The sequence below is a fragment of the Leptospira perdikensis genome, from assembly GCF_004769575.1.
Classification (GTDB): domain Bacteria; phylum Spirochaetota; class Leptospiria; order Leptospirales; family Leptospiraceae; genus Leptospira_A; species Leptospira_A perdikensis.
In genome coordinates this window covers 865,073-922,743 of the sequence record NZ_RQGA01000003.1, presented here as the reverse complement: position 1 = coordinate 922,743, position 57,671 = coordinate 865,073, and the positions used below count along the sequence as shown (strand labels likewise).

54 protein-coding genes and 1 pseudogene (2 of these 55 running past the window's edge) are annotated in these 57,671 nt (G+C 38.4%); 22 read left to right on the top strand and 33 right to left on the bottom strand.

Annotated elements, in window-relative coordinates:
* A protein-coding gene (lepB, locus tag EHQ49_RS05650) for a signal peptidase I (RefSeq protein WP_425269826.1) crosses the window boundary here: on the bottom strand, positions 1–25 show its 5' portion. It extends 1,013 nt beyond the left edge of the window; 25 of the gene's 1,038 nt are visible here — the first part of the coding sequence; its start codon is at positions 23–25; its stop codon lies off the left edge, out of view.
* A gap of 112 nt (positions 26–137) precedes the next feature.
* Between lepB and EHQ49_RS05645 the strand changes: the two genes are divergently transcribed.
* Both EHQ49_RS05645 and EHQ49_RS05640 read left to right on the top strand, forming a co-directional pair.
* Positions 138–929 carry an aldolase gene (locus EHQ49_RS05645; RefSeq protein WP_135577161.1) on the top strand — a complete coding sequence of 264 codons (792 nt, stop codon included), beginning with the start codon at positions 138–140 and terminating at the stop codon, positions 927–929.
* Positions 930–2,738: a DUF2079 domain-containing protein gene (locus EHQ49_RS05640; RefSeq protein ID WP_135577159.1), complete on the top strand. Its 1,809-nt coding sequence runs from the start codon at positions 930–932 to the stop codon at positions 2,736–2,738. It begins immediately after the preceding gene.
* Positions 2,739–2,766: 28 nt separating this feature from the next.
* Here the strand turns inward: EHQ49_RS05640 and EHQ49_RS05635 are convergent, their stop codons facing one another.
* The 3 genes from EHQ49_RS05635 to EHQ49_RS05625 form a co-directional block, all read right to left on the bottom strand.
* Positions 2,767–3,789, bottom strand: coding sequence for an MBL fold metallo-hydrolase (locus EHQ49_RS05635; protein WP_135577157.1), 1,023 nt, complete (start codon positions 3,787–3,789; stop codon positions 2,767–2,769).
* A 9-nt stretch (positions 3,790–3,798) separates the two neighbouring features.
* Positions 3,799–4,977, bottom strand: coding sequence for a MaoC family dehydratase (locus tag EHQ49_RS05630; protein ID WP_135577155.1), 1,179 nt, complete (start codon positions 4,975–4,977; stop codon positions 3,799–3,801).
* Between the two features lie 71 nt (positions 4,978–5,048).
* Positions 5,049–5,231, bottom strand: a complete 183-nt coding sequence (locus EHQ49_RS05625) for a hypothetical protein (protein WP_135577153.1) — start codon at positions 5,229–5,231, stop codon at positions 5,049–5,051.
* An 84-nt stretch (positions 5,232–5,315) separates the two neighbouring features.
* Between EHQ49_RS05625 and EHQ49_RS05620 the strand changes: the two genes are divergently transcribed.
* The 3 genes from EHQ49_RS05620 to EHQ49_RS05610 all read left to right on the top strand — a co-directional run bounded on the left by EHQ49_RS05620 (position 5,316) and on the right by EHQ49_RS05610 (position 10,126).
* Entirely contained in the window at positions 5,316–6,920 is a 1,605-nt protein-coding gene (locus tag EHQ49_RS05620) for an NADP-dependent glyceraldehyde-3-phosphate dehydrogenase (RefSeq protein WP_135577151.1), read from the top strand.
* 71 nt (positions 6,921–6,991) lie between these two features.
* Positions 6,992–8,299, top strand: a complete 1,308-nt coding sequence (locus tag EHQ49_RS05615) for a DUF1554 domain-containing protein (RefSeq protein WP_135577149.1) — start codon at positions 6,992–6,994, stop codon at positions 8,297–8,299.
* Between the two features lie 549 nt (positions 8,300–8,848).
* On the top strand, positions 8,849–10,126 hold the full coding sequence (locus EHQ49_RS05610; RefSeq protein ID WP_135577147.1) for an esterase/lipase family protein: 1,278 nt from the start codon (positions 8,849–8,851) through the stop codon (positions 10,124–10,126).
* On the opposite strand, the gene EHQ49_RS05605 is transcribed toward EHQ49_RS05610, so the two are convergent.
* Positions 10,123–11,064, bottom strand: coding sequence for a histone deacetylase family protein (locus EHQ49_RS05605; RefSeq protein ID WP_135577145.1), 942 nt, complete (start codon positions 11,062–11,064; stop codon positions 10,123–10,125). The genes EHQ49_RS05610 and EHQ49_RS05605 overlap by 4 nt on opposite strands.
* A 133-nt stretch (positions 11,065–11,197) precedes the next feature.
* Positions 11,198–11,761 carry a hypothetical protein gene (locus EHQ49_RS05600; RefSeq protein ID WP_135577143.1) on the bottom strand — a complete coding sequence of 188 codons (564 nt, stop codon included), beginning with the start codon at positions 11,759–11,761 and terminating at the stop codon, positions 11,198–11,200.
* 86 nt (positions 11,762–11,847) lie between these two features.
* Here EHQ49_RS05600 and EHQ49_RS05595 point away from each other — a divergent pair, with 86 nt between their 5' ends.
* Positions 11,848–12,807 (top strand): putative glycoside hydrolase, encoded by a 960-nt coding sequence (locus EHQ49_RS05595; protein ID WP_135577141.1) that lies wholly within the window; start codon positions 11,848–11,850, stop codon positions 12,805–12,807.
* 37 nt (positions 12,808–12,844) lie between these two features.
* On the opposite strand, the gene EHQ49_RS05590 is transcribed toward EHQ49_RS05595, so the two are convergent.
* The 4 genes from EHQ49_RS05590 to EHQ49_RS05575 all read right to left on the bottom strand — a co-directional run bounded on the left by EHQ49_RS05590 (position 12,845) and on the right by EHQ49_RS05575 (position 17,203).
* The gene (locus EHQ49_RS05590; protein WP_135577139.1) at positions 12,845–13,864 is read right to left on the bottom strand and encodes a lipase secretion chaperone; all 1,020 of its coding nucleotides are present in this window, start codon (positions 13,862–13,864) and stop codon (positions 12,845–12,847) included.
* Positions 13,865–13,957: 93 nt separating this feature from the next.
* Positions 13,958–14,869: an esterase/lipase family protein gene (locus EHQ49_RS05585; RefSeq protein WP_135577137.1), complete on the bottom strand. Its 912-nt coding sequence runs from the start codon at positions 14,867–14,869 to the stop codon at positions 13,958–13,960.
* A 103-nt stretch (positions 14,870–14,972) separates the two neighbouring features.
* A complete protein-coding gene (locus EHQ49_RS05580) occupies positions 14,973–16,010 on the bottom strand; it encodes a hypothetical protein (protein ID WP_135577135.1) in 1,038 nt (345 codons plus the stop codon).
* 80 nt (positions 16,011–16,090) lie between these two features.
* A complete protein-coding gene (locus EHQ49_RS05575; protein WP_135577133.1) occupies positions 16,091–17,203 on the bottom strand; it encodes an esterase/lipase family protein in 1,113 nt (370 codons plus the stop codon).
* A gap of 221 nt (positions 17,204–17,424) precedes the next feature.
* Here EHQ49_RS05575 and EHQ49_RS05570 point away from each other — a divergent pair, with 221 nt between their 5' ends.
* On the top strand, positions 17,425–18,282 hold the full coding sequence (locus EHQ49_RS05570; protein ID WP_244241363.1) for a polysaccharide lyase: 858 nt from the start codon (positions 17,425–17,427) through the stop codon (positions 18,280–18,282).
* A 77-nt stretch (positions 18,283–18,359) separates the two neighbouring features.
* Here EHQ49_RS05570 and radA read toward each other — a convergent pair whose 3' ends face one another.
* Together radA and EHQ49_RS05560 are read right to left on the bottom strand one after the other, a co-directional pair.
* Positions 18,360–19,727 (bottom strand): DNA repair protein RadA, encoded by a 1,368-nt coding sequence (gene radA, locus EHQ49_RS05565; RefSeq protein ID WP_135577131.1) that lies wholly within the window; start codon positions 19,725–19,727, stop codon positions 18,360–18,362.
* Entirely contained in the window at positions 19,727–20,365 is a 639-nt protein-coding gene (locus tag EHQ49_RS05560) for a ribonuclease D (RefSeq protein ID WP_135577129.1), read from the bottom strand. The genes radA and EHQ49_RS05560 overlap by 1 nt, the downstream gene beginning before the upstream one ends.
* Positions 20,366–20,419: 54 nt before the next feature.
* Between EHQ49_RS05560 and EHQ49_RS05555 the strand changes: the two genes are divergently transcribed.
* The 4 genes from EHQ49_RS05555 (at position 20,420) to EHQ49_RS05540 (ending at position 26,301) form a co-directional block, all read left to right on the top strand.
* Positions 20,420–22,306 (top strand): glycoside hydrolase family 36 protein, encoded by a 1,887-nt coding sequence (locus tag EHQ49_RS05555; RefSeq protein ID WP_135577127.1) that lies wholly within the window; start codon positions 20,420–20,422, stop codon positions 22,304–22,306.
* 76 nt (positions 22,307–22,382) lie between these two features.
* Positions 22,383–22,841, top strand: a complete 459-nt coding sequence (locus EHQ49_RS05550; protein WP_135577768.1) for a putative lipoprotein — start codon at positions 22,383–22,385, stop codon at positions 22,839–22,841.
* 263 nt (positions 22,842–23,104) lie between these two features.
* Positions 23,105–24,682, top strand: coding sequence for a hypothetical protein (locus EHQ49_RS05545; protein ID WP_341867068.1), 1,578 nt, complete (start codon positions 23,105–23,107; stop codon positions 24,680–24,682).
* The gene (locus EHQ49_RS05540) at positions 24,679–26,301 is read left to right on the top strand and encodes a glycosyltransferase family 39 protein (protein ID WP_135577125.1); all 1,623 of its coding nucleotides are present in this window, start codon (positions 24,679–24,681) and stop codon (positions 26,299–26,301) included. Before EHQ49_RS05545 ends, EHQ49_RS05540 begins: the two co-directional genes overlap by 4 nt.
* On the opposite strand, the gene EHQ49_RS05535 is transcribed toward EHQ49_RS05540, so the two are convergent.
* The 3 genes from EHQ49_RS05535 to EHQ49_RS05525 are packed head-to-tail and all read right to left on the bottom strand — an operon-like array spanning position 26,258 to position 29,113.
* Positions 26,258–27,370: a SpoIIE family protein phosphatase gene (locus tag EHQ49_RS05535; protein WP_135577123.1), complete on the bottom strand. Its 1,113-nt coding sequence runs from the start codon at positions 27,368–27,370 to the stop codon at positions 26,258–26,260. The genes EHQ49_RS05540 and EHQ49_RS05535 overlap by 44 nt on opposite strands.
* 28 nt (positions 27,371–27,398) lie before the next feature.
* Positions 27,399–28,214, bottom strand: a complete 816-nt coding sequence (locus EHQ49_RS05530; protein ID WP_135577121.1) for a hypothetical protein — start codon at positions 28,212–28,214, stop codon at positions 27,399–27,401.
* Positions 28,214–29,113 carry a histone deacetylase family protein gene (locus tag EHQ49_RS05525; RefSeq protein WP_135577119.1) on the bottom strand — a complete coding sequence of 300 codons (900 nt, stop codon included), beginning with the start codon at positions 29,111–29,113 and terminating at the stop codon, positions 28,214–28,216. The genes EHQ49_RS05530 and EHQ49_RS05525 overlap by 1 nt, the downstream gene beginning before the upstream one ends.
* Before the next feature lie 91 nt (positions 29,114–29,204).
* Between EHQ49_RS05525 and pyk the strand changes: the two genes are divergently transcribed.
* Positions 29,205–30,641: a pyruvate kinase gene (pyk, locus tag EHQ49_RS05520; protein WP_135577117.1), complete on the top strand. Its 1,437-nt coding sequence runs from the start codon at positions 29,205–29,207 to the stop codon at positions 30,639–30,641.
* Here the strand turns inward: pyk and EHQ49_RS05515 are convergent.
* From EHQ49_RS05515 to EHQ49_RS05485, 7 genes are read right to left on the bottom strand one after another with little or no spacing between them, the layout of a single operon-like run.
* Entirely contained in the window at positions 30,634–31,884 is a 1,251-nt protein-coding gene (locus EHQ49_RS05515) for a BaiN/RdsA family NAD(P)/FAD-dependent oxidoreductase (protein WP_135577115.1), read from the bottom strand. The genes pyk and EHQ49_RS05515 overlap by 8 nt on opposite strands.
* A gap of 3 nt (positions 31,885–31,887) precedes the next feature.
* Positions 31,888–32,310: a lactoylglutathione lyase gene (gene gloA / locus EHQ49_RS05510; RefSeq protein ID WP_135577113.1), complete on the bottom strand. Its 423-nt coding sequence runs from the start codon at positions 32,308–32,310 to the stop codon at positions 31,888–31,890.
* Between the two features lie 9 nt (positions 32,311–32,319).
* On the bottom strand, positions 32,320–33,504 hold the full coding sequence (locus tag EHQ49_RS05505; RefSeq protein ID WP_135577111.1) for a sterol desaturase family protein: 1,185 nt from the start codon (positions 33,502–33,504) through the stop codon (positions 32,320–32,322).
* A 19-nt stretch (positions 33,505–33,523) separates the two neighbouring features.
* Entirely contained in the window at positions 33,524–34,135 is a 612-nt protein-coding gene (locus EHQ49_RS05500) for an ABC-type transport auxiliary lipoprotein, LBF_0736 family (RefSeq protein WP_135577109.1), read from the bottom strand.
* Positions 34,136–34,140: 5 nt separating this feature from the next.
* Complete coding sequence (locus EHQ49_RS05495; RefSeq protein WP_135577107.1) at positions 34,141–35,088, bottom strand: MlaD family protein; 948 nt, start codon at positions 35,086–35,088, stop codon at positions 34,141–34,143.
* Complete coding sequence (locus tag EHQ49_RS05490) at positions 35,085–35,852, bottom strand: ABC transporter ATP-binding protein (RefSeq protein ID WP_135577105.1); 768 nt, start codon at positions 35,850–35,852, stop codon at positions 35,085–35,087. The genes EHQ49_RS05495 and EHQ49_RS05490 overlap by 4 nt, the downstream gene beginning before the upstream one ends.
* The gene (locus EHQ49_RS05485) at positions 35,849–36,973 is read right to left on the bottom strand and encodes an MlaE family ABC transporter permease (RefSeq protein WP_135577103.1); all 1,125 of its coding nucleotides are present in this window, start codon (positions 36,971–36,973) and stop codon (positions 35,849–35,851) included. Before EHQ49_RS05485 ends, EHQ49_RS05490 begins: the two co-directional genes overlap by 4 nt.
* Positions 36,974–37,060: 87 nt before the next feature.
* Here EHQ49_RS05485 and EHQ49_RS05480 point away from each other — a divergent pair, with 87 nt between their 5' ends.
* The 6 genes from EHQ49_RS05480 (at position 37,061) to fliE (ending at position 41,536) form a co-directional block, all read left to right on the top strand.
* Entirely contained in the window at positions 37,061–38,149 is a 1,089-nt protein-coding gene (locus EHQ49_RS05480) for an AraC family transcriptional regulator (protein ID WP_135577101.1), read from the top strand.
* Positions 38,150–38,263: 114 nt separating this feature from the next.
* Entirely contained in the window at positions 38,264–39,127 is an 864-nt protein-coding gene (locus tag EHQ49_RS05475; RefSeq protein WP_135577098.1) for a sterol desaturase family protein, read from the top strand.
* A gap of 91 nt (positions 39,128–39,218) precedes the next feature.
* Positions 39,219–39,614, top strand: a complete 396-nt coding sequence (locus tag EHQ49_RS05470; protein WP_135577096.1) for a hypothetical protein — start codon at positions 39,219–39,221, stop codon at positions 39,612–39,614.
* Between the two features lie 551 nt (positions 39,615–40,165).
* Positions 40,166–40,597, top strand: a complete 432-nt coding sequence (flgB, locus tag EHQ49_RS05465; protein WP_100742093.1) for a flagellar basal body rod protein FlgB — start codon at positions 40,166–40,168, stop codon at positions 40,595–40,597.
* Positions 40,598–40,607: 10 nt separating this feature from the next.
* Positions 40,608–41,069 (top strand): flagellar basal body rod protein FlgC, encoded by a 462-nt coding sequence (flgC, locus tag EHQ49_RS05460; protein ID WP_002975027.1) that lies wholly within the window; start codon positions 40,608–40,610, stop codon positions 41,067–41,069.
* 101 nt (positions 41,070–41,170) lie between these two features.
* Positions 41,171–41,536: a flagellar hook-basal body complex protein FliE gene (fliE, locus tag EHQ49_RS05455; RefSeq protein ID WP_002975092.1), complete on the top strand. Its 366-nt coding sequence runs from the start codon at positions 41,171–41,173 to the stop codon at positions 41,534–41,536.
* Positions 41,537–41,605: 69 nt separating this feature from the next.
* On the opposite strand, the gene EHQ49_RS05450 is transcribed toward fliE, so the two are convergent.
* The 5 genes from EHQ49_RS05450 to EHQ49_RS05430 form a co-directional block, all read right to left on the bottom strand.
* Positions 41,606–42,046: a DUF4430 domain-containing protein gene (locus tag EHQ49_RS05450; RefSeq protein WP_244241360.1), complete on the bottom strand. Its 441-nt coding sequence runs from the start codon at positions 42,044–42,046 to the stop codon at positions 41,606–41,608.
* Between the two features lie 13 nt (positions 42,047–42,059).
* The gene (locus EHQ49_RS05445) at positions 42,060–42,992 is read right to left on the bottom strand and encodes an MBL fold metallo-hydrolase (protein WP_135577092.1); all 933 of its coding nucleotides are present in this window, start codon (positions 42,990–42,992) and stop codon (positions 42,060–42,062) included.
* Between the two features lie 61 nt (positions 42,993–43,053).
* A complete protein-coding gene (locus tag EHQ49_RS05440; protein ID WP_135577090.1) occupies positions 43,054–44,658 on the bottom strand; it encodes a glycerol-3-phosphate dehydrogenase/oxidase in 1,605 nt (534 codons plus the stop codon).
* Entirely contained in the window at positions 44,655–45,506 is an 852-nt protein-coding gene (locus tag EHQ49_RS05435) for an aminoglycoside phosphotransferase family protein (protein WP_135577088.1), read from the bottom strand. Before EHQ49_RS05435 ends, EHQ49_RS05440 begins: the two co-directional genes overlap by 4 nt.
* Before the next feature lie 15 nt (positions 45,507–45,521).
* Positions 45,522–47,120 carry a xylulokinase gene (locus tag EHQ49_RS05430; RefSeq protein WP_135577086.1) on the bottom strand — a complete coding sequence of 533 codons (1,599 nt, stop codon included), beginning with the start codon at positions 47,118–47,120 and terminating at the stop codon, positions 45,522–45,524.
* 235 nt (positions 47,121–47,355) lie between these two features.
* On the opposite strand from EHQ49_RS05430, the gene EHQ49_RS05425 reads away from it, so the two are divergent.
* A complete protein-coding gene (locus tag EHQ49_RS05425; RefSeq protein ID WP_135577084.1) occupies positions 47,356–48,561 on the top strand; it encodes an MFS transporter in 1,206 nt (401 codons plus the stop codon).
* Positions 48,562–48,668: 107 nt separating this feature from the next.
* Here EHQ49_RS05425 and EHQ49_RS05420 read toward each other — a convergent pair whose 3' ends face one another.
* Positions 48,669–49,229, bottom strand: a complete 561-nt coding sequence (locus tag EHQ49_RS05420) for a TetR/AcrR family transcriptional regulator (RefSeq protein ID WP_244241359.1) — start codon at positions 49,227–49,229, stop codon at positions 48,669–48,671.
* A gap of 211 nt (positions 49,230–49,440) precedes the next feature.
* Between EHQ49_RS05420 and EHQ49_RS05415 the strand changes: the two genes are divergently transcribed.
* Positions 49,441–50,766, top strand: a complete 1,326-nt coding sequence (locus tag EHQ49_RS05415; protein ID WP_244241358.1) for an alpha/beta hydrolase family protein — start codon at positions 49,441–49,443, stop codon at positions 50,764–50,766.
* Positions 50,767–50,959: 193 nt separating this feature from the next.
* Here the strand turns inward: EHQ49_RS05415 and EHQ49_RS05410 are convergent, their stop codons facing one another.
* The 3 genes from EHQ49_RS05410 to EHQ49_RS05400 all read right to left on the bottom strand — a co-directional run bounded on the left by EHQ49_RS05410 (position 50,960) and on the right by EHQ49_RS05400 (position 52,895).
* Positions 50,960–51,457, bottom strand: a complete 498-nt coding sequence (locus EHQ49_RS05410) for a DUF7000 family protein (protein ID WP_135577080.1) — start codon at positions 51,455–51,457, stop codon at positions 50,960–50,962.
* 70 nt (positions 51,458–51,527) lie between these two features.
* A complete protein-coding gene (locus tag EHQ49_RS05405; protein ID WP_135577078.1) occupies positions 51,528–52,184 on the bottom strand; it encodes an HAD family hydrolase in 657 nt (218 codons plus the stop codon).
* A gap of 60 nt (positions 52,185–52,244) precedes the next feature.
* Positions 52,245–52,895: a TetR/AcrR family transcriptional regulator gene (locus EHQ49_RS05400; protein ID WP_135577076.1), complete on the bottom strand. Its 651-nt coding sequence runs from the start codon at positions 52,893–52,895 to the stop codon at positions 52,245–52,247.
* Between the two features lie 164 nt (positions 52,896–53,059).
* On the opposite strand from EHQ49_RS05400, the gene EHQ49_RS05395 reads away from it, so the two are divergent.
* Entirely contained in the window at positions 53,060–54,529 is a 1,470-nt protein-coding gene (locus EHQ49_RS05395; protein WP_135577074.1) for an aspartate aminotransferase family protein, read from the top strand.
* Positions 54,530–54,564: 35 nt separating this feature from the next.
* On the opposite strand, the pseudogene EHQ49_RS05390 reads toward EHQ49_RS05395, so the two are convergent.
* Positions 54,565–54,801: pseudogene (locus tag EHQ49_RS05390) on the bottom strand (type II toxin-antitoxin system PemK/MazF family toxin); the annotation flags it as partial.
* A gap of 108 nt (positions 54,802–54,909) precedes the next feature.
* Between EHQ49_RS05390 and fliF the strand changes: the two are divergent.
* Positions 54,910–56,610, top strand: coding sequence for a flagellar basal-body MS-ring/collar protein FliF (gene fliF / locus EHQ49_RS05385; protein ID WP_135577072.1), 1,701 nt, complete (start codon positions 54,910–54,912; stop codon positions 56,608–56,610).
* 4 nt (positions 56,611–56,614) lie between these two features.
* Here the strand turns inward: fliF and EHQ49_RS05380 are convergent, their stop codons facing one another.
* Positions 56,615–57,671: the end of an adenylate/guanylate cyclase domain-containing protein gene (locus EHQ49_RS05380; RefSeq protein WP_135577070.1), read on the bottom strand. The gene runs 1,505 nt beyond the window's last position; the window shows 1,057 of its 2,562 coding nt (coding positions 1,506–2,562); the start codon falls outside the window, past its right edge; its stop codon occupies positions 56,615–56,617.

Sequence of the window (57,671 nt, the reverse complement as noted above, 5' to 3'; positions counted from 1 at the left end):
GGAAGATAGTGGAGAATATTCCCATAGGTTCGAAGCTAGGGAATTGGAATTTTCTGTCAAGAAAGGGGGAAAAAAAGCGCAAAAGACTTGTACTATTTTCCGGAATCGACGATACCATACATGGAGATCTTCTACTTATGGAAACATCAATCCACGTTTTGCGAAATACCTTATTGGAGATGAAAGAGAATTACTCTTTTGTCTGTATCAAAACAGGAACGGAAACCGAGGATATGGGAGAAGAGGAAATCTCCCTTCTAAAAACGATCACCGCCGGTATTTTACCACTCTACGTCAAAATTGGTGGTCCAGAAGCCAGAAATGATATCCGCATCTGTCAAAGAATCGGAGTTTCGGGGATTTCGGCACCTATGGTGGAATCTGAGTATGCCTTAAAAAACTTCATCCAAACCATGAAGAATCTCCTGACACCTTCTGAATACGAATCCTATAATAAATCCATCAATATGGAGACCATCACAGGTTATAGAAACTTGATGGATATTTTTGATTCGGCTTCTTTTCAGGCTCTAGAGCAAGTAACAGCTGCTAGATCAGATTTAAGCGCGTCTATGGACAAAAAACCCGATGACAAAGAAGTCACAAGGGTTGCTAAAAAAATCATTTCCGAAGCGAAAAGCAGAGGGAAAAAAACTTCTGTGGGTGGAACCATCACCAAAACAAATTTCGATCTGATTGCAAACGAAATCGAACCAGATTTTATTAACTCACGTCATGTCATGGTAGATACAAAAAAGGCGATGTCGATTGGAGCAACTGATGTTGCCGAATGTATGTTATTATTCGAAATGGATTTATTTGAATTTTTCTCTAAAACATTCCCCGAAAAAGGTTATTATTATCGAAACCGAGTGGAAATCAATCGAGAACGGATCGGAGAAAGGAAGGTTCTTTACTTCATTCGTTAAGTGGTTTACTTATTTTTTTTATTCAGCTTAGTTTCTCCTTTTCTCTTTATTTCTCCTAAAAACTTTCATACCCCCTTCCAAAAGGGGGTATCTCTTTTTTTAATCCTACTTGTTATTGTAAGTTTCTGGAAAGAAAAGAAGTCCAAAAAACAATCATTCAGTTTTGATTTGTTATCAGAAGGACAAATCGCTACTCTTCCCTACTTAGTTTGTATCAGTTGTATTATTTTTTTATTAGGAAGTACATACCATGCTTTTCACCTAACAAAAGAAATTGCTAATACCTTTTTATTTCACGATGCAGATTATATTGGTTTATCGGATATTCTCCTATCGATTGCAAATGGACAAGGTTTTTCTACTGCCTATTATTCAGAATCGGGACAAGGTAGTTATCTTTCACATCATTTTGCACCTGGAATGGCAGTTTTATCGCCCTTCATTGGTTTAATCCCGAATCGCTGGGGCCTTGCTATTGGCATATTTGCCACTTACCAATTGGGAACCATTCTTTGGATACTTTGGGCCTATCGAATCACAATTAAGAATCCAAAAAAGTTTGGAGTCAAATTCTTAGTTTTTTGGATTCTGATTACCAACCAATTATACCTTTACCGGATCGGATCGAGTTTTCATTTTGAGGCGTTAGTAATCGTTTTCGGATTTTTCTTTTTTTATATTTGGGAACAGAGGAAAAAGATACCCAATGTCCAAGTTCATTTCTTTTGGATTTATTATACTATTTTATCTTTAGCTACCATTCTCTATCTCTCTATAAAAGAGGATATTGGCATCTACCTACTTCTTTTTTTTCTACCGACAGTTTTAATAACTTTATACAAACATTGGAAAAAAATATGGAATCCTGAAGCGCCCAACACATTAAACTCCTTCTCTGCAGAAGAAAAAAACTACCTCCGTTCACTAATACTTATCTTAAGCATTGTATCCTTATGGCTTGGATTTGTATTTTTCATTTATCCCATATTTGGTGACAAATCAGAATCTATCACTTGGACCAATGTTTTAACACAAGGATACCACTCTGCGTTCAAACAGGTAACTGGGTTTCAAAAATCCATTCAAATTTTTTTGGAACTGATTGTCAGTGGCGGACTTGGAATCTTTCAAATGTTAGCGGAAATCATGGGAATTGGGCTAATATACGTTACACATTTATTATCTACAAGACCATGGCATCATGAAGTGTATACCTATTACAGTTATTCGCTCGCACCGTTCATCCTCTACGCAGGAATTCTGTGGATTCTCTCGGAAAAAAAGATTTCTATTTCATTTGCGTTTTTTATACTCGCTTGCCTTTTCTGGAAGAACTCACTCGATCAAAATTTTCCATTAGATATAAATATCAAAAGTCCGTGGGAGAATCCTAGTGTGCAAAAGGATATTCATTCGGACTTAAAGGAAATCAATTCAATCCTTCTCTCCAAAAGTAAAGGACAGGTTCTTCTGGAAGGGGAGAACCATCTTCAATCCTTGGATATAGAAAAAAACACTTTGGGAATTTTTGTATTTTCACAATACAATTTGTCTTTTTGGATCACAGATAGAACAAAAACCTACCCGTTAGAACAAGTTAAAAATTCGAGGTCGATTTGCAAAACAGCAAATGTCTGTTATATGGTACTGGCGGAAGGATTTACAGACGAAATTTTGTGGCCTAAATCAAGGATTTTAGAATATAAAAAAGAATTCGAAAACCAAAAAGGATTTTTGATTTGGAAAGGAAAACAAACCGAAGTTTGGCAACTACCTTCAATTCAAGGAACTCAAATCCATCAAAATTGATTCAGATATATAAATCGTAAAATAGCGACTAGTTTACAATATGAAAGATTTCGTATCCATTTTCTCGTTTTTCGATTCGAATTTGTCCTTCTAAAACTAATTTCTGAATGATACTGTATACAAGCCCTAAAGCGGTTGGTAAATGACCACCATTATGGACTTTTTTTCCAATGGCAGCTTCCATTAACACCTTTAGATCCGACTCCCCTTCTCTAAGGCGTCGAAGAACTCCTTTTTCCAAAATGCTCAATGTTTTTTTCACAAGAGTGATGGTTTTCCTGGGATCTTCAATTTCGTTACCATGAGCAGGTAACATTCGTTTGATGGGTTCTTCCAAAAGTTTAGAGAGTGTAAAATAATAATCACCCAAACTTCCATCCATTTCAGAATAAATGGCAGTGAGGTTGGCAATGATAAGATCCCCTGAAAAATAAACACCCGTAGAAGGATCCACAGGAGTGATATGATATAAATTATGGCCAGGTGTATACAAAAATCGGAATAATCTTCCACCTAACTCTAAACTGTCGTTATGGTCGATCGGGACATCAATTCTTAAAACAGGATCCCCCTTTTTGGTTTCACCAAATTTACTAAAAAATTGACGCCAACCTTTGCGTGATTCTTCCAAAATCCGATCCAGTTCTTCTTTATCGCCAAATGCCTTATGAAATAGATCTTCCGTAGCCTCTTCAAAAAGCATCATCGATTCTAAATAATTTCCCACTCCATCTGCCATGGCACGGTAACCGTAATAGGTTACGTTTTTAGCATAGGACTTCAACACCAAAGAAGAAGAGATATGATCAAGATGGTTGTGAGTGTAAATGATGTGGCGAATGTCTTTAAAAGAAAATCCCCTAGTTTTTAGGGATGCTTGTAACATCGGTATGGATTCGATATAACCTGAGTCGATTAAGGTCAAACCGTCATTTCCATGATATAGATATATATTGTTGGGAGCGTAAAAAGGTTGCGGTAGAACAATTTTGAAGACACCATCCCCGATGTCTTCCATGTCCGGAATTCTTTTGGGGATGGTAACTTTCATTGGTTCACCTTATGGTTGTTTTTTGATGATCAATCTTCTTTCGATTTCGAAGATTTTCTCTGGAATTTTTTCTTTTCCTAATTTCTTTTTATCGTTTTCTTTGAGGAAAAGATCAGCACCGAATTTGTCCAATGCATCGTTTGCTTTGATGTTTTTCAAACCAATGAATTGGATTTGAACTTCACCCGCAGGGATTCCGTATTCAGTTCCTTTGTCTTCAGTGGTTAAAATTCTGGAAATACAAGTCACTGTGTCACCAGAAAAGGCAGGTTGTGTATGGTATCCTTCTGTGAATCCCAGTTCCCAAATTGCGTTTTCAGAAATATCACGTGATGCCATACCAGCTAACCAACCAAATACGAGTCCACCGTAAACCACTGGTTCTCCACCCATAGGACCAGAGATTCCTGCGGAATACAATTTATCATAATGTAGCGGATGAGTATTTCCTACGCGAAATGTCCATTGGACATGTTCGTCAGTGATGGTTCTTCCATTTTGGTGAACATAGATTTGACCTGGTTTGAAGTTTTCAAAGTAAGTATGTCCCCAAGTTACGTCTTTCATCTCTGTTGGGAATTTAAGAGTTGGAAGTTTGAGTGCTGGAGTTTTTGACTCTGGAAAGAATGCAGAAGAATCACCTGGTTTTGGATTGCCTTTTGGTTTTCCATTGGATTGGTAAATCATGATTTTACGTTCATATTGCAAAACCACTTCATTCTTTTGGTTGAGACAAAGTGTTCTTACATGAACGATTCCTGGTTTTTCAGGGCCTTTGTCATCCACTGCTAAAATTTTAGTTCGAGAAGAAAGAGTATCTCCTGGATAAACAGGTAATAAAAATTGTGCGTTGTAATAACCGAGGTTTGCAAGCGCCTTCTCGCTGTTATTTTGAACACCAATTGAAAGTGCTAAGTTGAACACCATTAGTGGATGAACGAGTAAGTCAGCAAATCCGTGAGCTTTTGCATATTCAGCAGAAAGATAAAGTGGGTTTGCATCCATAAACACAGTGGCAAATTCTTGGGCAAAACTTCTGTCCACTGTGAATTGACGAGGGTGAACGTAGATATCACCTACATTGAATTCTTCGAGGTATCGTCCATAAATGTTCTTTTTAACGTCAGAGAGAGAAGCGGGTGTGCTGGGAGCTAACTCACCAAAGGGGGACATAGGTTTTTCGGCCATGGGAATTCCTTTTTCGAATGGGATAGGACTAATTTTCCAAGAGAGGTCCTACCGAAAACGATTTTTCCAAGTCAGCCGACGGCTCGTTTGGCGTATTCCTCCTTCCAAGCACTATGCCAATGATACCATTCTTCGCGGATCGCTCGGTACCGAACTAGGTCACTTTGCACTTCTGACATAAGTGTTTCCAATTCTTCCACACGACGGAAAAGTCGTAAGGTCAAAGTCTCCCACTCTTCTTTGTTCTGGTCCATCCATGGTTCCATATTTTTTATATCGGTAGATCTTTTCCGTAAAATGTTGCTTTTTTAGTCAGCTTACCATTCGATTCATGGATCATGAGCTTTGTTTTTCCGTCAGAAGACTCCATTCCAGAAAATTACCGCATTACACCCATCCACCAAAAAGAATACCTACTCGGTGGAGAAATTCAGATCTGGGAAGGTGAATCTCAAATTGTAAAATCGCCCATCTTTCTGAACAAAAATGGCAAATTGGAACAAGTGGTTTTAGGATCCTATCCAAGTTTTGATGAAAAACAAAGTTTACTTGCACTTGATGCTGCCGTAAAAGCCTATAACCACGGAACAGGTGTTTGGCCCATTGCCACTCCCAAAGAACGAATCGAAGCAGTTCGAAAGTTCATCACTCTCATGAAAGGAAAAAAAGACCAGATTGTTTTACTTCTTATGTGGGAGATTGGCAAAACAGAAAAAGATGCCATAAAAGAATTTGAGAGAACCATCGAATACCTAGAAGATACAATTGAATCATTACAAGAACTCGAAACAAGTTCAGCAAATTATATCAAAGAAGGTGGACTCATTGCACAAATCAAACGTTCTCCTTATGGTGTGGTTCTTTGTATGGGACCATTCAATTATCCGTTGAATGAAACTTTCTGCACTCTCATCCCAGCCATCCTTATGGGAAATACCGTTGTTTTCAAACCGGCAAAGTATGGTGTGTTGTTGCTACAACCTCTTCTTGAATGTTTTAAGGAAGCTTTCCCACCTGGTGTGATTAATACCGTGTATGGTGATGGTGCCAAAGTAATTTCTCCGATTATGGAATCTGGCAAAATTGATGTTTTTGCATTTATTGGGTCGAGTCATACTGCCAATCTCATCACTAAAAAACATCCCAAACTCAACCGCCTAAGATCTGTTTTAGGACTAAATGCAAAAAACCCAGCAATTGTTTTACCTGATACAGACTTAAAAACAATGGTTCCTGAAATTCTCTCCGGGTCACTTTCTTATAATGGACAACGATGTACCGCACTCAAAATTCTATTTGTTCACAAAGATATTTTAGATGAATTTACAAAACTATACTTAGAAGAATTTTCCAAATGGAAGGCAGGAATGCCTTGGGATCTTGGAGTCAATTTCACCCCACTCCCGGAAGAAGGAAAAACCAAATGGTTAAAGGAACTTTTGGACGATGCAGTGACCCATGGTGCAAAAATTCTAAATCCTGGTGGCGGCGAGATCAATGAATCGTTTATGTTTCCAGCAATCCTTTCTCCTGTTTCACCAAACACACGTTTGTATCATGAAGAACAATTTGGGCCACTCGTTCCAATTGTTCCTTTCTCTTCTGTAGAAGAACCGTTAAATTATATCTTTGAATCCAATATGGGCCAACAAGCTAGTATCTTTGGAAAGGATCCAAAAACAATCGGCAAACTAATCGATGTATTGGTAAACCAAGTGGCCCGAGTGAATTGGAACGCTCAGTGCCAACGGGGGCCAGATTCCTTTCCTTTTTCTGGGCGTAAAGATTCGGCCGACGGAACACTTTCCGTTTCCGATGCCCTTCGCGTATTTTCCATTCGCACTGTTGTGAGCTTCAAAGACAGTGAGATGGGACGTAATCTTCTAGGAGATGTACTGAAAGATCGGACGTCCAATTACTTAAGCCAAGAATTTCACTTGTAACCCGTTTTCTTTCTCCGATACTTGAAAAAGGTAAGTCACTTACTTGTTTTTAACACTGGGAGGAGGGAGACGTGCGCATTCATCTATTAGTTTCCTTTCTTTGTTCTCTTTGGATGGTTTCTTGTAACCAAGTCAATCCCCGAGATGAGTTACTTTTCACTTTGATCAATGGGCTGAATCCTACAACAACGACTTCCACTACGATTGCGATTCCAACGACGGCAAAAATAAATGTATCGAGTGCCAGTGTCACCCTAACCTACGGAACACCACAAAACTTCGGAATCTCTCTTGTGAAACTGCCGACTGCCAACGTTACAATTACTTTAACCTTTACTTCATCGAAATTGCAGGTCAATGGGTCAAACTCCCCACTAACAAATGTTCTGACATTCACACCCGCAAATTACAATGTAGTCCAAGCAGTCAATTTGGCTTCTGCTACCCAAATTATAGACTCCTCTTCTCTCAGCATCACAGCAACCAGTACAGACACATATTATAACGGTGTCTCTGGAAGTATTCCCATCACCCATAGAAACGTTAATATTGTTTATACTGGCAGTTCGTTTATTTTTCAGGAAGATGTAGTTGCGCCGACACTCACACCGACTATTAGTTTTTCACATACTTCTTGTTCGGTGGCACCTGCACTTCCCAACGGCCTCAGTTTGAACACAAGCACTTGTGTGATTTCAGGAACGCCGGCAGATCCACAAGTGGCAACGACATATACGATTACTGCGACTAATGGATCCGAATCTGATGGCGAAAATATTTCCATCCGAATCGAACCGACTGTATATAAGGTATTTATCACCGCAGCGACATTTGGCGGAAACTTACAAGGAGCCGCAGCCAATGGACCAGCTGGTGCTGACTTAAAATGTAATGCGGACACAAACAAACCGGCAACGGGAACTTATAAAGCAATGCTTACAGATGGAACCAATAGAAGGTCTTGTTCTTCAGATAACTGTGGTGGTGGAGTTGGAGAAAATATAGATTGGGTTTTTCAATCGGGAAGGATTTACATTCGTGCAAATGATTCAGCAAGTTTACTGAGTCCCAATGCCGCAGGAATTTTACCGGTAGATGGATCTGGTAACTTCACGACCAATCCTTATAATCTAAACCATTCTTTTGATTCGGGAACGACTAAAGAATTTTGGACTGGATTTGCTCAAACCAACTATTGGCAAGAGGCAACTGCACAAACGCAAAACAGTTGTAACGATTGGACTGATGGTACGAATACCTCTCCAACAAGTGACGGCGGGCGTGTCGGTGCATCCAATAGCACAAATTATGGTGCCTTTCGGAATGGTAGTGGAAGAAGCTGCTCCGCTACCTACTACCTACTTTGTGTAGAACAATAAAAATTCTAATTTGATCCTGTTGGTTCCTTTCTCCAATCCGAGTGATATAGAAAGTAAAATCCCAACTTAACAATCTCGAAATCCAGTTTCAAAATCTACCCACATTACTTTTAGAGCGATACAAGTTCTTACTTTCTTGGATTTTTGTCAGTAGTTCACCTGTTCCACCAACTTTCCAAATTCACTGACTTACTTTTTTCACCGACTTTCCGAATCCACTCGATTGCAATGTTGACTGACTTTTAGATTACTTATACTTTCTGTCATAAATTCGTTTCAATCGACATCTCCGGCCGAAACCACCAGGCCCTACCCCCAATCTTCTTTGGCTCATTTGAGCCTTCGATCATCAGCACCTTCGACCTTCGTTCAGCTCCTTTCAATCAATTCCCATTCTCCAAAGTAGTTCCCTCCGTTTCCAATTGCCGACGGTTTCTTTTACCACCCAATTCCCTTTTGCACATAGACGACTTCGACACCCACTCGAAAAGGTAACTCACTTACTTTTTTCACTCGCTTTCCCAAGAAACTGAGTTACAATTTTTCTCCGTGATCCAAATCCTCATCAACTCCCTAGCCGGAAAAACAGTCTCGCTCACACAAAAAACTACCGATTCCCTGCTGAAAGGGGTACAATTCCTAGTCAAAGGAAGCCTAACGAGCGCAGGTGGAGGATTGGATTTACTTTCCAATGCTTTTTTTTATAAACCAGAATGGAGAGATGCCTTACAAAAAGCGGGAGTCCAGGTCAAAGAGACTGGCCACAAATCCAATGAGAACCTGCAAAAGACAATAGAACAAACAAACCAAGCCTTCGAAAAAGCTATCTTCAAAGTGGAACTCACCGCCAAACAAAGTGATGATATGGTGTTTGATAACCGTATGGTATCAAGTATCCTTGGAAGTTCTCATAATCAAAAATTCAAACTCACAAAGATTGATATGAGTTTTCGAACCATTGGAAAAGACATCACCGCGAAAGAAACGATCGCAGAATTCAAAGAATCAAAAAAAACTAAATCCGTTCTCTTCCTTCCTGGACTATTTACAGATGAAACCGTTTGGCAGGAACAAACTGTGGAATATAAAGAAAGAAAAATTACTTCGCCTGGCCTCGCCACAGAATTACAAGAACAAGGGTACTATCCATTTTATTTGAGATACAATCATGGACTTCCTATTCATGAAAATGGGAAAAAACTCATGCACCTGTTGGATGTATTTTTTAATGAAGATCCAAACATCAAACCAGATATCATTTGTTATAGTTTGGGATGTCTTATCTTTCGATCTTGCCTTTACCATGCAAAACTTGAAAACAAAGAATGGCTCCCCAAATTTGGGAAAATCATTCTAATTGCTGCACCAAACAAAGGTTCGTATCTAGAAAAAATTGGATTTTGGCTCGGATTTTTATTTGAAAAAAGTCCGAATGTGGCACTTAAAATCATTGGTATGATAGGAAATCTTCGCAGTGATGCCATTAAGGACCTGTCCTTTGGACTCATCCGAAAAGAAGAAAAAGGTTGGATAGAAACCATTTCTGGATACTTCGGAGAAACCTATTTTAATGAACTAGATGATATGGATGCCTACCAAGCCTATGCTCTTATGGAAGGAGCAGAGAATCCTTTGCAAAACTTTCTTGGAGATGGGATTGTAGAGAAAAAAAGTCTTACCTACTTAACAGATAAAGTCTTTAATCAAAAAACAAATCCTTCATTGCGAACACTGGAATTAAACAAACAAAATCATTTTTCCATCATCAGCGCCAGACCACTAATACATTGGGTGAAAGTTGTATTGGGACTCACACCAGAAGGCTAAGTCGCCAAGGTTTCCAAGTGTACTTTTACTGATTCTGCTAGCGCCTGGAAATCATAACCACCTTCTAAAAAGGAAACAATTTTACCGCCAGAATAAGTATCAGCGATTTTTTTTACTTCGTTAGTAAAGTTAATATACGTAGAAGTAGATAAATTCATTCCACCTAACGGATCTTTCTTGTGGGCATCGAAACCAGCCGAAATCAAAACAAACTCTGGTTGGAATTTTTCCATCTCCTTATGTATGGAAGAAAAGTGAGATAAATATTCAGACTCACCTGCACCTCTGGCCAATGGAATGTTGAGAGTGGATCCGAATCCTTTCCCTCTTCCCCGTTCCGACAAGGCCCCTGTTCCCGGATAAAAAGGATACTGGTGGAGTGATACAAAATAAACCGAATCATCATCGTAGAACTGGTGTTGTGTGCCATTTCCATGATGAACATCCCAATCTAAAATCAAAATTCGTTTGATTCCTTTGGACTGAAGGTATTTTGCAGTGATTGCTATATTATTAAAAATACAAAATCCCATCGCATGATCCGACTCAGCATGATGACCTGGAGGCCGAACGAGTGCCATTCCATTTGCCAAGCTGCCCGAAAGAACTTCATCGGCTAGGTATAACCCAGCACCAACGGCAAGACTCGCTGCATAAAAGGAACGTGGAGAAAAAACTGTGTCTCCATCCAAATAGCCATTCCCTTTTTCGTCACAAGCTATCCCCACCGAACGAACATAATTCGGATCATGGATGGAAGAAATCACAGAAAGCGGAGCTTCCTTAAAATCTTTTTTCCAAAGAAAATTTTTGGAAGGTAAATCGGATAAATGATCCAGTATCGATTCTAATCTTCCATGAGTTTCTGGGTGACCCAGACCGGTATTGTGTTTTAAAAATTCTTCATGAAAAGTAATACCTGTTTTTAATGATTTCATTTATCCTCCAACTGATTCTGAATTAGAAAATATTGTTTTGTAGAGAGGATTGGGATCAGTTCTACTGATTTATTGATTCAATAGAAATAAACAGGTCAGCCCATAAATCTATCAAATTCCCCTCCAGAATCATTTATTGAAACAACATAAATCTTTCGATATACACAATCATTTCCACAATTTCTGCAATGATGCGGTCAATCTGTTTTGTAATTTGAATTTTTTCTTCCGGAGTAATGACCTTATCCATCCCGGCGTTTCCATAAACTGCGTAGAAAGTTTTGATTTCTGTCGAAAAGGTTGTATTGAACCATTCTTTGAATATCCTTTGTTTCATTTTGTATTCTGGTTTTATGGAACCAGTCAGCTCCCAAACTGATCCTTCTGTAAACCGAAGCCTTAGTTCAAATAAACCTCGATCCTTACGAATGTAGGTTTCTTCATCAATTGGTGTAAAATCGATTTTACGGAGCATGACAAGGACGAGTAAAATATTCTCTAAAAACTCAATGAGATTTTTTTTCTCAGATCCACTGATTTTGGAATCATCACCTAGATGTTGTAAATAGGATTCACCCATTGCTTGGAAAAGGCGGGAAATTTCCACCATACGGTCTTTAAAATTTTTTGGATCCGATAAATCCTCTGGGAAACGACCGTAAGATTTTAAATTGAAGTCATTGGAAATTTCTAACATGCCCAAATTTTCTGAAAGTCAGTCATTTTCGTCAATCGATTCGATTTGAATTTTCCGAACGTAGTCAAAATCTTGTCATTACTACCATGAAACAACTCATCGTCTCCATCCTACTTCTATTCTTAATCTCCTGCCAATCGACACCTAAAGTCGAAAAAAGGCAAAATGCAGACTCTTCTGGGATCACTCCTGATTTTATTGAGGGACTCTATATCAATACAAAAACCATACGGGATAAAAAACGATGGAGTCTACTTTTCCAAGTGATGAAAGATGCAGGAATGAACACTGCTATCGTTGATCTACAACCACACCCTCCAACTCCAGAACAGGTAGCGGAAGCAAAGGCACTTGGCTTTTACATGGTCGCACGTGTGGTCAACTTTGAAGGTGGGCTTCTAGAAAAGACACCTAACACAAACCTAGTGGCATCCATTCAAAAGTCTATTCGTAAGGCTTGTGAATTAGGGTTCCCAGAAATTCAATTAGATTACATTCGTTATGCAGATGGCGGAACCAACTTCAGTATGAGTTACGAAAAACGTTACGAATCCATTCTTGGAATCATAAAAGACCATAAGGAAAAAACCAAAGACAGTTGTTCCAAAGAAACTCGTTGGAGCGCTGACATATTTGGCCGAGTTCCCTTCATTGAAAACGATGTGATTGGGCAAAAAGTGGAACCGTTTAGTGAAGAATTAAACGGACTTTATCCTATGTTGTATCCATCACATTTTTATGGATTAACCAAACGTGTAGCAGATCCTTATGGAACCATCAAAGATGGACTAGATCTTACGGTCAAAAGAGCCAAACAAGGAACCAAAGCCATCGCCTGGGTACAAGGTTTTAATATGATGGTAGGCCCAAGTAAACTAAGTTATACAGATTATATCAAAGTACAAATGCAAGGGGCTAAAGATTCTCTAGGACATGGATTTATTGTTTGGAATGCAGGAAATGAATACATCGACACAATGACTGCTTACGAAAAATACAAATCGGAACCCACTCCAAACAACCAAAAGGTAAGTAAAAACGACTAACTAAAATCTACCTGGTAGTTAATAAAAAAGCGGGAGTTTATTTTCCCGCTTCTTCTATATTCTTTCTTCTGATATAAGCATCCGCTTCTTCTTCAGAACCAAGAAATTGAATCCGAATTTCTTTGAGTTTCTTTTCTTTTTCGGCTGCGGATAAACCGGCATTCTCTCTCAAAAATTCCTTCTCTTTCAATTCGTATTTGGAAATCGACTCATGAAACTTTGATTCTTTTGCCCTTTCCTCAGCCAAATTAGTTGCACGTTCTTTTCCAAAATATTTTGTTTCAATACGATTTAGATATTTTTCTTTTTCTTTTGGATCAGTAATTGCGTTAAATTCTTTATCACGAAGACTCATTTCCACTTGGTAGTGATCAAACTTATCTTCTCTGGACACGAGGGCATCGTAATAGGTTCCGTATGTTTTTTTCTTTAGGTCTTCAAATTGTTTTACGCGTTGTTCCGCAGGTAAGTTTGCCGATTGTTTGATAAAATTTTGACTCCCTTCTAAAAAAGAAACCTGGGACTCTTCCATTCCAAAAATCAAATCAGCTTTATCGTTTAGGACATCCCTACGTTTCGCTTTGATTTTTTCATACAATTCTACAAAAGATAAATCCGTTGGTTGCTCCCATTTCCTGTATTCTTCTTCGTAACGAAAATAGGATAAAAACAAATCTTTTACTTTTTCTTTATCTGGTGACTCATATTCAGATTCAATATAAGCGATGATAGTAGCGTTACATTGGTCTGGTGTATATTCTGCTTTGCACTTACGTCTAAGTGCCCAAACTTCCCAAACAAAATTGATTTTACCTGATTTCAGTTCCTCTAACAATTCTAAATAAGGTTTAGTCCGATCCTCGCGAAAAGGAGAGATGGCCTCATCCCAAAAACCTTCTCCCGTTCCGAGAGGTGAGATCCTATCCATTGCCATTTGTTCTTCTGGACTCAGTGATTGTTTCGATTGTGAAGAAGAATCTTGTTTTAAGAAGTAAAGAATACCCAAGAAAAATATAAGAACGATAACTATAATGATAATAATTTTTTTAAAATCCATTCTGATTGTATAAAAACCTAATGTGGAATCAAGATTTGAAATTGTTTAGGAATAAAAAAAGCCGGATAGATATCCGGCTTTTGTAGGAGGTTTTTATAAACCAGCTTTTGCGTTTTTTGCGATGTTTAAGTAGTGACCTTGCACATCATAGTAGTTTTGTCCGCTCCAAGCCAAGTTTGTAGCTTGTAAGTGGTCAATCCCTGTTGCAAACCAATAAGAAGAAGGTGTTCCTTTCCAAGCTCCCCACTTTTGAGAGTTCAATGGAACCACACCATCGTTACCACCACCTAAACCATAAAACAATCCACCTGCCCAAGTGATTGGGTGAGTGAGTGCCATAATTGGGTGTTGAACGAGGTCTGCCCAAGCCATTTCACTACCATAAGAGTAGTATTTGATTCCTGATTTGTTAGGTGAGTTTGTGTTAAAAGTTTTCACGTAACTTACTGTTAGTGATTTTCCCATTGCGATTACATCTTGTGGACGTCCGTCGCGGTAAACTAACTTCGCAAGTAGGCTGAGTGCTGAATTTGCGAAAGGTTGTAACCAACTTGGAATGACGCCAAGAACGATATCAGCCATTGGAGCCCCTTGGTGAAGGGAGTTGATCGTAGTCACTGTTTGTGTTTTTCCGTTAAATCCAAGATTGGATACCATATAACGAATGACAAGTCCACCTTGGCTATGGCCCATCAAATGAACCTTAGAACAACCGTTTGCTGTCATCCAAGTGTTCACTGCGGATTGAATTTGACTAGCGCGAGTAGGAATGGAGTTGGTAGCCGAACTTCCAGGAGTGGTGACTTTAGCACCTTGGCTACGAAGATAACCGTCAAGGCCTCCCCAGTACTTCACAAGTCCGCCAGCGAGACCTTGGGTATCATCAAAACCAAGGATTCCATGAACAAGTGCAATGCACTGACCATCAAGAGGACCGGCAAACAGACCGGAGGTGGGAACGGAGAGAAGGGTCGCTAAAAACCCAATCAAGATTTTCTTTTTCATATTTCACCTGAACTTTCTATGTTTTTTACAATATAAATTCATAAGAATGACATGAGTCAATAACTTATGGCAACTTTAAGTCAAATGTTTCGGAACAATGTTCTTAGTTGACACCGTATGTCCTCTCCTCTTGGGCCCTATAATAACCACTTGCCTCTTCATTTTTGATGATTTCCGCCTCTTCTCCGAAGAATTTCTTTCGTAAGGAATCCAGTTCTCTTTCGTCGTCCGAACTCATCCCCCCTTTTTTGGAGGAAAGTTGGGTGCGTTTTTCTGAATACTTCTGTTGGTTTTGCCAGATTTTCTCCCTTTCCTCTTCTAATGCATCCCATCTACCGAGAGCCGCATTGTCCATACCCATGGTTGCACGAATCTCCCGGAGAGCTGACTTCCGCTCACCAAAAGAAAGTATCTTTAGGTCTTTTTGAACAGAGACCATAAATCCTTCGGTAAATTGTTCACGTTTGTTTTCCATAATACGCGGGTATTCTTTTCCAAATTGTTCCTTAAGAGTTTGCGAGTAATTACTGAGTTTGGCATCTAAGTTTCCAGCAGGACTTTCTTTGATTCGTTTCAAAGTATCACCAATGGTAGTCATTTTCTTTTCCATCGACCAAATCTGATCAGCCTTTTCTCCAAACAAACGATACCTTTCTTTCCAAATCATTTGTCTTCTAGCTTCGTCAGACAGAAGTCCCACCTTGCTCATGTTTGATTCTCTAAACTTATTATAGTTATAAAGATTTTCTGACATTCGCATTAGTTCCAAAACTTTATTTGGGAAAGCATACCCAAGAATTTGATTTAGTACGCGAACCCAATCATTGGGATAAAGTTTGGGGAGGTCTTTCAAAAGTTCTTCAATCATCGCAATTTGAACTGCAGGATTATCGATGTTCTTTCCATATTTTTCCTGCAAAATCCTTGCGATCTCCTCAACGGAGTATTCCATTAATTTGTGATCGGAATAATCTTCTGGCAAAGAAGGAAGTTCGCGAGGATCAAATGTTTTTCCTTCTGTTAAGATGGATTCAAAGTCTTTTTGGTTTTTGTCTTTTCCTGAACGTAGAAAAAGGATGCCGATGAAAAGAACGGATATTGATATTAGAACAATGTATAAGATTTTTTTATTTTTAATCATAATGGAAATGAATGAGTGTAAATTGATTTTTGGACAAAAGCACCGTTGGCGGCAAATATTTACCGCCAACGTATCTTATATTAACCGCCTTTGGTTACGATAAACTCTAAGATTGATGCATAAAATTCTTCTTCGCTAAATGTGTCTGGTGGAACACCGACTACATCCAAGTGATCTTGACTCACAACGGAAGATTTAGATGTCATTTGTGCTGATGTTGGAGCATTTAAGTTACCAACATAACCTAAACCTGTATTGACTGTAATGGTATCAAAACAAAGAGCGCATTCGTTGTATTGCAAACGATTTCCCATTTGTTGAGAATTGATTCCGACAACACCATCATCATCACCGTTTCCACGGGTTCCGTCTCCTTTTCCCGCAGCACCGTCGTTGTCACAATCATCTACACAATAACCATCACCGTCTATATTGTAGAAACCTTCTTTCAGTAAAAACAGTGCCGGATTTGTATTAAGACTGTCTTGTGCAGTAATAATAGATCCCCAGTAATTTGCAGTATTAGCATCTACATTATAATTATTGTTAAATGCTTTCATTCCAGTAGTCACACCATCAGTGGAAGAATAATCATTATACACTAATTGTTTTGCAGCAGCCACGCCATCATTTCCAGAACCATAGATTGTGTTTCCAAAAATCTTTGCGAGGGCATCAATTACAGAAGTGACACCAGGACCTAAGTCTAAAATGTATTTCGCCATTGGGGATCCTCTATGAGGACTGGACACTGATACCATTACATGAACCACTTGTCTTCCGTAACGGGCACGTAAAACAGCTGCGGCTTTTCTCGCATCAATTCCACCTTGTGAGTGACCAATGATATTTACCTTGGTGACTCCCGTAGAGGTCATATAGTTTTGAATGCGGTCTGCGAGTTGAGTTCCACGCACTTCCGAAGATTGGAAGGGAGTCACACTGGCAGCTAATGCCTTTTGTCCGGAATGGATGCTACCATTACACGCTGTTTCCAATAACTCATCACAAGGATCTCCGACAAAGGTACCATAGTCGTTACCAAAGTAGTAGTATCCCAGTAAGTTGTCGAACCCGGCAAGCCCGTGGGCAAATACTACCGGATACACTGTCTTCCTTGCACCAGCATGCACTCCTGTCGCGAAGACAAGAAGGGCGATGAGGCAAACAAGGTTTCTTTTTTTAAAGTTCATAAATCACCTCTGAACAATCTACAAACCTGTACGAAATGTACGGAAATTGTCAAGAGAATTGTGTCAAAATGTACGCATATAGTGTCATTTTGAATTTATTAGTGTTTGTACCTGAATTTTCGAAACAGATTGGACACATTCTAAGGGTTCTGCCTAAGGGGAAGAAAAAAGCGGAGAGATTTCTGGACTTAATTCGTCTACATCCGATGATGAGAATCGGTATGAGTCGATTTCAAAAATTTTTACTGACTGGAATCTGCTCCGGTATGTTCCTTACTTTTTGTCAGTGCCAAAAGAAAACAGAGAACCAAACACAAGACATTCTGATTGGAACAGCTCTCGCCTACCAAGCAGCAACCACCATCACTTGTACAAGTGATCAACTAAACAAAACACAAAATGGAAGGGTCTTCCAAACTAGTTTTGAATCTACCTCGGAATTTGTTTCGTTCTATTCGGTTCCCTCTCCTTATCAATCGGTTGCCACCCATGGCCAAAGTAGCGAACAAAAACGCACCGGTACTTATTCTCATAAAGCATCAATTCTTGCAGCAGGACCTTCTTGTTTTTATCCACAAAATTGTAATCATAGAGGGTATCCTACAATACAACTCAACAAACTTCCGTCAGGTGGGTTTAAAACCCCAGCCTTAATTGAGTTTTATGTCTATTTGGATATAAATCTGTCGAGTAACTCAGATTGGTTTAGTTTCGCTACTTATTCTGCAGATCCCAGCGACCTTTGGCGGAGAGTGGTTCTCATCAATATAGATTCAAAAAATTATGCTTATCTAATGCATGTTCCCGTTCACAATCAAAACATATACACTTACCAAAATGTAGCCCTTAGTTTTCCGCAGCGTCAATGGACAAAATTAACAACCTGTCTTGACTTTTCTCCTGCAGGTGGGATTGCCAAGGTTTGGATGGATGGAACTTTAATTTCCACAGCGAATGTTTCTGGCGGATGTGGTGTATTGGAGCAAGCTCACTTTGGATTGTATGCTTCCCCCACACTCAGTGCCGGCACTGTTTACAATGATGATTTACGAATTGAAGAAGTCTCTAGTTGTCCCTAAGGGGAAGTGAAGTTTGATTTAAAATCATATCTAAATCCATTTAAGAAGAGTTTGGGGCCGAATCCCAATGGATGGATTTAAAAACCTAACTCTTGCAAGTGTTTGACAGGAGTGAGTTCTAAAGAAGAAAAAAGCCCTTCTACTTCTTTAAAGTTTCCTTGTGGAATGTATACCTTCGAAATCCCAATGCCTGCGAGTTCCTTCAATCGTAAACTAATTTGGCCAACACTTCTCACTTCTCCCGAAAGTCCCACCTCTCCCAGAAACCCAATTTCTCGAGAAACCGGTTTGTCCTTAAAGGAAGAGGCAATGGATGCCGCAATGGCTAAATCAAGACTAGGTTCATCAATGCTAAGCCCACCGGCAAGGTTGCTAAAAATATCTGATTCGGATAATGGGAATCCTAAATATTTTTCAAGTACAGCAGAGAGTAAAATCACACGACGGTTATCTAGTCCCTCTGCCATACGACGTGCTTGTCCATAAGAGGATTTTGTAACTAACGCCTGTACTTCGACGCTAATTGCCCGAGATCCCTCCATCACGGAAGACAATACGCTGCCAGACCTTTCCTCTGATTCCGGAGAAATAAACAAACGATGGCGATCCAAAACTTGTTTCAGTCCCCCGGATACCATTTCAAATATGGCCGTATCTCCTACAGCACCGAACCTGTTTTTAACTGCCCTCAAAATTCGATAATAGTTAAACCGGTCCCCTTCAAAATACAAAACTGTATCGACCAAATGTTCCAAAACTTTGGGGCCAGCAATTTGGCCTTCTTTGGTGATATGTCCAATGAGAAAAATGGGAACTGAGGTTCGTTTGGCAGTCTCTAAAAAGATTTGGGAAGACTCGCGTAATTGTGTGATGGTCCCCGCTTGGTTGACTAAACTTTCTTTCAAGATGGTTTGAATGGAATCCACAAAAACCACTTTGGGATTTAAGTCCGAAATCATTTGTGAGATATTTTCTGCATACACTTCAGAAGAAAGTAAGATGTTTTCTGAGGTGACACCCATTCTTTTGGCACGTAGCCCAATTTGAGAAGCCGACTCTTCCCCCGAAATGTACAAAACCTTTCCTTCGTTTGCAATGTTTTTGGCAATCTCTAGAACTAAAGTTGACTTTCCAACTCCAGGCTCTCCACCAACTAACACCAAACTGCCGGGAACAATCCCACCACCAAGCACCAAATCTAATTCGCTAAATCCAGTCGTTGTCCGAATGTGAGCATCACTCACCACTGAACCAATGGATTTTGGATCAGTATACCTTCTATCTTTGGGTTTTTGAGAAACAGGAGAATCAAACCGACCCGTAGACGTATTGGCCACTTCGTCGATTTGATTCCATTCTCCGCATGTGGGGCATTTTCCTGCCCATCGACTAAAAGTATCCCCGCAGGATTTACATTGGTATTGGGGGAGTTGTTTTTTTGCCATCAGTGTTCGAACAGATTATGCACTTCTAAAAGGTCTAACTCAACTTGTGTTTCCAAAAAGGCAAAACAACGTTCGGCAAGAGCAAACCTGTTTTCTCGAATCATCATTTCGGTGAGGATAGACTCAAGAGCAATTAAAAACCGAACATCAGTAGAAGCGTAATCCACTTGGTCTTTGGTAAGGATCTTTTTTCCCCAATCAGAACTTTGATTTTTTTTATCAATGTTTTCTTCGAAAAACTCACGAATGAGTTCCTTTAATCCATGTTTGTCGGTGTAGGTTCGAGCAAGTTTACTACCGATTTTTGTGCAGAATACATTTTGTACTTTGATCCCAAGCCTAGCTCGAAGAAAAGTCATATCCATTCTTGCAAAATGAAAGATCTTTGTGATGTCTTTAGATTCAAATAATTTTTGGATATGAGGAGCTTCTTTTTGTCCAGGGAGAATTTGAACGAGAGCGACTTTATTTTTGGAATCGGAAATTTGAACGACACAGAGTCTGTCTCTTCTGGGATTGAGCCCCATCATTTCACAATCCACAGCCAATCGGTCATCCTTTTTAAAGGCTTCAAAAAAATCTTCGTTCAGATCTCCTTGTAAGACGACTGGTTTTATAGTTGAACGTTTTTGGGTCATAATGGCTTACTATGGAAACCACCCTAGCAAAATCATCAAATAGATTTTTCCAAGATGAAAATTCAATACAGAGTTCATAATTCCGTCACTATTTCGAAATTCCTTCCCGTTAAGGCAGGAGTTTACCAATCCGAATGTAAAAAATTCGAACTATTACTTACCTCCAGCTCCGATCCCAAAACGGGAACGATCCTCAGTCCAAAACTCATTTGGCGAGAATCGACAAGACCGGAAGTGGGATTTTCCGTGGACCATTTGGAATTGGATCTATCCGTCCTGCCTGAAGGGGGAGGTTATTCCTTATTCCAACACGGCTACCAATCCTGGTCCATCTCGAGGAAAGTGGAAAACACAAACGTAGACAAACCTCCCTTTTTATCTTTTTTACAATACTCACAAGAAAACATTTATTCCAAACATGAATCCAAAGTCGGTAAGTTCCTCTCCGAATACCTAACTCTTGTTTTTAACAAAGAAACCAAAAATGGAATTTTGTATGCTCCTATCGAACAAGGAGAATTCGGAACTAAATTTGAAGTGGTTTTCGGAGATTCGGGAAATGTAACTTCAGTTAAAGTAATTTATGACGTATATTGTTTACCAGACCTTCGCCCCAATGCAAAACTAAGCATTGCAAAAATCAAAGTCCTACCTTTTAAAGGGAACCCAGAAGGAAAACTTGCCAAATACTTTGAAGAACTTGGAAATAAAGAAGGCCCTGGAAATTTACCCAAAAAAGTTCCCACAGGTTGGTGTTCTTGGTATTATTATTACACTAAAATTGATCAAAAAACCATTTTAGATAATCTAACAAAGGTTAGAGAACTAAACCTTCCATTTGAATTTTTCCAAATTGACGATGGATACCAAAAAGAAATCGGCGATTGGCTTGAACCGAACGAGAAATTTCCTGGTGGGATGCGAATCCTTGCCGATGAAATCAAACGTGTGGGACTAAGGCCCGGGATCTGGCTTGCCCCATTTCTTGTTAGAAAAAAATCAGAGTTCTTTCGCAAATACCCTGAAGCCATCCTCAAAGACCAAAATGGAAAACCTGTCCCTGCTATTTACCAACCACTTTGGGGTAAAGGTTATACTTATGCTCTGGACATCACACATCCAACGGCACTAAACTATCTTGAAAAAGTATTTTCTACAATTGTCAAAGAATGGGGTTATCCGTATTTAAAGTTGGACTTTCTTTATGCGGGTCTTCTTCCAGGTGACGTATATAACAAAAGTTTATCGCCACAAGCTAGATATAAAAATGCTCTCGAACTCATTCGAAAAACTGTGGGTAAAAATACCTTCCTACTCGGATGTGGTGCACCCATGTTACCTTCGGTGGGAATCTTTGATGGGATGCGTATCTCTTGTGATGTGGCGCCGTTTTGGTATCCAGAAAAGTTGCGCGTTTTCTTAAAAGATAGAAATGCTCTATCTACAAGAACTGCCCTCATCAACGACATTACTCGCGCTTCTATGCATAGGCATCTTTGGTTGAATGATCCCGATTGTTTACTTGTCCGAAAAAAAAGAAACAAAATGAACGAAACACAAACCAAACTTATGGCATCCGTCATGGCAGTGTCAGGTGGAATGTTACTTGTTTCTGATGATCTAACTAAGTTAGAAACCGATCGTTTGGATCTTTTAAAAAAGGCATTCCAATTGAACAGAGAATGCCAAGCGTATACTCCAGTTCCCATTGGTATATTTGAGGAAGAATTTCCACCAGCCCTCTACAATCCAGCGGGGTATTTGGGAATTTGGAATCCAACAGAAGAAGAAAAAAATGTGCGGATCCCCATACCCCAAGGTCTCAAAACCAAAGCCCCATTTTTAGATTTTTGGACAGGGACCATGGTAGATCTTCGGATTGTGAATGGTCATTTTGAAACCACTTTACCGCCTTTTGGTTCCGTTGTTGTATCTGTTTGATCGAGAAAATTAATTGACGGGTCCTAAAATGGACTTAGAATCTTTGCAATTCGTCGTAAGAGGTTTTTTTATGCGTATGATCAAACATTTAAGTATCGTTTCCGTGATGGCGATGCTGATTTCATTTAACAACTGTTCTATCCTGGATTCTGCTTCTGGTAGTGTAAGCCGTTTGGGTGTATCAGTTTCTGATTCAGCATCTGCCCTTGTAAAATCCATATCGAACAGTATCTCTTCTATTTCCGATGAAGGAAAAGAAAAAGCAATGAATGAGTATAAAGAAGATGTAATCGCAAGTGTTGCCTTACAAATTCGTTATGAAAACCAAAAACAGGAATTGGAAAACCAACTCTCTGCAATCGCAAAATCTCATGGTATTGTGGCTTGGAGATCAAACAGTGCAACTTACATTGCTATTGGTCAAGGATTGAAACAAGCAAACCTTTCTCCTTCAGAAATGAAAGTAGTCGCAGCCGATGTAGCAAAACAAAATGTTACCGTCGCAAAACTAATCTTAAACGGGTACAACCTATAATCCAGGTCGTCTTTGGGCGGAGTCAAACCGCCCATTCCTTCTTTTTTTTACTTATCTTTTTTTTCCTATTTTTTCCTCTACATTCACAACCAAATTCAAATCCCTATGGTTTTTTATATATAGATTCCAATTCGGGTCAGTCTAGTGGCGGACATTCCGCACTGCGATTTGGTGACCGGGTTTACCATTTACAATATTCCTTTGAAGACAAAATATTTCATATTGTTCGGGAAACATGGGAGGATTTTCGTTTCCAGTATGGAGTGGTTCAAAATCGAAATATAGAATTTTATGAATGGGAACTTTCCGATCCAACAAAACGTTTGTTACGACAAAAATGGAATGAACTTTATCTGGTACAAGAAACCCATATCCAAAACCAAAAAAAGTTAGAACAGGAATGGGAAACCTCCCTTACTTCAGTAAGGGATGAGAAATCCACCTTACCCATTTCAGGATTTGGTTATTTTACAAATATATCTGATCCTGATTCTCCGATTCCCAATCTTTTTTCTTTTTCCAAAGAAGAGAAGGATATTTTGGAACGCTCTATTCTCGAATGGAAAGAAGTAAACCATTCAAATCAACTAACAACAGAAGGCGAATCATTACCAAAAACAGACTCACCATACCGCCTTATCCATAGCATCCAAACAGATACAGAACGTTTGACTGTAGCAGAAAAAAGAAGTTTTGTTCGTATGTTTCTTTTGGATCCAGTTTTACTCTACGAACCTGCCTTTTTGCGATTGGATGGATCTGCGTTTCATTTAAGTGAACCAGAGATCAAAATATGGAAAGGATATCTAACCCGTTTGGTTCAAGACTTACGTTCCTGTGTATTGGATAATGGTTGTAACGACTGGGAAGAGATGACCTTACTCCTACGGATTCTTTATACAAACAAATCAATAGCAGAAAAAACCATTATTTTCCCCAAAAAAAACTTAGATGGGTTTCAATATTTTCCCTCAATCGATTTACCCGACTCTGTTTTTTCCACCAAACAGAAAGAATACGAATTGTTATTCCAATCGAAAAAAAAGATTTTTGTTTCCGGCTATCATTCCATTCAATTTTTCAATTGGGAATCATTTCTTATTCGTTACCAAGGTTTTTTAGAATCCGGATCTGCTCCAGAAGGAATCGAATTCAATTGGGTAGGACAAAATCCATATAAAAAACAATTTGAAAATCGAGATCGGTTAGAAGAAACAGAAATTCAGAAAAAACAAAAGAACTTTGAATCATATACAAAAGGAATTCAAAATCTTTATTCTTACCATTTAACCCATCAAAATTGTACATCAGAGCTTTTTCGTTATATGAATGAAATGTTTCCAGAGGGTCGTATTGGGAATGAAACCATTTGGAATCCATTATCGAGTGGGATGATGAGTTTTAATTTTATACCAGCGGTGGCAGCATGGAAACTCGAGTCCAATCCAGGTACCAAACAAAAAAATATTTACCCTTCTTACCGAAACTTAAAGAGAAAAAAAATAACAGGGTATATCGAAAAACATTTTAAAGATGGATTCGTCCCAACTTCAAAAATTTATAAACCAAATCCTATCGATCATCCCTTTTTATTTTTTACTGAAGAAACAATATGGAACCGCCCCCTTTTAGGTTTGGTCAATACTGTTTTCGGGATTGGATATACTGGAGTGGGGATATTCAGTGCACCATTTGACAAGGGAAGTCGGTTTTCCAAAGGAACAGAATCTGTATTTTATAGCCTTCCAGAACTTGTGTTTTTTAATATCCGTAAAGGGCATTTTCCTTTTATTGCAGCAGAAGAAATCCCAGAAGAGTATTATACAAAAGAATCCTTATGAAAACAGTATTTTTATACATTCCTTATCTTTTCCTTTTTGGTTGCCAATTTCTTCCTACAAAACCTTGGTTCCTTCCAGGCGAAAAAAATGTTTATCTATTCATTTCTATTCTTTTTATCCTCTTCCAATCCTTTACCCTATATGGAATAAAACATAACATCAATTTGGTGAAAAAATGGAAACCCTATGTTCCCCAAAATTGGATTTTGGCACTTTTATTCTTTATTTGTTTAGTATTATTTCCCATTCGGAACATGGATTGGGGGGATGGACTTTTATTACTCGAAACGAATCTCTTAGAAACCAAACTTTTTGGATTCCAATTTACTTTAGATGAAATCCTAGAAACGGTCCTTCATAGCCAAATAACAAATTTATTTTCTAGTTTTGGTTTCCCTGAGGACCCAAGAATTTCATATACATTTTTATCCCAACTCGCAGGAATTGGAATGATATTTGGTTTTTTATGGACTGCCAAAAAAAAACATAAATCAAATTCCCTTTCAATTCTCATCTTATTCTCATCAGGTGGAATTTTACTCACTTTTGGATATGCTGAAAATTATACACTGGTGACAGTTTGCCATCTTCTTTTATATATTTTTGTTTCTAAATATGTTCAAAACCCAAAAGACAATGATCTTTTGTTATATGGAACAACTGCTATTGTGGCTCTCTCTATGTTGTTTCATTTGGTTTCTGGATATTTGGTGATTTTATTAGTTTATTTATGGTACACACATTCCCCAAAAGATAAAAAATTAAAACACTTAATCCTTTGTGCTGTTTTGGGTTTAAGTATTCTCATTCCTTGGTTTTTATACTTTTTATTTTTCCATGACCCAGCTATTGATCGTAATAGTACACACTTAATTCATCCGCCTTTTTATCCCAAAAATCGACTCGTATCACTCAATCATATCAAGGAAATCCTTGCAGTGTTGTATTGGAATGCCGCAATCGCAACTTTGTTTTTACTCCATCAGTTTTTCTCTTATAAAAAAGAATGGAAAGTTTTTATTCATAAATCGGAAAACAAAACCATTCTCGTTGTTTGTTTTGCTTTTTTTCTGCATGGTTTTTTTCACAATCCACAATTAGGTTTCCCTGCAGATTGGGATCTAATGGGATTTTATTGGTTACCTATAACCTTTCTTGCCCATCAGTATTGGATTCAATTACAAGACATCAAATGGGAATGGATCCCAAATTTTTTATTTGGAACCGTAATGGTCATCTTTTCAGCAATCACACTCAACAAGTCAAATCCAGAAAAAGAACTCCTTTGGGACGTGACTAAAACAACTATTCAAAGTTATGTGACAGAAAATAAATTTTATATCGATAGTTTAACCAAAGAAGATAAAAAATTTTTTGCGAAGGGTGATTTTCTATTTTATAAAGGCGAGATGATTACAAATAAACTTTGTGACTTTCCAGAAAAACAAGAGATCATAAAAAAAATGAAATCACACAGAAAGGAATGGAAACAAGGATTTGACAGTGGGAACTTTAAATCGAAAGAAATACTAGGTCAATTTCTGACTGAGGCAACCAAAACTAACTTGGAATACATCAAATCTCTAGAAGTAAATAAGATATGTCGTCCGATGCTTTAGAAGATGTTTCTAAGTATTGGATATAATTTGTAATTTCTGTTTTCATATTGTCTACTCTAGTTGCCCCACCGGGAAGTTGAATCAGAGTTTGCACTAAAGGATGGGTGCTTGAAGCAAGTAATCCATCCGAATATAAAAATAGAATATCTCCTTCTTCTACTTGGATTTCATTTTCTGCAAATTCCATCTCTTTGAGGATACCTAAAATTTGACCAGACTGGTCTTGCAGAATCAAAGGGGCACGAGTTTCTTTTTGGAAAACGAGGGGAAAAGGATGACCTCCCCTTGCATAAGTAATTTTTTTCTTTGGATGATCGACTACGATACTAATAGCAGTCATACTATGAGTACCAATTTCATTACAAAGTTCCCGATTCAAACGCGAAAGTAACTCAGCAGGTGACACAGTTGTAGTGCGCACCAATTCTTTATGAATGGTAGTCATAAGAATGGCAATGAGTCCTGAAGTTACACCATGGCCTTCAATATCCCCCATCAAAATTAAGGTGCGGTCTTCATCCAAAGGAAGGACTTGAAAAAAATCACCAGATACAAAACTTACAGGTTTGATCTCAGAAAAAATCTTATGACCAATTTGAGGTAAATTCATGGTTCGTGTTTGGATTTTGGCCGCAAGACGAAGATCTCGTTTGATCGACTCATCCATCGATTCTTTATCTTTTAAAAAATTATAATATTCAAATGCTCTGGAAATTGCAGCTTCAATCGACTTTGTATGAAAAGGTTTTAGGATAAAATCAGAAGCGCGGTGGTAAAGTGAAGAAACAACCGTTTGTATGTCATGTTCCCCTGTCATCATCAGGACTTGGGTTTTGGCATCATAAGCTTTGATTTTAGGTAAAAGATCAAGCCCAGAAGTTTGGGGCATATTGACGTCCAAAAACACAATTGGATTTCTTTCGCCTTCGAAGTATTCCAAACCTTGGAGAGGGTTTGTAAAGTAACGGACAAAATATCCCAATCCATTGATGATGAGTTCCAAAGTTTCACAGATCTCTGTATCATCATCTATGATTAGAATCTCGGGTTTAAAAGAATATTCGGACATCTACTATAGGTATCGGCTTTTTAGAGGGTTATTTTGAGACCAATGTGAATTTTAGTTTTTCTTTCACTTCCTCGACTTTCTTAAAATATGCCTCATGGAAAACTTTTTTCTCTAAATAGGCATCTGTGCAGGAAATCATCTCCCCATACTTCCATTCGTAAGGTTCCCCATTTTCATAACGAACTCTGTTCTGATGGATTTGGGAGGATAAACTCCGAAGATTGGTTCCTCGAAAATTTTTCACAAGGGCACGAAAGGTTCCTTCTTTTTCAGGATCAATGAAACGAAATTTACGAGAAAACAAAACGGCATCATGAAAGTATTCAGGAACGTTAAAAGCACCAGATGTACCAAGTCGTTTCGAAAGGACTCGAATGAAATCCGTGAATTCATTTAAGACATTGAGTCCTGGATATTCTTGTCCAAAGTATAATTCTTTTTTGATATCACCGGGTTCAAAATTAATATTTTGAGTGAGGAGCCAATCAATGTAAATCATGGGAAATTGTTCATCATCCCCTTTCAACTGGAATTGAGAAACCTTTAACCGAGTGTGGACTAAAATCTTTCTATTAGCAGATTTTACATAAATTCGGTTATCGTAATCGTTTAAGATTTCCAACTCGATAAATGAATCATGGAACCCACGTTTTTCAACAGCAGTAATCAAACCAGCGCCAACTAACATCTGCTCTACCTCATAATGAGTGAACCGATTGAATAATTTAGGCTCCATGTTTAATGAAGTATTTAATTCTTTTGATACATCAACTAAAGACAAATCGTCTAAATCCAACCAATCAGCCTGATTTTTCTTTTTGTCTGTAGAGGAAAAAACTCCCATTACTTTTCACCAAATGCAGTAATTGTATTAAAATGAATTTCGACAGTATCACGGAAGTCACGAGCATAACCACCTGCTAAAGTCACAACACATGGAACATTTAGTGTTTCAGCAAACTTACGAACCATCAAATCTCGTTCTTTCAAACCCTTCATGGAAATTTTTAATTCTCCAAGAGAATCATCTTCATAAGGATCAGCTCCTGCAACATAATAAATTATATTGGAATCAAAATCTTTTCGAATTTGATTTAAAGATTTTTCTAATGCAGTTAAATATTCATCATCTTTGGTATTTGGTTCTAGATCCACATCTAAGTTAGATACTTCTTTCTTTGGATAAAGATTACCTTGGTGCATCGAAAATGTGTAAACTTTGTCATCATATTGAAAAATATAGGAATTACCATTCCCTTGATGCAAATCTAAGTCAATGATGAGTGCATTTGAATTAGGATCTGTTTCTCTTTGTTTCCGTATAGCAATTGCTACATCATTCAAATAACAGAATCCCTCTGCTCTATCTGGAAAACTATGATGGTATCCTCCGCCCATATTAAAAGCAAATTGGAACTTTTTAGATAGTTCTGCTGCCATAATAGTACCACCGACTCCATATGTGAAACTTTCCACAATACTTCGATTAAGTGGAAGTTCTGAATACATCGTGCGAGATGTATGTTCATAACTAAACAGATCGTCTAAGTATTCTTTTGTATGAACGAGTTCTAAATCTGCATCTTCTGCTTTTTTAGGTAGCAGAATGTCCCAGGAAGCATAAACTGGATCCCTTTTGACACGGTTATAAAGATGTGAATACTTATGAGCTGGGAAAACATGTCCCGGTAATTCGAGATTGTACGAAGAATGGTAGATAAGAGCGAATGCATTAGATGCCATTAAAATGATATTTTTGCGAAAAATGACACAAGTCAATTCAAACCGTACAATTTACTTGCAGGAAAAAACAAAAAAGCTAAGAATAGGGTCTATGCCGGAAGACAGCAAAATCCCAAACAAAAGAACAAAAATTATCTGCACCATTGGACCTGCATCTGCAAACCGTGAAACCATTCTAAATCTCATCTATTCGGGAATGGATTTGGCAAGAATGAACTTTTCTCATTCTACCCACGACTACCACAAAGAAATCTTCGAATTGTTACGAGAATGCGAACAAGAGTCCGGCAAATCCATCGGCATCCTTGCTGACTTACAAGGTCCCAAAATCAGAACGGGAAAATTGGGAACTGGGCCATTGGATCTCAAAACGGGAGACCAAATTGCCATCAATAATAAATCCGACTTTCTAGGAACTGCCGAAGAAATCGGTTGTACATATCAATATATTTTAAATGATATCGATGTCGGACATAAACTCTTGATTGATGACGGCAAACTTTCGTTTGTTGTAAAATCTAAAACAAAAGAGAAAGCAGTTTTAGAAACTGTGATTGGCGGAACATTAAAAGACAACAAAGGAATCAACTTACCGGGAACACCTATCTCAGCACCTGCACTTTCTGAAAAAGATATTGAAGACCTGCAATTTGCTTTATCACTCGGCGTGGATTATATTGCGCTCTCTTTTGTAAGACGAGCAAGCGACTTAGAAATGGCACGCCAATTTATGAAAGATAGTTATGCCGGTCTCATAGCAAAAATTGAACGCCCGGAAGCCATCCAGAATATTGAAGAGATCATCGATAATTGTGATGGAATTATGATTGCGCGTGGAGATTTGGGTGTGGAGTTAGACACTCAATATGTTCCGATCATTCAAAAAGAAATGATCACCAAACTAAACCAACAAGGGAAACCAGTCATCACCGCCACACAGATGTTAGAGACGATGATTGACAACCCTCGTCCCACTCGTGCTGAAGCCAGTGATGTTGCCAACGCAGTTATGGATGGAACGGATGCAGTGATGTTATCTGGGGAAACCGCTTCGGGTAAATATCCAATCGAAACAGTTCGAACCATGACAAGTATCATTCAAGCTGCAGAAGAGTCGGAAATTTATTTATCACATCTAAGAAGTATGGACCGTTCCGAATTCGAAGTGGAGCGGACCGCTCTCGGAAGTGCAGCTGAATCCATTTCTAGGTCCATTAACGCAAAAGCAATCATCAACTTTACTAGGTCAGGATATTCTTCCCTTCTCTCCTCAGAGTTTCGTCCATTAAAACCAATTTATTCTTTCACACCTTTCCTCGGTACTGCAAGAAAGATGCAATTGTATTGGGGAGTGGAAGCTTACGTTATGCCGATGATGGATAAGTTTCCCGATATGATTGCTTTTATGAGCAAAACACTTAAGTCAGAAGGAAAATTAAAATCAGGAGATATCGTAGTGATTTTATCCGGTGCACCAGGATCTGTAGCACAAACGGTGGATTTCATTCAAATCCATAAAATCAAGTAACGATTGTTTTACGAATGCCTCGGGCTGCTATTGTTGCAGTAGTCCAGGCATTCTGAAAATTAAACCCACCTGTAATTCCATCTACATCGATCACTTCGCCCGTAAAATAAAGACCAGGACATTGTTTACTTTCCATTGTTTGGAATTGAATGTCTTTTCTGGAAACACCTCCCGCCGTTACAAACTCTTCTTTAAAAACTCCTTTGGCAACCATCCGAAGTTTGGTTTGAGTTAATGAAAGACTTAAATTACGAATTTCAGCTTTAGAAAAATCGGAGTAACGTTTATTAGACGAAACTTTAGATTCCTTTAAAATCCAATCCCAAAATCGTGATGGCAATTTCCACTCAGGATCTGGTGTTAATTTTTCGGCAGGGGATTTTTCTTTTTTAGATAAATACTCATCTTCGATGTTTTGAGTTGATTTTCCACCTATCCAATTGACAGAGAGATCTACTTTGTAATCAGCTTCAAAAAGAGTTCGCGCCTCCCAAGCAGATAACCTGAGGGCACAAGGCCCACTGAGTCCCCAATGAGTGATAAGTATAGGTCCCTTTTGTGATTTACCTTTAGGCAAAACTTTGATTTCTGAATAAGGAACTACTAGACCAGTAAGTTCGATTAAGTCTGTATTTTCTAATGTTAAAGTAAAAAGGGAAGGAACAGGATTTATAATTGTATGTCCTAATTTTTCCAAGATACTCCAAACCTTTCGGTTGGAACCGGTAGCAAGAATTACAAAATCAAAATGTTCTTCTAGTCCCCCTTCCCATAAAACTCGAAAACCTACGGTTTTGTCGCTAACCTGATTGGAATAAATGCCAACTAACCCTTGTTCAAAGTGGATAGGTATTTTTTTGGATTTTAATTCATTTAAAAAACATTGGATGATGGTATCGGAACTATCCGTTGTAGGAAACATCCTTCCATCGGCTTCGGCTTTGAGTTTGACCCCTCTTTTGTCAAACCAGGCGATAGTGTCTTTCGGTTGGAAACTTTCAAAAGCCCAACGAAGTTCTTTGTTCCCCCTAGGGTATCTTTCAGAAAGAAGTTCTGGGTCAAAAAGGTTATGAGTGACATTACATCGCCCACCACCGGAAATTCGAAGTTTTGCTAATGGTTCTTTTGACTTTTCGAAAATTTGGATTTCACATAACCCTTGTAACTCGTCATTAATCTGCAACGCGGCAAAACAACCAGATGCACCTGCTCCAATGATAGCAATTTTAGGTTTTTTCTGCAATTCTTACCACTCACCTGTATTTGGCATAGAAATCCATGGTTCTGATAATTCTAAAGGTTTACCTTTTTGGAGAAGTTCGATGGAAATTAAATCGGGAGACCTAACAAATGCCATACGACCATCACGCGGAGGACGATTGATAACAACACCCATTTGTTGAATTCGCGCACAAGTTTCATAAATGTTATCTACTTCGTAAGCAATATGGCCAAAATTTCTTCCGGTTGTGTAAGGCTCTGTTTGTCCCCAATTATAAGTAAGTTCAATCTCAGAAGCATCTTCCTCACCTGTAGATAAAAACACCAAAGTGAATTTACCTTCAGGGTGTTCATTCCTTCTCATAATTTTTAACCCAAGGACTTCCACAAAAAAATGTAAGGAACGATCTAAATCCAAAACGCGAATCATTGTATGTAAATATTTCATCTCTTCCTACTATAAGAAAAAATAGCCTAATAGCACAAACCAAGAAATATACTTGGGAATCTCGAAACGAAGCCAGTTTTTGTGTCCTTCCAAGAGTTTTCCCAAAGAAATAAAAGAAAAAACTAAAAGCGTAAATACAGATGCAATTTCACCTAAAGAAAACAAATGCATTCGTTTCAGAAAATATAAAGTGAAGGCTGTCGGGACCAAAAAAGAAAAAAGGAGAAAAAGGCGATACATTGCCTTTCCAGCCTTACGTCTGTATTGCGGATCACGTGTTTTTTGATCAATCGTCCATTTGTGGTGAGCCAACCAAACCTTTGGATCACGAACTCCGCGGTCAATTATGGCTTGTAAGTCGTCTGGTCTTACGGAAGGATAAGAGAAAAAGGAAACAAGTCCCTGCCATTTGTTTTTTGTATGGATTAAATCCGAAAACAAATCTCGAAACACATGTAATTCAGCAGTGACTGGATCATAAGTATTTAGTTGGGAAACCAGCCCATACCGAGGTTCTTTGTTCTCTTCACAAAAAGTTCCAAAGATACGATCCCAAAAGATAAATACACCACCATAATTACGATCAATGTATTCTGGGTTCATAGCATGATGAACTCTGTGGTGCGAAGGAGTGACGAGCACATACTCAAACCAAACTGGTAGTTTTCCAATAGTTCGAGTATGAACCCAAAATTGATAAGTGCGATTCAGTGCATCAATAATTAAATATGATTCAACCGGAAACCCAAGAAGAGCCAAAGGTAGATAAAACAAACCAATTCCGATATTACGAACAAAGGATTGTCTGAGTGCTACTGATAAATTAAACTCTTCACTCGAATGATGTACTACATGAGATGCCCACAAAACTTTGATTTCATGGCTATAACGATGAGCCCAATAAAACAAAAAATCTAGTAGAACAAATAAAAAAATCCAATGTAATGGTGATGAGGTGGATAAAAATACTTTGGAAAGATATTCGACTCCCCAAGAGATTTGGTATAACTCATTGTAGACGAAAACCAACCCAAGAAGAATCATTCCGTCAAAGATGCGACTAAGAACTCCCAAACTCAAATCGGCCAAAGAATCTTCGTAAAAATAGTAATCCTTTTTTTTGAAACGAGTGTAAAGTATCTCGAGTAACATAAGGACAAAATAAAAAGGTGCGATGGATTCAATGAGTCTCATATATCCCTTCCCGTTCGTTTTATTTTAATTTAGCACTCAAATCTGCATTCAATTCATTAAATGTATTGGTAAGTCCCAAATTCCAGCCGAGAACCAAAGCTTCCGGTTCTTTTTTCTCTATAGATTGGTTTTGTTTATAAGTTTTTCTAAAAACCGGAGTTGATACCGAATCTTTGTCTTCATAAACAACAATTTCAAACTCAATCACTGCTTTTGGTTCTTTGGTTCGGAAATCTCCATACATTTGTGTCAGATTCAATTCAATAAAATGAGTAACATTAACTCGGGTATGAATACTTGCATCCCATTCGAAATTTCCCGATTTTAATAGGGAACGAACAAATTCTTCTTTGAAGTTATGAGCCGGAGGGATAAAAAAACCATTATAAAAATCGGATTCATAAACCGCATTTTCTTTGCGGTAAACAAACTCTTTCCCTTCAAACCTTTGGGAGATAAAAACCTTACGTACTACGAAGGCTCTCGGCTTTACGACAGAGAACAACTGTTTGGTTTCACCAGTTTCAATTAAATAAAACTTTTTTTCAGGAAAGGTTTTACTAACACCGAAACATTGACTAAGAAAAAAGGTGAGCCCAAAAAGAATTACAAAACGGATAAAGGTTTTCATTATATTTATTTCCAGAGTTTAGACTTGTTTGGCGCTTCTCCAAAGAGAAACTGAGATGGGTATTTTTTTGCATTCGCAGTGACCTCTTTTAGGTCTTCCGAAGCAATTCGTAAGTTTTCAATTGATGTAGAAATGTCTCCCTGGTTTGAAGCAAGAAGAGTGTCCAAACGTTTTAAAGTTGTCTGTAACTGCGTAACGGAAGCATCCAATTTTTTTGGTAACCCCTGTGTTTCGGGACTTGCAATGAGAGCTTTTACTTCGGCATTGGTTTTTCTAAGATCAACAAGTAACCCTGTTGATTCACGAGCTAGGTCTCCGAGTTTTGCTTCTTGGATGGTTTGGTTCAAGTTACGAATGAGTTCCCCTACACCCAAAAGGATTTTATCCACATCGGCTTTCTCTACTTTATCAAAAAATTTATCCACAGAAGCAGTAAACCTAGAGATGGTACTTGGAGCAGAAGGAATGTAAATGGTTTTTGGTTCCCATTCAATGGATAGAGGTGGATTTTTTTCAGGATTTAGATAATCAACTTCCAAATAAGCTGTTCCAGTTAATCCTTGTGAGGCGAGCCGAACGCGAAGTCCACTTTGGATCATCCTTTGAACGGTTCTCTTTAAATCATCACCATATACACCCTTCACAAAATCAGGGACAGACATTTTAATCAAAACGTATCTTCCGTAACGAAGTTCCGTATCTTCAGTCAGTTTATGTGAGTATTCATTTTGCACAAAGGTAATTTCTTGTACTGTCCCGACCTTAACCCCACGGTGTTTGACTGGCGATCCAATATCCAAACCTTGTACTGATTCATCAAAATAGGTTTCTAAACTAACAGATCTTTGAAAAATATTTCCAGCAGTAAACACAATCAAAAACAAAATGAGTGTGAAAAAACTAACGAGTACGAAGACCCCAACTTTAAAATAGATTTTACTCGATTGGTTCATAACGGGGAACTCTCCTGTGGGATACGATTAAAGAATTGTTTTACAAATGGGTCTTTCGACTTTTCTTTCAAATCTTTTGGTTTGCCTTCTGCGATAATTCCTTTTTTGGATTTATCTAAAACAATCACACGGTCAGCCATTGTAAACACAGAAGGCAATTCATGTGTAACAATTACAAAAGTAACTCCAAGAGTTCTCGACAAACGAATGATTAGGTGGTCTAACTCCACGCTGGTAATGGGGTCAAGGCCTGCGCTGGGCTCATCTAAAAACAGAATTTCAGGATCCATGGCCATAGCGCGTGCTATCGCAGCACGTTTTTTCATACCCCCCGAAAGTTCAGCTGGATACAAATGAGCAAAAGGAAAGAGACCTACCATTTTCAGTTTGGTCATAGCAATTTCATTCATGATAGGAAGTGGGAGTTTTGTAAATTCTTCCAAAGGCAATCGAATGTTTTCTAGTAAAGTCATGGAACCAAAAAGAGCACTTTGTTGATACATCACTCCAATCCGATTCCAGATCTCGATTTTTTTCTTTCCCTCGGCAAGAACGATATCATCTTCGTCGATCCATATACGGCCGCTAAACGGGGATGTTAATCCGATCATATTTTTTAGAACTGTTGACTTTCCACAACCAGAACCACCAAGAATTCCAAAAATTTCTCCTCGGTTCACTTCAAACGAAATATTTTCCATAACCACAGTATGGCCATAACCCGTTGTTAGATGTTCTACTCGAATGATTGGTTTATCTTTCATATTTTTAGGTAAAAATATAAGACGGAAAAAATTCCATCAAGTATGGAAACAAGTATGATAGAACCAACCACAGCGGAAGTGGTCGATTCCCCGACGGCACCAGCTCCTGATGCCGTTTTTAATCCCCTATAACAACCAATAGAGGCAATGATCATTCCAAAAAAATAAGATTTCAAAAGTCCACCTAATATATCGGAAAGACCCACAGCAAGATTCACTTGATTGATAAAAGTAACAAGTGGGAATCCAAAACTAATCAACACAACGGCTCCACCAATCAGACCAAACAAATTAAAAACGATAGTAAGTAGCGGGGTCATCAAAAGAGACGCCACCAAACGAGGAATAATTAGAAACTGAACAGGAGGAAGGCCCATTGTGGTTAATGCATCAATTTCTTCAGAGACCTTCATCGTTCCAAGCTCTGCTGCAAATGCAGATCCTGACCTACCCGATAAAATAAAAGCAGTCATTAGCGGACCTAACTCTCGAAATAAAGAGAGGCCGACAAGGTTTGCCACAAAGATCTCTGCTCCAAACCTTCGCATAGGAATTGCTGACTGGAAGGACATGATAAGCCCAAGTAAAAACCCAATCATCGCAATGATGGGGAAAGCATTCACTCCCATTGACTCCGCAACACGGAATGTATCTTTCCAACGAATTTTGGAAGGATGTAAAAAAGAACGCCAAAAAGAAACAGTAAGTTCACCAGTAAATGTAATTAGGTATTTAAACTCTAACAACGAGTCAATGGTCAGTTTTCCAATCTTTTCGGATCTCCTGAGCGAATTTGCGAGTGTTTCTTTGTTTCTTTTACTATCATCTTCAGAAATACTCAATCGGTATTGGAACTGCTCACCTAATCCAAATAATACGAATTGGATCCGTCGATTTTCACATTCCAGACGAATTAATTTTAAAAGAGAAATTCCGGAAGAATCCGATTCTTCCAAATTACCCGCATGAACTGCGACTTTACGAGGGGGGCTTTTTTTTAGGATTTCAAAAAAAGAAGTCCAATCCTTGCCAGTTTCCGAGGCAGTCAGGACCACCGGGAGATGGATTTCTAAGGTGCTACCTTCCCACAAAAAGGAGGATTGTCGATGAATGGTATCCACGTTTCAAACGTAATTCTAATTCGGAACGAACCCGAGGCAAGTGATTTTATTTTACAACCGAATCGATTGATTAAAAGATGAACATCAATGTGGAATCTAACAAGTCATCTGATTGCCTTTTCTGCTGGACTTTCTCTTCTTTTTGCTTGGGGAGAATTCCTTAGAAAAAACACGACGGACCAGACAAAAGTACAAGGATTATTATTTCTCTTTGCGGCCATGTTCCAGGCTCATACTTTTTTTACATGTACGGGCATTTACCAATCATTCCCTCATTTATATCTCACCCACTTGCCATTCACTGCTTGTATTGGAGCACTTCTGAAAAGATACTTTGCGGAACTTTGGGATGAAAACCCAAAAAGAAACCAATTTTCATTTTGGGAACTTGTACCAGCGGTTATAGTAATTATATTAATGATCCCTTTTTATACTTCCTCTGCCGAAGAAAAAATAGCAATTCATACAAAATATTTGAAAGAAGGTGTCCCGCTAATCTTTCAAATTACTATCCTTATCGCCGTTTCACCCATATTTTACGCTGCTTTTTATGTTTTCACCAACATGGTAAAATACATCCGCCTGGAGAGATTCAAAAAGTCAGCTCATCTTCGTTTGGTGGGAATTGTTGTTGGGATTGGAACCTTCTCCAGTTTAATCGGAATTTATACTTTATTCTTTCACCATAGGCATGGATTAGAACTTGTTTCTACATTTATCGCCTTACTGCTGATTGGTGTTTACCTTTTGAGGCAAAAAAGCCCTGAATTATGGGGAGAGGTGCAAAGGATTGTCATCGAAGAAAAAAAATACCAAACCTCTCAACTAGGCGGATTCAACCTAGATACCCTTCAGAACCAACTCAAACACCTTATGGAAGAGGAAAGGATCTACCGAGATGAAAGTATCAACTTAGAGAAGTTGGCCAAACAAATGGATCTTTCTGAACACCAACTCTCTGAGTATTTGAACCTCCACCAAAAAAGAAGTTTTTTCCACTTAGTCAATCACTACCGGATTCGAGAGGCCAAAGAATTGTTTTCCATACACCCAGATAGGAATATTCTCACGATCGCTTATGATGTAGGTTTTCCGTCCAAATCCACTTTCTATGATGCCTTCAAAAGAGAGGTAGGTACAAGTCCTAGTGATTATCGAAAATCCATTAGTCGCTAATCCGGTTGGGCCAAACCGGAACCTTTTTTTATTCCGCCTTTACCGATCCGGTCGATTCAGTGATTCATTTTTGCTAGAATGGAATCATTCTCAGAGTTTGTTTAGGAGAGTTCTATGTTTGGTGGACCAGTTCAGTGTGAATTAGTTTTAGATTGTGTTACCAAAATTGGTTTTGCACAAGGGGTTTTAAATTTCCTGCGTTACTACCCCATTGCCGGTTTGGCATTTCTTTTATTCTATGTTTGGCGAAAGGATTTTTTCGAAACCTACCGCATTCAAAAAGTATATCCCAAGGCTGAAAAGGTTTGGAAAGAATTTCGCCAATCGGCTGTAACACTTGTTGTTTTTACACTTGTTGCCGTTACAAACATTACCTTAATGAAAGCAAAAATTGTTCCGAGCGCTGTATACTTTGGACCTGTTTCTGGATGGTCTGGAGTCGGATATCTTTTCTTAAGTTTCGCTCTGATTACCGTTTGGCATGAGACTTGGTTTTATTGGATGCACAGATTCGCTCATCTAAAAAAAGTTTACCCCCATGTCCACTCAGAACACCACCAGTCAGTGAATCCCTCACCTTTGGCCGCATACCGATTCCAGGCAACGGAAGCATTTTTAGAAGCTATCTACATTGTTCCTTTTGTGATGTTTGTTCCGATTCATTTCTATATATTAATTTTTCATACCTTTTATGCGATGGTTTTGAATATATGGTGGCACTTAGGATACGAGTTTTTTCCGAAAGGTTGGGCTTCACATGCAATCACGAAATGGATTAACACATCCACACACCACAACCAACACCACCAGAAGTTCCAAGGAAACTACTCACTTTACTTCAATGTCTGGGACCGTTTGATGGGAACTAATTTTCCCAATTACGAAACATACTTCGATCAAGTCGCAGAAGAGAGAGATAAAAAACGAAAAGAACAAGAAATAAAACCTAACGCTGAGGTGGAAGTTTTAGCATCTTAATGAAATATTCATCGAAACAGCTCAAACTGAATCGATGAATAATCGTAGTCAAACCTGGGGGATATTTTTAGAATACTCCCTTAGGTTAAAAATGAAAACTACTTTGATTGTTCTTTTGGGAATCCTTTCGATCATTCTCTGCGGTGTCTTACTGACTTTTTTTCTTGTGACTCAAGGAAATATTATAGAAGATGGATCGATTGATCATTTACCTATTTCTATAAAAACGGCGACCTACTTACATCTTATATCATTCAGTATTTTAATTTTTGATTCCTTCGCAAAGAGAACCAAACGAAATCTCACCATTTCCCTGTTTTCTATTCTCACACTACCAAACCTGATCGCTTTCGTTACCTTAATTCTATTTAATCCACAACTTCTAAAGGTAACAAAAACATCTTTTGATTTCCTATCAAATTGGAATCTATCGGATCCTATTTTTTACCTTTTTGTTTATATTAAAACGATCCTTTCTATCTTTTAATCAACAACTTGTTGCCGGACTTACGATTCAACGAAGAAACCTTCCGATTACAAGTTTAGACATTTAACCTAGGTATCACTGCTTTTCCGAGCAAAAGAATCGAACAACCAAGGAAACTAACGTTAGATTTACACCGAGTTTCGATAGGAAGGGGCATTCTTTTTATAATCTGTTTCTTTGGTAAGTGACTTTCTTTTAACATTGGGTTACCAAAGTAAATCACTTACTTTTTACAGAGAGTTTCCGAAAGAAATCGCTCTTTGATTCTACCAACTCTCGAAAGCAAATGATTCTCTTAAATCGGCCCTTCTCTTTTACAGCCAGTTTCAAAATTAAGCCACTTTCCTTTTACTCCCACTCACCAAAGTAAGCCACTTTCATTGCACAGCCAGTATCAAAATTAAGCCACTCCCCTTTTACACCCACTCACCAAAGTAAGCCACTTACCACTCCATCCAAGCCCCGGGTTCGCTTTTTTCCATATTTGCGACATAAAATGCTTTAGGGGGAAGAAAAAGCGGTCGAAGGGGAATGTAGAGAGGAAGAGAAATATGTTTGAAGCAACACATTTCATGAAAACTCAAGACCTTTTGGAACGTGGCCTCGGGGCAGCGAGCCAAAGGCGAAAAGTGATTACAGATAATATTGCCAATGCAGATGTACCCAACTTCAAACGTTCGGAAGTGGTGTTCGAATCTATGCTGAAACGTGCCATCGAATCAGAAAAAATCGAAAAGGACAAAGCTGTTCCCACAAAAATCACGAACGACCGCCATATTGAATTTTTTAAACCGCTAGATTACCGGGATGCCAAACCCAAAACCAATTTGGACTATCTGACTACAATGAGACCCGACGGAAACAACGTAGATATTGAAAAAGAAGTGGTCGATGCCAATCAAAACCAAATGAGTTACAGCCTTATGATTGATAGACTCAACCAAAACAATCGTCTTCTCAACATCGTGATGAGGACTAACTAAGGAGTAAGTTATGGGAATGTTTGATTCCATTAATATTTCGGCAACTGGACTTTCTGCGCAAAGACTTAGAATGGATGTTATCTCGAATAACATTGCAAACTCGACAACCACGAGAAACACCAATGGAGATGGCCCGTTTAGACGGGATCGTGTCATCCTCACGCCGATTAACTTACGAACCAATTGGAAAAGTCCGGTATATCCTTTTGGTGTAGCTCCAGGTGAAGGGAAAGGGGTCAAGGTGATGAAAATCGAAAAGGACATGAGTCCTCTAAGATTAACTTACGATCCAACTCATCCTGATGCCATCCAAACTGGTCCCAAAAAAGGCTACGTCGAACTTCCCAATATTAACATCGTTACTGAGATGACGGATATGATTTCGGCTTCCCGCTCCTATGAAGCCAATGTCCAACTCATCAATGGATCCAAAGCGATGATGAACAAAGCGATGGAAATCGGTCGGGCCTAAATTCCGACCCATTCCGGGCTTTGTTCCTTTTTTTAATGTGACATAATTTTTTTCTTTAGGTTTCCTAGATTTGACCGACATTTAGAGTGAGGAAAACCCGCATGGCCATTGATCGCATTTCCAATTTGAGTTCCCAAACCTACAAACCCTATTCCCTTCTCCCACAAGGAGATAAGGTAGGAATCTTTCGTTCTGATGAACGCCACTACGGAAAAACAAATGAAGCCAAGTCACCTGATGAAGTAGCAGGAACATTTGGGGATGCTTTGAAAAAAGCATTCGAACAAGTGAATGACCAACAAGTAGAAGCGGATGAATTAACACAAAAAATTGTTTTTGATCCTAACTCTGTAGAACTTCATGATGTGATGATTGCGGCAGAAAAAGCAAGAATCTCTTTGACATTTGCAAAAACAATGTCTGATGGATTTGTAAGAGCCTACAGAGAACTCACAACCCTCAGATAAAATTTAAATGATTAAACCTACATGGTTCGGTATTTTTTTTTCTGAAACCAAACAGGTTCATTCAATGGATCATGGCGTAGGGCGACCAAACACGCGCTCTACGGTTTCATACCGAATTTCAATTTTATCGTTTGGGCTGACACGAATACCACGTTTCATCTGAACTCCATCCACCTTATCCTCATTCACATAAACCACCCAACCTGCCGACCAGGAATTCGATTTTCCATTCACTTCCATAATTTCTTCTGTGCGAGTTGTCGAAATAAAACGCATCGGCGGATCTTCTTTTTTAGATAATTCGGCGAGAATCAAAAGTAAATCCTTTGATTCAAACATTGAAGAAGGAATGGATTTTGTTTCTTCATAATCTAGAGAAAGAAAATGAATTTGGATTTGAGGATCTTTGGATTTTTTAGATTTTGAAACTATAGAACATTGTAGTATGAATCCAAAAAAACTTAGAATAAAAGTGAACCCCAAAATAGAACATAAGTGTCTTTGATTCAAAAAAATTTCTCCCTTATCCTTTGGATTGTGTTTTTTCAAAAGCATAAACTAAACCTTGTGCATTTAAATTTACATCCAAACGCAAGAGCCTCCAATCTGCGTTGGTAAGGGTAATGGAATGTTTGTTTGCCAAGGTCTGGATCATGGCTTCCACTTTTGATTCCATAAAGGACAATCTTTCTCCTTTTGTTATATTTACCAACTCAGAGATGGCCTCTTTGCAAAGAGTGAGTCCATCTTTTAGATCAGATGCATTTTCTTTTAAACCCCCAATAGGGCCAAAATGCGTTAAATAAGCAATGTCTGCTTCAGTTTCTAAAATTCGATCGAGGGAACGAATGGCCTCCACAAAATCAAAGTCAGTTGGTGTCGTTGTAGGAAAAATAAAACGTTTTCCATTTTCCAAATGAGGATACGAAATTCCAAAGGAGTCTCCGGTAAAGATCCCATTGGTTTTCTTATCATAAATACAGAAGTGGTGATTGGCATGTCCTTTGGTATACAAAAACTGAAATGAATGCCCTTCCCACTCAAGCCACTCCCCATCCTCCATAATTCGAATTTTTTCTTTGGGAATGGGTTTGATTTCACCGTATAGAGAATCAAATTTTTCTTTTCCATAAACCGAAGTGGCACTTCGAATCAACAAACTTGGGTCTATCAAATGTTTAGCCGTTTTCGGATGTGCCAATAAAATTGCGTTGGGACAGGCCTCGAGGAGTGCCCAGGCTCCTCCAGCATGATCTAAGTGGACATGGGTGACAATCACATAGTCTAAGTTTTGTGGTCTTATCCCTCGAAGATCCATAACTTTCAAAATTTTTGGAATGGCGTGAGTTGTATTGGTTTCAATCACAACCCCTCGGCCTTCTTCTTCAATCAGATAAGCCGAGGCCACGTTGTGCATATTCGCATACTCAGTATCAATGGTTAAAACATTGCCCATAACCAAAGATTACAACACGAAAGAGAAAAATGTCAGCCGAAATTCCTGAATTAAAAAGAATTCAAACAGGTAATTTTAAAACTTTGTAAATGGCTTCTGTTTCTTTTTGTTTCTTTTCCTCTGACCAATTCCATTCGATTGCAGCCTCTCCGATGATGGCTTTCATGATTTCATCCGAAAGTATTCCTAAAGTCCCAAGGCCTGTTCTTCTTAAAAAAATATCACTGAGAGACTTTGCCATTTCATATCGAATCGCATAAACAACTTCCGCGAGAATCTCTCCATCTTGATTTAGAACCGCACCCAAGTTTTTTGCTTTTTTTGCAAGATCCAAAATGATTTCGTATTGTAATCCATAATGACGGATCAAGTAATCAATGGTTTTTTCCGAGAAGTCAACATTCTGTTTCTGAGCTGCTTGAATGAATATTTCAACGTTAGGGATTTGTGAGGCGTATAAATACTGTTTTGCGGAAATATTGGGACTTGATTTTTTTGTTAGTTTCTTTTGGATTCTTTTGAATATTGATTCTGCAAAATGTCGACTAGTTGTATATTTCCCACCTGCCGCGGTAATGAGGCCTTGGATTCCATCACGAACATGATCATAAAGTTCCGACCTTCTTGATGCCGAATAGGTATCATCAGAACTTTCAATTAAAGGTCGAAGGCCTCCATAAGCATATATAACATCATCAATCGACAACTTTTCTTTTAAATGAGAAGTTTCATTGATGTAGTCAATAAACTCAATGATACTTTCGCGAGTTAATTTCCAATCTTCCACATTCCCAAAATAAGATTTTTCTGTTGGCCCTATCATTGAGTGGCCTCTCCAAGGAGCAAAACTAAAATGACCTTTGTCTCCGACATAAAGAGTCATTAAGTTTGTTAATTTCTTCGTGATGATATATATTCCTTCCGATCGTTTTTTGGGAAGTGGTTGTTCCGTTTTTGGTGACTTTGAAAGTATATGATGAGTCCAAGGCCCCGAAGCATTGATGGTAACTTTAGAACGAATTTGAGATTCTGCATTGGTAAGTGCATCGCGAACACGAATCCCTACTACAGTTTTGTCTTTCCAAATCAAATCTTCGACAACCGTATAATTCGAAAGTTTTGCCCCATAAGCGGCAGCTGATTTTAAAAAACTAAGTGTTAATCTTTCTGGACTCAAACAAATCGCATCATAAAAATAAGCGGCGTCTTCAAAGTCTCCCAAATTCTTTTCCAAAAGGTCTTTTCTTTTCAGGTACTTGTGGTTCGGAATTTGTTTGGATTCATCCCAAGTCCACTTACTATCAAAAGACAAAAGATCATAAACAAAAAGTCCGATCCTTGCCATGAGTCCAGGTTTAGGAATTACCATAGGATAAGGATACACTAAGTTAGGAGCAATATTGGAAAGGATTCGCCTTTCTTTCAACGCTTCTCTCACAAGGCCAATTTCAAATTGTTTTAAATAACGTAAACCACCATGAATGAGTTTTCCTGTGGCTGCAGAGGTAGCACCACCGAAGTCTTTTTTTTCCACAAGAGCCACCGTATAACCACGACTAGCGACTTCATATGCCAAACTGGCTCCAGTAATTCCCCCGCCGATGATAGTCACATCGAACTCTTCCCCATCATACGTTTCAATAAAACGATCCAGTTTTAAATTCATACACGGCCACCATTGGCAACTAAACTAAGGATTTGTGATTTCAAACGTTCTCTTTCGCTTTCAATGTTCCAAAGACCCAAACGAAGGATCAGTGCCGGAAGTCTCCAAGCAGTAATTTCTGCATCAGTTCTCCCACTTAATTGTTTATAAACTTTAAGATAACCACCCAGAATGAACTTTCGGATGATCGTATAAAAAATGATTTTTAGTTTGGGTGTTCCTGGCCAAAGTTCTGCATCAGTAAAAAGTAATACAGTGAATGCAACATCAGCAGCAGGATTTCCTTTAGCGGCAGTCATCCAATCAATGATGATCTCATTTTTCCCTTCTACAATTACATTCTCTGGATGAAAGTCCAAATGAAGAATGGAATTTCCATCTGGTAACGTGCTTATGTATGATTTGGTTTTTTCTTTTTCTTCTGAATTCAAAAAAGAAAGTGGTTCCGACAACAAACAGGCATTTAGAATTACCTTTATATCTTTATACTTATCAGATGTGATTTTGTGAATCCCGTAATGCAAACGAGCCAGTGTTCCCGCAATACGAAACAATTCTAAAGGATTTTTATCAGGTAGTTTTGTAAGAGATATTCCATCCACTCGATCAAAAATAATTCCAAATCGGTTACCAACTTTTGCCTTTCCATAACATCGCATTTTAGATGCACCCTTTGTATTGGCCTCCACGGTATTTTCACATTCCAAATCAATTTCTGATTCTTTTGCATCCGGAAAAAACAATTTAAGAATTTTATGATCTTCTAACGCATATAAATCCGCCGACCTTCCAATAGCAAAAGGTTTTCCTAAACTTTCTTTTTTGTACTCTATGTTTTGTTTGCTCATACCATGTTCCTAAATTTATGAATTTAAAATTGCGAAATTATTCTGATTACTTTTATAAAGATTTTTAAAGACTTTAAAGTTTCGATCATAAATTTCCTTATGTTTCGAATTGGGAATCCATTTATCTTGAATGGGTATCATTGATTTAATATCTTCAAATTTTGGAATCATTCCAAGCCCGTAAGCCACTATGGCTGCGGCTCCCATAGCCCCAACATTCTCCGGATGAACAACTCGTTCAATGGTTTTACCGGTGATGTCAGCTAACACCTGACATATAAATGTAGAACGTGCCACTCCACCTACAAATCGAATGGTATCTGAGGATGGGACCTTCTGATTGGAGAGTTCTAAGATCCAACGTTTGTGAAAAAGGATTCCCTCCACAACAGAACGAATGAGAATTCTTTTTCCTGTATGTAAACTAATATTAAAGAAAATCCCTCTTGCTTTTGGATCTTCAAAAGGGCAACGGTTTCCATGAAGCCATGGTGTGAAAATCACTCCACTGGAGCCAGGATCTGTGTCTTTAATGGAATCAAACATAAACTCAAACAGACTTTCATAAATGGCTTCCGGACCATCTGTAATTTTCTTTTTTTCTAAATATAAATCTATTTCATCTAAGGCTAAGTGGTCTTTCACCCACTGTAAACATTTTCCGGATGTTTCTTGTTCTCCAAAGTAATTATAAAATCCTTCTCTTGCGCCAACAATGGATGCAATCCTTGCACCTATATCAACAGTTCTTTTTTTTGTGACAGTAGAAATCCATCCAGAGGTTCCTGCATAAATATGAGTGTCCCCTTCTGTTACAGCTCCTGCCCCTACACCAATGAGCGAAGCGTCACCACCACCACCAAACACTGATATGTTTTCTTTTAAACCGAGATATTCTGCCGCTTCTTTTGTGAGCCCTCCCACACGATCCGAAGAATTCACAATCTTTGGTAAATGATCCAGACGAACTCCAAATAATTTACAAAGCAAAGGACTCCAATTTCCTTTTCCCACCCTTGAGTTATATAGAAAAGTTGCAAAAGCAGAATCTCTAGTCATCACTGCTTCATTAGTACAACGAGCGATGAGAAATTCTTTTACATCGAACCACCACTTCACTTTAGAGAAAACTTCTGGTTCATTTTTTTCGACCCATTTGTATTTCCAAATAGGATCTTTCACACTCGCAGCCACAGCCCCTGTGATCCAAAGAGATAACAACAGTTTTATGGCATTGATCCCTTCGATTTTAAATCCATGAACAATACCTTCCTTCATCTCACGAGTTGCCCTTTGGTCCATATAACTCATCGCAGGGCGAACCACTTGAAACTTCGAATCCACAAGCACAAGACCTTGCATTTGGGAACAAAAGGAAATGCCTTGGATGGAGTCTGGTTGGATTTTGGATTGGGTTAAAATTTGAGCAGTGGTTTCTTTCATAGAAGACCACCAGTCTTCTGGATTTTGTTCAGCACCGCCGTTTTCGAAAAGTTGGATCGAATATTCCAAACTGGCCGATGTCACAAGCTCCAAAGCCTGTGACATCCGGAAGAGACAAGTTTTGACCCCGGTTGTGCCAATATCATAAGTCAGTATGTATCCAGATTCCATGAAAACTCCGTTGATCCACTCGCGCTGGTTTGCCCCACTCAACGGATCCGCCGCGAGCCAGGGTTTTCGTTTTTCTTCCTAACCGCGAAAAAAGTGAGTGATCACTCACAAAGATTTAGAATCATCAGCTCGGATGGCAAATCATTTTCCTTCGGCATCGTCCCTACGGGGAATTTATTCCGAACCAGTGATTCGAAAGGCCGCCAATCCAAAGATCTAAATCAAGGGGACGAAAATGAGCCAAAACCCACCAAAACTGTATGCTTACCGCTGGGTCGTGTTGTTCGCCTATATTGTCATCACTGCAACGATATGTTTGCAATGGTTGACTTATGCACCAATAGCCCGGGATGCCAAAGAGTTTTATCATGTAAACCCCATCCAAATTGATTTACTCTCCCTTGTGTTTCTTGGCGTTTTTGTTTTCATCGCCATTCCTGCCTCTTATGTAATTGATACTTATGGAATCAAAAAAGGTGTGGGATTTGGAGCCATATTAACAGGCGTTTGTGGATCGCTTAAAGGTATCTATGCTGCAGATTATACAATTGTCCTTGTCTGCCAAATTGGTTTGGCTATAGCCCAACCTTTTTTACTCAATGCTGTCACAAAAATTAGTGTTTTATGGTTTCCCATCCAAGAAAGGGCAACTGCCGTAGCTCTTGGCACCCTGGCACAATTTTTAGGAATCATTCTTGTGATGATCCTCACACCAATTTTACTCCAGTCAGGAAACACCATCCCACAAGTCATGATGATGTACGGAGTTGGGTCTGTGATCTCTGCCATTCTCTTTCTTTTACTCATCAAAGAAAGACCACCTACTTCTCCAAGTACTCACGGCGAAGACAAAGAACTCCCTTTTTTAGAAGGACTTCGTTTTTTATGGAAAGGAAAGGATATGAGAAAAATCCTATTTTTGTTTTTGATTGGACTAGGTGTTTTTAATGCCGTGAGTACTTGTATCGATCAAATCTGTGAAATCAAAGGACTGAATATCGACGAATCAGGTCTTGTTGGTGGAGTGATGTTGATTGCAGGGATCATCGGTGGAATCATCATCCCTCCTATCTCTGACAAATTACAAAAACGAAAACTATTCCTCATCATTGCGATGGCTGGATTTTTAGTCGGCCTTAGTTTATTTGTATTGTTCCAAGGTTTTATTTTCCTACTCATCGGTTCTATTGTGATTGGATTTTTTCTACTGGGAATTGGGGCACCGATTGGATTTCAATACTGTGCGGAGATTACTTCCCCAGCTCCAGAATCTACCTCTCAAGGTTTACTCCTCCTTGTCGGACAGGTCTCAGGAATTTTATTTATCCTAGGTCTTAATTTTTTTGGGATGATCTCCTTCTTATACATCCTTCTCATTCTTTCCCTAGTGAATTTTGTGATGGTATTCTGGTTAAAAGAATCTCCATTTATGAAATCTTAATCAAAGGGTATTCGTAACTTACCTATGTTTGTTGGCAAATTTTAACGGCAAACATGGTAAGTTATAAATAGCAAAACACCTATACAACGTTTTCGTTCCAAAAATCATTACTTTTCCTTATATAAATAGTTTGCTACCATGATTGACGTTTCTGCGATCAGTTTTTCTTCTTTATCACCTAAGTTAGAAAATGTTGCATAGGTGGTAATATCATCAATAACCCGTTGCACAAGTATTAAAGAAATTGGATCATTTTTAATTTTTTTTCCTTCTTTAAAGTAAGTTATCAATTTTTGAAATTCAATCTGAATGCGGATATGCTCATTTTCTCGAACAACTTCGCCAAACTTTTTATCTGTTAATGATAAAAGGAAAAACTCTTTGTGTAATTTTTGATTTTTCGTAGCAGATTTTTTCAATTGGAGGAGCATTCGATAAACAATTTCAGATAGTTTTGCATCATTCGGAAGGAATGAAATAACTCCTTCGGCTAATTGACCGTAAGTCTCCTCTCCGTATTTTTTTAGAATTTCAAATGCTATATCATATTTATCTTTGTAATACGCATAAAATGTTCCAATAGATACATTTGCAGCATCAACGATGTCTCTAATGCCTGTTTCCGAATATCCTTTTAGTTTTACCAATTGATACGCAGCTTCGATCAATCTTTCTTTGCGCTCAATGGAACGGTTTTGAACAGGGTTCCGAATTTTAGAGGATGATTTGACTGCCTTTGGCATAATTTCGGCCTCTCTCACCTAATTTTTACAGGTTACTTAAATCTTCTGATTAAAACAAAATAATTATTTTTTTGTTTACATTAATTAAACCGAACCAAAAACATGAACAAAGTTCGCATTTTTGGAGAAATGAAACATGCTGATAGAAAAACTCAATTTTATAAAATTAATAACATCCAACATAATTAGGTTATCAGTAAATTTATTTCCAATCTATATTTGTATGGCAATTTTATGTGACTGTTCCAGTGTTCAAAAAGGAAGATTTTTTGATAATCAAGCCTTCCATTTTCAAACTCTTAGAGCGATCAATGATGTTAGAGCTGATGGTGCTGAATCAGGTGAAATTTTAGAAACGATTAAACATATCAAGGAAGGTGATACGGATAGTTGGTATCTTGCTTGGAAACGCACAGGTAATGCCGTTTTACAAAAAGCAGAACAATATACAGATCCAAAGAGTAGAGGAAATGCACTATTAAGGGCTCATAATTATCTAAGGACTGCAGAGTTTTTTATGGATCCAGCCGACCCCCAAAGGGAATCCGTTTACAAAAAGAGTACAGATGCATTTTATAAAGGTTTAAATACGTTAGGCGTTAAATACGAACACATAAAAGTACCTTATGGTAACCATTCTTTAAATGCCAATTATTTCCCTGGACCTGCAGGTAGCGAAAATAAACCACTAATCGTATTCGTAGGAGGATTTGACTCTGTATTAGAAGAATTGTATTTCTTTATAGCACATAATGCTTACGAAAGAGGTTATAGTGTATTAACTTATGAAGGTCCTGGCCAAGGTGAAGTAATCCGAAAACAAAATCTACCATTTACACATGAATGGGAAAAACCAACCAAAGCAGTGATGGATACTTTCCTTAAAAATCATAAAAAACATGATAAGATCGTATTAGTTGGAATGAGTTTCGGCGGTTACCTAGGCCCACGTGCCGCAGCATTTGATGAAAGATTCGATGGATTGGTAGCGTATGATGTCGGTTATGATTTTGGTGCTGTTGCAGAAAATGCGACTCCAGGAATTGCAATCTGGCTTCAAAAACATGAATTTTATAAAACAGTTGAATTTTTAGCTTCCGTGAAGGCAAGATTCTCTTCCACTTTTTCATGGGGAATGAAAAATGCTCGTTGGACATTCAATACGCAAGATAGTAATGAAACTTTAAATGCTTTTAGAAAATTTACATTAGAGGGAGTTGCCGATAAAATCAAGCAAGATGTTTTAATACTTGCTGGAGCAAAAGACCATTTCATTCCTCTCAATCAAGTTGAAACCTTTCAAAAAAACTTAAAAAATGCAAGAAGTGTTAAGACGATTATTTACGATGAAGAATTTGGCGGAGCAGAACATTGCCAACTTGGTGCATCAACTTTGTGGCAGGCGGACTTCTTTGAATGGATCAAACGATTTGAATCTAACAATTCAAATTTAAATAAATAACTAAAGGACTCATAGACTGGCAATTTAACAAACGATTGTTGATGGCCAGACACTCACCTTGTTTGACACACCGCAAAAAAACAAGGTGATATAAGGACCTAACTGATAGTGAACAAATATTTGGCGTACGTCTGAAACGAGGGATCTAAAAACCTGATTTCTTAATCGTAGGTGTTATTGATCTGCTAACTTTTTATTTCAGCTTACTGACTTTAATGTCTTGGATAATTTCCGCAGTCACCTGAACGATACTCTTTTCAATTTGTGCGGAAAGTTTTTCCAAATCATTAAAATTGGGTTTTTCAATGAGAATAGTCTCAAGAATAGAATATTGTGGTTTGGTAGTTCTATTTTTGTTCCACTTTGTATTTTTAAAATACTCCCAATATCTTTCTTGAATGGGGATGGTTTGACCCAAAAGCCAAACTTCAAATTGCATTTTCGGATGGTTTAAAACAAAACCCATTTTTAATTTTCTATCTTTCAAGAACTTGTTCGCGTAATAGAAATATGTATAGTCCATATAACCCTGAAAAAGACTTCCAAAGGAATAAGTTTTAGAAAGATTTTTGGATAAATTTGTGCCAAGTTTTGTTACGTATTTAACAAGCCCTGCGTATGCCTCTTGGATGTCTCCTAATTGGAGTTGTTCTTTGTATGAATTTACATAATCATTAAAGTCTTTTTTCATTCGAATTTCTTTTTTCCTGTGATTTCTATGATGATTGTATCAACAAATCAGACCTAAGAAACCTCATTCGTTATATAAATCCTTCTTTGTTCATCAAATAACTTTCTAATTCTAAAAAACTCTTCACGAATGGAATCTCACCGCTTTGAAAATAATCAACATGTCTATTGTCATGTGCGATCCCAAGGAAATGAAACCCAAATTTGTTCGCTGACTCGTAATCAACCGGCGAATCACCAATATAAATTATTTCGTCCTTAGTGATTTTTTCATTTTTTAATAATCCAAAAATTGGCTCAAAAACTTTTGGATTCGGTTTGTGAACGTTTGTTTGGTCAGAGGTTTGAATTTGGAAAAATAAACTTTTGTTGATTTGGAGTTCATCCAATTCACGGAGGACAACTTTTCCACTGGAGGAAGTGACGATTCCAAATTTGAACGAGTTTTGGTATTTATTGATAAAATCAAAGGCCTGAGGATGAGGGATGTTTAAATCTTTTTTCGAGAATTCTAAATAAACTTCCCAAAGATAATGGAGATCCGAAGAAAATCGTCCAAATAGTTTTAATAAAAATTCTTCAGCGGGAAGTCCCCAAGCTTCATCAATTTCTTTTTCAGTGATTCTCGTTTTAAAGAGCTCGTCAGATAATTTATAAATTGTCTGGTGACGAGTTCTTCGTGTCTGGACTAAAGTATCATCGTAATCAAATAGAATCGCTTTTATCATATAATTCACGTGATTGATTCAATAAAATTCGGAACCATCACCATATTCAAAAATTGAATCCTACCCACCAAGAGCGCGACGGATCACTTTCATGACCCCAGCCACGACGTCTTCATCCTTATCAAACACATCTTCCCCTAAATAGATTTTCATTCGTTCTTTATAATATACGGTGGAATAGGAGAACTGCAACGTCATAAAGATACTATCTAGTAAAAATGCAGACAAGTTACTATCTACATCAGATGAAATGTTCCCTTCCTTTTTGGCTAAGTTAATCATTTCAATATAACATTTTGCAGATAATGATTCCAACTCACCAGACAAACGAGTGATGAGTTCATAATTACTTTCTGTTGTCATTTCGTTATAGAGACGGATGATGTCTTGGTTGATCCGCGAATGTGTTTGGATGATACGGATGATCTTTTCAATTTTGCCAAACAAATCCAAATCCAAGGAAAGAACGGATTCTAATGTTTTTTCCAATTGAGTGATTCCGTGATCCACTACGGTGAGGAAAAAATCTTCTTTGGTTTCAAAGTATTTATAAAGAGAACCAACACTGATTCCCGCTTTTTGTGCAATCGTATTGGTATTGGCACTCGTGAATCCACGATTGGCAAATTCAGAAATGGCTATGGTTAAAATTCGGTTCCTCTTTTCTTCGGAAATCCGCTCAAAACTATCGTTAAAATGCTTCGTTACCATACTCTTTCCCTGTCCAATAAACGAAAAAGGCTGGATTTCTCCAGGAAATTTAAGCCTATTTCCAAAGAATCCAGCATTCTCGAACTATTTTATGAATTCCTTCTTGACAATGAGTGATAACTCACTCATTGTCAAGAAAAAAGATCCGGAAGAGGAAAGATTATATGGCCAAAGGCTTTTCCATGAATGAATACCCAAACGTAGACCAAATCTACAAAGACCTAAGGAAATTAATTTCCCTTCCGATCCGCTCCATCCGTAAAAACGAAATGGAGGGAATCATCCATAACTACTTCGATAAAAAATGTAGTAAATCCAAAGCCATGATTACAAAGGCTTCGGAGTACATTCCGGGCGGCGTTCAACACAATCTTTCCTTCAACCATCCTTTCCCTCTTGTGTTCACAGAAGCATCAGGTGCTTATCTCTATGATTTAGACGGAAACAAGTACATCGATTTTTTACAAGCAGGTGGACCCACAGTTCTCGGAAGTAATCCCAACATTGTCCGCAAAAAAGTCATTGAACTTCTCAATACAACAGGTCCAGTCACGGGCCTCTTTCATGAATACGAATATAAGTTAGCCGAAAAAATTGTAGAGTTAGTCCCTTCTGTCGAAATGTTTCGAATGCTCGGCTCCGGAACAGAAGCATGTATGGCATCCATTCGTGTGGCAAGACTAGCCACTAAGAAAAAAAACATCGTGAAGATGGGTGGAGCCTATCATGGTTGGAGTGATCAACTTGCGTATGGACTGCGTATCCCAGGAACAAGACATTTCGAAGCCAATGGAGTTCCGAAATCCATTTTCAAATACACTCAAGAATTTTATCCGAACGATTTGAACGCGTTAGAATCCGTACTCAAACGAAATCGTTTTTTTGGTGGTACCGCTGCAGTTCTCATTGAACCAGTGGGCCCTGAAAGTGGAACAAGACCTCTCGACTTTGATTTCAACAAGGGAGTACGTGAACTTTGTAACAAATATGGTGCCCTTCTTATTTTTGATGAAGTGGTGACTGCATTCCGGATTGGACTCAGTGGAGCCCAAGGTTATTTTGGTGTGGATCCTGATCTTACCATCTTTGGTAAAGTAGTTGCAGGTGGATATCCGTCTGCTGGTGGACTCGGTGGTAAAAAAGAATACATGAAGTATGTATCTGCAGGACTTCAAACAGGCACCAAAAAGGCGTTAATCGGTGGAACGATGGCAGCAAACCCACTGAGTTCAGCAGCTGGTTATTTTACACTTTGCGAAATGGAAAAAACAGGGGCTCTTGAAAAATCAGGAAGAGCGGGTGACAGGCTTACCAAAGGATTACAAAAACTAATCAAAAAATACGATCTTCCTTTTGTTGCTTTCAACCAAGGATCCATCTGCCATTTAGAAACCGTTGGTACAATGTTACTCGATATCAATATCAAAAAATTCTGGACGATCAAAAAAACCATCGCAGAAGCTCATAAACGAAAACATGCCATGGAAGAAATGGGAGCGGCTTATATGTCAGAAGGTCTAGTGACACTCGCCGGAAGTAGGCTTTATACGAGCGCATCAGATACAGATGCCGTGATTGATGACGCACTCAAACGATTTGATCGTGTGTTCCAAAAAGTAGAAGGTGTGGCTTAAGGAATTAAATGATAAGTCATAAAAGAAATTTAAGTTCAATCGACTAACATTTCTTTTATGACTTTTTTGATTTTTTGTATCGTTTTGTGATCACAGGCCCCAAGTTTTTTCACCAACCGGGATCTATCAACGGTTCGAATTTGATCCAAAACGATGGCTCCTTTTTTTCCCTGAAACGCTAACTCCACTCTTGTGGGATATATTTTTGATGCAGTGGTCATTGGTGCCATCATCACTGTTCCAATGAACTGGCTCATTTCGCTCAGAGAAATGCCAATTCCGAGCTAAAACCTGCGATTTTCTCCCTCTCCCCCGAAAAGTACTTGTACATTTCTGAATTGCCATGACATTATGTCTCAAATCTCGACGAGGCCCGTACTATGCCTGAACCACTACAAAAGATCATCGATAATCTCAAAGAGTTATTCAACAAACTCGACAAAACCAAAAAAATGATTTTGGGTGGTGTGCTCGCCGTTGTGGTGGTGGCAGTCATCATCTTATCCAATGTCTCGTCACAACGGAACCGAGTGGTTCTTTTTAAGGATTTGGATTCCAAAGACTTTTCTGAAGTTACGAAAAAACTGGATGCCCTTGGTTATTCATACGGTTCGAGTGAAACAAGTCTTATCACAGTGGATCCCGAACAAAGACAAGAAATCGTTACGAAACTCGCACAAGAGAATTTGATTCCTGCCGGTGTAACAGGTTGGGAACTCTTTGACATTGAAAAATTTACAGAGACCCAATTCGATAAAGACATTAAAAAATATAGAGCTCTCAAAGGTGCGATTGAAAAATCACTCAATACATTAAGACCCATCGAAAGATCCGATGTCAACATTGCCATCCCTGAAGGAGATCTTTTTGAATCCAATTCTTATCCTGTCAAAGCCAGTGTTATTTTACATTTCAAACCTGGCGTGGAAGGAATGAGTAAAAAAGAAATCAAAGGGATTGTGAACTTAGTTGCAAGAGCCGTCCCCAAACTCAAACCAGAGAACGTAAGTGTTGCCGATCCCGATGGAAAAATCATTTCCGACTTTGAAGAAGATTTAGAAAAAGAAAGATTAGAACTTCGTATTGTCCAAGAAAAACTTAGAATCGAAGAAGAAGAACGAGTGAAACGACTGATCGACATTCGAAATACCCTTCGATGGTATTTGGGTGGCGAAGATCGTGTGGACATCACACGTTTTGAATATTCGTTTAACTGGGATCAAGAGTCCTTAACAGAAAACGAAGTATTACCTGTGGTTGCTGAAGAAGATAATCCTGATACACCATATAACGAAAGAAAGTTGGTAGATGGTTATTCACTGAAAGTATCTTCCAAAGAAACAAAAGAATCTTTTAAAGGCCGTGGGTTTACTCCCGATGGCCCAGCCGGAACGGAACCGAACCTTCCTCCTGGTTACAAAGACACGGATTACCAAAAAGCCGAATATTCCAAAGACGAAAATATTAATAACTACGAATTCAATAAACGAGTCAAAGACATCAAACGCCAACCTTGGAAAATTGAAAAAATTGGACTTTCTGTTGTAGTTGATGGTGTTTGGGAACGAAAGGAAAGAGAAGATGGAATGGGTTATGACAGAAAGTACATTCCAGTTGCCGAAGGTGACCTAAAACTAGTTCGTAAAAACTTAGAAGCAGCGATTGGTTATACAAGATCTCGTGGTGACCAAATCAGTGTCATCACCATTCCGAAAGATAGAACCGAACAATTCCGTGCAGAAGATGAAGAGTTTCAAAAACAAAGAGCCATCCGTAATATGGTCATTGCTTCTCTCGTAATTCTTATCTTACTTATCCTCGCTATCCTTGTATACCGTGCGATCAAAAAAGAAATCGCAAGAAGAAGAAGACTCAGAGAAGAAGAACTTGCTGCTCAACAACAAATGATGCGGGAAGCTGCTCTTCGAGTGATGGACGAAGGGGGAGCAGAAGTCGAACTCTCCCTCGACGAAAAACTCAGAAGAGAATTACTCGAAAACGCAATCAACTTGGCAAAAGAAAAACCAGAAGACGTGGCACAGTTACTGCGCACTTGGCTTGCCGAGGAAGAACAAACTTAAAAAACTAAACTTCGCTCTTCCAACGAATATTGGCACCATGACTGATCCGGGAATAAACTTCCCGGAAATATTGGTTCGGTGCCTTCCCATCGGGGTCTTGCGAATAACGAGGTCTTAGGCGGTGAACAAAATACATATCCAACTCACCTTTATTTTTTCCGTAAATTTTCCCTCGATATTCCGTAACAAAAAAATACTTCACTAACTCGTAAGTTTCTTTGGAAACATTGATTTTTCCGGTTTCACCACCGGACTCCATTCGCGAAGCGGTATTGACTGTATCACCCCAAATATCATAAGCAAACTTAAATCGCCCTACCACTCCCGCAACCACGGGCCCCGTATGAAGACCAAGCCTCAGTTCCCAAAATGGCAAGTTAAGAGCCGTTTTGATTTCTTTTAATTGGTTCATAAAACTTTGGATCTCTAATGCCGCCAAACAAGCATCAATTGCGCTAGTCCTTGTTTCTACAGGAAGTCCACCAGCGCACATATAACTATCACCAATGGTTTTTAATTTTTCTAAATTGTTCCTAAGGATGATTTCATCGAACTGAGTGAAACAAGCATCCAACTCTTCGATCAAACTTTGTTCATCCATACCCTCAGCAACTTTAGTAAACCCTTTAAAGTCTGTGAATAAAACGGTAACGTTTTCAATTCGAGATGGTGTGACACTACCCTTTTGTTTTAATTCCTGAGCTATCTTATACGGCAAAATATTGAGAAGTAATTTTTCTGATTCTTCCCGTGCCTCTTCTGCTTTGTCTTGTGCAATGAGAGCTTTTTCCCTTTCTTCATCTGCTTTTTGTTTTTCTAAATCCAACAAAAAATAACTGATATCTAGTTCCTCTGCCAAAGGTCGAGACATGATGTAAACAACCAAATAATTAAATAAAACAAGAGGAAGCACAATCATTGTGAGATGAAAGGCCGACTCACCCACCCCGTATTGTTCTCGAATCAAAGGAAAATATAAAATGGCAGCAATTGCCATAGTAATGAGTCCTAAATTTGCTAACCTTTGACTGAGCTGAATGGTCCTTCCTTCCAATGACAAA

Excerpts from the sequence above, each read along its gene's own strand:
- EHQ49_RS05645 (WP_135577161.1), top strand. The coding sequence starts at position 138 with ATGGAAACATCAATCCACGTTTTGCGAAATACCTTATTGGAGATGAAA.
- EHQ49_RS05635 (WP_135577157.1), bottom strand. The coding sequence starts at position 3,789 with ATGAAAGTTACCATCCCCAAAAGAATTCCGGACATGGAAGACATCGGG.
- EHQ49_RS05630 (WP_135577155.1), bottom strand. The coding sequence starts at position 4,977 with ATGGCCGAAAAACCTATGTCCCCCTTTGGTGAGTTAGCTCCCAGCACA.
- EHQ49_RS05625 (WP_135577153.1), bottom strand. The coding sequence starts at position 5,231 with ATGGACCAGAACAAAGAAGAGTGGGAGACTTTGACCTTACGACTTTTC.
- EHQ49_RS05620 (WP_135577151.1), top strand. The coding sequence starts at position 5,316 with ATGAGCTTTGTTTTTCCGTCAGAAGACTCCATTCCAGAAAATTACCGC.
- EHQ49_RS05605 (WP_135577145.1), bottom strand. The coding sequence starts at position 11,064 with ATGAAATCATTAAAAACAGGTATTACTTTTCATGAAGAATTTTTAAAA.
- EHQ49_RS05600 (WP_135577143.1), bottom strand. The coding sequence starts at position 11,761 with ATGTTAGAAATTTCCAATGACTTCAATTTAAAATCTTACGGTCGTTTC.
- EHQ49_RS05595 (WP_135577141.1), top strand. The coding sequence starts at position 11,848 with ATGAAACAACTCATCGTCTCCATCCTACTTCTATTCTTAATCTCCTGC.
- EHQ49_RS05590 (WP_135577139.1), bottom strand. The coding sequence starts at position 13,864 with ATGGATTTTAAAAAAATTATTATCATTATAGTTATCGTTCTTATATTT.
- EHQ49_RS05585 (WP_135577137.1), bottom strand. The coding sequence starts at position 14,869 with ATGAAAAAGAAAATCTTGATTGGGTTTTTAGCGACCCTTCTCTCCGTT.
- EHQ49_RS05580 (WP_135577135.1), bottom strand. The coding sequence starts at position 16,010 with ATGATTAAAAATAAAAAAATCTTATACATTGTTCTAATATCAATATCC.
- EHQ49_RS05575 (WP_135577133.1), bottom strand. The coding sequence starts at position 17,203 with ATGAACTTTAAAAAAAGAAACCTTGTTTGCCTCATCGCCCTTCTTGTC.
- EHQ49_RS05570 (WP_244241363.1), top strand. The coding sequence starts at position 17,425 with ATGAGTCGATTTCAAAAATTTTTACTGACTGGAATCTGCTCCGGTATG.
- radA (WP_135577131.1), bottom strand. The coding sequence starts at position 19,727 with ATGGCAAAAAAACAACTCCCCCAATACCAATGTAAATCCTGCGGGGAT.
- EHQ49_RS05560 (WP_135577129.1), bottom strand. The coding sequence starts at position 20,365 with ATGACCCAAAAACGTTCAACTATAAAACCAGTCGTCTTACAAGGAGAT.
- EHQ49_RS05555 (WP_135577127.1), top strand. The coding sequence starts at position 20,420 with ATGAAAATTCAATACAGAGTTCATAATTCCGTCACTATTTCGAAATTC.
- EHQ49_RS05550 (WP_135577768.1), top strand. The coding sequence starts at position 22,383 with ATGATCAAACATTTAAGTATCGTTTCCGTGATGGCGATGCTGATTTCA.
- EHQ49_RS05540 (WP_135577125.1), top strand. The coding sequence starts at position 24,679 with ATGAAAACAGTATTTTTATACATTCCTTATCTTTTCCTTTTTGGTTGC.
- EHQ49_RS05535 (WP_135577123.1), bottom strand. The coding sequence starts at position 27,370 with ATGTCCGAATATTCTTTTAAACCCGAGATTCTAATCATAGATGATGAT.
- EHQ49_RS05530 (WP_135577121.1), bottom strand. The coding sequence starts at position 28,214 with ATGGGAGTTTTTTCCTCTACAGACAAAAAGAAAAATCAGGCTGATTGG.
- EHQ49_RS05525 (WP_135577119.1), bottom strand. The coding sequence starts at position 29,113 with ATGGCATCTAATGCATTCGCTCTTATCTACCATTCTTCGTACAATCTC.
- pyk (WP_135577117.1), top strand. The coding sequence starts at position 29,205 with ATGCCGGAAGACAGCAAAATCCCAAACAAAAGAACAAAAATTATCTGC.
- gloA (WP_135577113.1), bottom strand. The coding sequence starts at position 32,310 with ATGAAATATTTACATACAATGATTCGCGTTTTGGATTTAGATCGTTCC.
- EHQ49_RS05505 (WP_135577111.1), bottom strand. The coding sequence starts at position 33,504 with ATGAGACTCATTGAATCCATCGCACCTTTTTATTTTGTCCTTATGTTA.
- EHQ49_RS05500 (WP_135577109.1), bottom strand. The coding sequence starts at position 34,135 with ATGAAAACCTTTATCCGTTTTGTAATTCTTTTTGGGCTCACCTTTTTT.
- EHQ49_RS05495 (WP_135577107.1), bottom strand. The coding sequence starts at position 35,088 with ATGAACCAATCGAGTAAAATCTATTTTAAAGTTGGGGTCTTCGTACTC.
- EHQ49_RS05490 (WP_135577105.1), bottom strand. The coding sequence starts at position 35,852 with ATGAAAGATAAACCAATCATTCGAGTAGAACATCTAACAACGGGTTAT.
- EHQ49_RS05480 (WP_135577101.1), top strand. The coding sequence starts at position 37,061 with ATGTGGAATCTAACAAGTCATCTGATTGCCTTTTCTGCTGGACTTTCT.
- EHQ49_RS05475 (WP_135577098.1), top strand. The coding sequence starts at position 38,264 with ATGTTTGGTGGACCAGTTCAGTGTGAATTAGTTTTAGATTGTGTTACC.
- EHQ49_RS05470 (WP_135577096.1), top strand. The coding sequence starts at position 39,219 with ATGAAAACTACTTTGATTGTTCTTTTGGGAATCCTTTCGATCATTCTC.
- flgB (WP_100742093.1), top strand. The coding sequence starts at position 40,166 with ATGTTTGAAGCAACACATTTCATGAAAACTCAAGACCTTTTGGAACGT.
- flgC (WP_002975027.1), top strand. The coding sequence starts at position 40,608 with ATGGGAATGTTTGATTCCATTAATATTTCGGCAACTGGACTTTCTGCG.
- fliE (WP_002975092.1), top strand. The coding sequence starts at position 41,171 with ATGGCCATTGATCGCATTTCCAATTTGAGTTCCCAAACCTACAAACCC.
- EHQ49_RS05445 (WP_135577092.1), bottom strand. The coding sequence starts at position 42,992 with ATGGGCAATGTTTTAACCATTGATACTGAGTATGCGAATATGCACAAC.
- EHQ49_RS05440 (WP_135577090.1), bottom strand. The coding sequence starts at position 44,658 with ATGAATTTAAAACTGGATCGTTTTATTGAAACGTATGATGGGGAAGAG.
- EHQ49_RS05435 (WP_135577088.1), bottom strand. The coding sequence starts at position 45,506 with ATGAGCAAACAAAACATAGAGTACAAAAAAGAAAGTTTAGGAAAACCT.
- EHQ49_RS05430 (WP_135577086.1), bottom strand. The coding sequence starts at position 47,120 with ATGGAATCTGGATACATACTGACTTATGATATTGGCACAACCGGGGTC.
- EHQ49_RS05425 (WP_135577084.1), top strand. The coding sequence starts at position 47,356 with ATGAGCCAAAACCCACCAAAACTGTATGCTTACCGCTGGGTCGTGTTG.
- EHQ49_RS05415 (WP_244241358.1), top strand. The coding sequence starts at position 49,441 with ATGCTGATAGAAAAACTCAATTTTATAAAATTAATAACATCCAACATA.
- EHQ49_RS05410 (WP_135577080.1), bottom strand. The coding sequence starts at position 51,457 with ATGAAAAAAGACTTTAATGATTATGTAAATTCATACAAAGAACAACTC.
- EHQ49_RS05405 (WP_135577078.1), bottom strand. The coding sequence starts at position 52,184 with ATGATAAAAGCGATTCTATTTGATTACGATGATACTTTAGTCCAGACA.
- EHQ49_RS05400 (WP_135577076.1), bottom strand. The coding sequence starts at position 52,895 with ATGGTAACGAAGCATTTTAACGATAGTTTTGAGCGGATTTCCGAAGAA.
- EHQ49_RS05395 (WP_135577074.1), top strand. The coding sequence starts at position 53,060 with ATGGCCAAAGGCTTTTCCATGAATGAATACCCAAACGTAGACCAAATC.
- fliF (WP_135577072.1), top strand. The coding sequence starts at position 54,910 with ATGCCTGAACCACTACAAAAGATCATCGATAATCTCAAAGAGTTATTC.